Source organism: Streptomyces sp. WM6372, from assembly GCF_001279655.1.
GTDB lineage: Bacteria > Actinomycetota > Actinomycetes > Streptomycetales > Streptomycetaceae > Streptomyces.
The window spans coordinates 57,672-110,305 of the sequence record NZ_LGDB01000082.1 but is presented as its reverse complement, the minus strand read 5'-3'; the positions used below and the strand labels follow the sequence as shown (position 1 = coordinate 110,305).

The following is a 52,634-nucleotide window of genomic DNA, read 5'->3' as shown; positions in this document are numbered from 1 at the left end:
GGGTGGTGGTGCCGGACATGCGGGTTCTCCTGAATCGTGGTGCGGGGGATGCCGTACGAGGGGTGGCGTACGAGGGGTCGTGGATCAGTGGCGGACGGGCACGGGGGCGGCGTCCCGGGCTCCGGCCGCGACGACCCGGCCGCCCGAGCCCGGGCGGGCGGCCGTACGCCGCTCCAGCGCGCCGGAGACGAGGGCGAGGACCAGGGCGGAGGCGGCGAGCGCGGCGCCGACCCAGTTCGGGGCGGTCCAGCCGAGCCCGGCGGCGATGACGAGGCCGCCCAGCCAGGCGGCGAGCGCGTTGCCGAGGTTGAAGGCGCCGATGTTGACCGCGGAGGCCAGGGTGGGGGCGCCGGCGGCCTGGTCGAGGACCCGCTTCTGCAGCGGCGGCACGGTCGCGAAGCCCAGCGCGCCGATCAGCACGATCGTGGCGGCGGCGGCGGTCTTGTGGTGGGCCGTGAAGGTGAACACGGCCAGGACGACGGCCAGGGCGCCCAGGGACACGTACAGCATCGGCATCAGCGCGCGGTCGGCGAACCGGCCGCCGATGAGGTTCCCGGCGACCATGCCGAGGCCGAAGAGGACGAGCAGCCAGGTGACGGACGTGTCGGCGAAGCCGGCGACGTTGGTCATCATCGGCGTGATGTAGGTGATCGCGGCGAACACGCCGCCGAAGCCGAGGACGGTCATCGCCATGGCGAGCAGTACCTGGACGTTGCGGAAGGCGGCCAGCTCGTGGCGGATCCGGACGCCCTCGGGCCGGGGCAGCTCGGGGACCAGCTTGGCGATGCCGAGCAGGCCGAGGACGCCGAGGGCGGCGACGATCAGGAAGGTGACGCGCCAGCCGAGGGTCTGGCCGACGAGGGTGCCGAGCGGGACGCCGACGACGTTGGCGACGGTCAGGCCGGTGAACATCATGGCGATCGCGCCGGCCTTCTTCTCGGGGGCGACGAGCCCGGCGGCGACCACCGAGCCGATGCCGAAGAAGGCGCCGTGGGCGAGCGAGGCGACCACGCGCCCGGCGAGCATGACGCCGAAGGCGGGGGCGAGCGCGGAGAGCACGTTGCCCGCGATGAACAGGCCCATGAGCAGCATCAGCATGCGCTTGCGGGGGACGCGGGTGCCGAGGACGGTCATGAGCGGGGCGCCGAGGACGACGCCGAGGGCGTATCCGGTGACCAGGAAGCCGGCGGTGGGGATCGAGGTGCCGTAGTCGGCGGCGACCTCGGGGAGCAGGCCCATGATCACGAATTCGGTGGTGCCGATCCCGAAGGCCCCGATGGCCAGGGCGAGGAGTGCGAGAGGCATGAGGGGGGTGCGCCCTTCAAGGGGGAGGTGGTGGTGCAGTCCGCGGCACTTGCCGTCGCCGCTTACGTGCGTCCACATTAATTGCAGACGCGGGATAATTGCAAGCGCGGGCTATTGCGGCAGTGGCCTATCCTGGGAGCAGACCCCTGGGAACACGGGGAACGGGACCGCCGGAAGCGGTGTGAAGAGCAGGGAGCAGCCATGACGGCCACCGACAGCGCACTCACCGGCCTCGCCCAGGGCTGGTGCGCCCTCTCCCTGCTGCACGGGCGGATCGAGGCGCACATCGAGCGGGCCCTGCAGAGCGGCCACGCGCTGAGCGTGCGCGAGTACTCGCTGCTGGACGTCCTGAGCCGCCAGCACAGCGGCCCGGGCGGGCACCTGCGGATGCACCAGGTGGCCGACTCGGTGGTGCTGAGCCAGAGCGCGACCACCCGGCTGGTCAGCCGGCTGGAGGACCGCGGGCTGCTGAACCGCTACATCTGCGACACGGACCGCCGGGGCATCTACACCGACGTGAGCGAGGCGGGCCTGGCCCTGCTGGCCGCCGCCCGGCCGACCAACGACACCGCGCTGCGCGAGGCACTGGCCGAGGCCGGCCGCAACCCCGAACTCGCCCCGCTGGTGGCGGCGGTGGAGAACACCCCCTAGAGCCGTTGGGCTCCTAGGCCTTGGACGGTGCCGCGCTCGGGGGCGGGGAGGACCGCAGCGGCGTGGACGACGGGCTGGCGGACGGGACCATGGACCTCGACGGCGGGGCGGCGGAACGCCCTCCCGACGGGGTCGGCGTCGGCCCGGGCGGCTGCGGCGAACGGGTCCCGGGGGTCGTGGGGGGCGTCGGGGACGACGGCGCCACCGACGGGTGCGGACTGCCCGTTCCCGCAGGGGACCCCGGGGTCGGTCCGGGTCCGGTGATCTCGGGCGGCGAAGCCGGCGGTACCGGCCGGGCCGGGGACGGGTCCGGGCCCAGTACGAGGTACCCGGCCACGGCGGCGGCAGCCGTGGCCAGTCCCGCCAGCGGCAGCGCGAACCGGCGGAGGTTCAGCCGCAGCCGCGCGGCGGGCAGCCGCCGTACGTGCAGACCCGGCGGATCCGCGGGGCGCAGCTCGCGGACGGTGATCCCGGCCGCGCGGGCGTCGAGGGCCTGGCGCAGCCTGCGTTCGACGGGGCGTTCGCCGTGCGTCATATCCGTCCCTCCAGAATCCGTTCCAGCGCGTCCAGGGCGCGGCTCGCGTTCGACTTCACCGCGCCCCGGCTGATTCCGAGGGTGGTCGCTATCTCCGCCTCGCTGAGTTCGGCCCAGTAGCGCAGTACGAGGACCTGCCGGCGGCGCGGGGTCAGCCGGCCGAGCGCGGCGAGGACCTCGCGGTGTGCCTCGTCGAGGACGACGTGGTCCTCCGCGGACGGGATGTCGGCCGCCGCGGGCGGGGTCCACGCCCGGGCCGTGCGCCGTCGGCGCAGCACGGACCGGGACGTGTTGACGACGGCGGTGCGCAGGTAGCCGAGCGCGTTGTCGACCTCGCTGATCTGTTCCCCGTGACGCCGGTACAGGGCCGTGAAGGCGTCCTGGACCACGTCCTCGGCGGTGGCCAGGTCGTCGACGAGCAGCACCGCCAGCCGGACCATGCGCAGCCGGTGCGCGTGGTAGAGCTCGGTGACGGTGGGCTGCCGCGCGTCGCCGCGCGGGTCGCCGTCGTACGCGGCCCCCGCCCCGTACGCGGCCCCCTGACCGTGGGCGTGACCGTACGGCCGGGCGGGCGGCGGGGTGGCGCGCTCGCGGCGCAGCACCGACGACCACACACCCCGCCACGACCACGAGCCCCACCACGCCCGGCCGGAGCCGAGCGTGAGGGGGCGTGCGGAAGGTGCGGGTAGTACGAGGTGGAGCACTGGATTCCCGGGTTCCTGGGTGCCTAGCCGTTGGCGCGGCGCCGGACGGCGTAGAGGGTGCCGGCGCCGGCGGCGATGAGCGCGGCGGCCCCGCCCCCGATGGCGGCGGTGGTGGCGGAGGAGCCGGTCTTCGCGAGCTCGTCACCGGCCTGCGAAGGGGCCGCGGTGGGCGCGGCGCTCGGCTGCCCCGTGGGCTGGACGCTCGGCGCCGCCGTCGGCGGGAGGCTGCGCGAGGGCGTGGGGTGGACGCTCGGCGCCGAGGTCGGCGGGACGCTGCGCGAGGGGGTGGGCGTGGGCGCGGCGCTCGGCATCGCGCTCGACGAAGCGCTGGGGGCGGGCGACGGGGCGGCCGAGGCCCCCTGCGCGGCGAAGGCGGGCCCGGCGAGCGCGAGGACGGCCCCGGCGGCGGCAGCGGTGACGGCCGCCCGGCGGACGGTCGAGGGGACGCGCTTCAGGTTCATCACAGTGGTTCTCCACGGTCGGGTCACGGTCGGTGCAGGGCTCGGAATGCCGCCCTTCACCCCCGCACGACGCGCGACCCCCCGCGAGGTTGCCGCCGATTCCGAAGAAATTTCTTCGAGTGGAAAAAAATCTTCTTCAGGCCGTGGGCAGCGGGATCCTGCGGACCACCTCGAAGCTCAGATTCCCGTACGAGGTGAAGAAGGCGGCGGCCGTGAGTTCCGTGGCTCCGCCCGGGTCGCGGGCGAGGACCTTGGCCCGGCGGGCCGTGCGGTCGAGCTCCGGGGCGTGCCGGCGGCCCAGCCGGACCGTACGGGTGACCCCGTCCGCCCGTACGTTCAGGAAGCAGTCCCAGGTGCCCGGCGGTATCGGATCCCCGCCGGCCAGCTTGGCCAGGTCGACCTCCGCCAGGAAGCCCGCCATCATCAGCTCCGGGTTCTGCTCGGTGAGCTCGGGCGCCGGCCGGGCCAGGACGGGTACGAGGTGCTCGTCGCCCGTCTCCCGCGCCCGCAGCAGCAGCTGGCTCTCCATGCGGCCGGTCCCGAGCGACTGGATGTACGCGTGGCCGGTCAGCCGCACGCGGCCGCCCTGCCAGGTCAGCGACGCGAGCCGGTGCTGCGTCTTGAGCTTGTCGGTCACGTCGAAGAGCACGTCCGGCAGTCCCGCCGCCGGGTCGCGGAACAGCGGGTAGCAGCGGTACACGCGGCCGTTGTCGACGATCTCCTGCGGCGCCGGCTCCAGGGCCGGGTCGTACTCCATCAGCTGCTCGAAGGCGGGCAGCGGGCCGCAGGCGAACGCGTACAGCCGGATCCAGTCGATCGGCGGCAGCTCGCCGCCCATGTCCGGCCGCCAGTACGTCTGCACCAGCGCCCGCGCCCGCTCGTACACCTCGCCGGTGAAGCCGGGGTTCTCGTGGCGGGCCTCGACGGCCGGCCGCAATGCCGTGCGCAGCAGGCTGCGGAAGTGCCGGCCGAGCATCCGGCGCCGCCCCACCGGGTCCTGGACCCGGTCGGCCACCAGGGCCATGACGCGCTCGATGTGGGCCACCGTCTCGCCGGCGGTCCGGGGGCGCGCGGTGATGTTCTGGCCGTCGTCGCGGCGGCGCAGGAAGTAGCAGTCGTAGTCGCCGACGACCGAGATCTTCCCGGCGGCCAGGAACACCTCCGTCACGAAGAGCTGGTCCTCGCCGTACCAGAGGTCCTCCGGGTAGCGCAGACCGGCTTCCTCGATGACCTGGCGGCGGATCAGCTTGCCCGAGTGCAGCGAGCGGTAGACCTCCGAGGTGTGGAGGGCTGCCTCCTCGGCGTGCCGGTGGGCCTTGTCCGAGACCGTCCGGCCGAGCCCGACCTGCTTGGCGAGCACGACGTCGCTGCCCTGGGTCTCGGCCATGTCCAGGAGCCGTTCCAGCGCCTCGGGGCCGAGGTAGTCGTCGGCGTCGAGGACGAAGACGTACCGGCCGCGGGCCAGGTCGAGGGCCCGGTTGCGGGGGGCGCCGGGGCCGCCGGAGTTCGGCTGGTGCAGGACGCGGACCTGCGGGTACCGGGCGGCCCAGCGGTCCAGCTCGGCGCCGCTGCCGTCCGTGGAGCCGTCGTCGACCGCGATGACCTCCAGGCGCTCGGACCCGAGGCTCTGGCCGAGCGCGGAGTCGAGGCACTCGTTCAGGTAGGGCATCGCGTTGTAGACGGCGATGATCACGGTGATGTCGGGGACGGACGCGTGGTGCATGCAGCTGAGCATAAAGTTCCGCTTCCCGGACTCCGGAGGGGGTCCCCGCGGGCCCGCCCTCCGGACCATGGCGGACCGGGTCCTGGCCGGGCCGGGTCCTGGCCGGGCCGGTCCGGGTCAGCGGAGCCGGTCCGGTTCAGCGGAGTCGGTCCGGTTCAGCGGAGTCGGTCCAGGGCTCGGCCGAGCAGGGCGATGCCCTCTTCCAGTTCGCCGGGCGGGCCCGCCGCGTAGCCGAGGACCAGGCCGGGTGCGCCCGGTCGGACGCGGTGCCAGGACAGCGGGTGGGCCTTGACGCCGAGGGCGAGTGCCCCGGCCGCGAGGGCGGTGTCCTCGAAGGGCGCGCCGTCGAAGGTGACCATCAGGTGCAGGCCGGCCGCCGCGCCGTGGACCCGGGCGCCCGGCACGTGCGCGGCGATCGCCCGGAGCATGGCGTCCCGCCGGCGGCGGTGGCGGCGCCGGACGAAGCGCAGGTGGCGCTCCAGCTCGCCCGAGTCCATCAGCCGGGCCAGCACCAGCTGGGCGAGGACCGGATTGCCGAGGTCGGCGTAGCGCTTCGCGGCCACCACCGCCTCGCGCAGGCGGGGCGGGACGAGCAGCCAGCCGAGGCGCAGCGCGGGGGCGAGCAGTTTGGACACGCTTCCGGCGTAGCAGACGCCCTCGGGCAGCAGGGCGCGCAGCGCGGGGACGGGGGCGCGGTCGTAGCGGTGCTCGGCGTCGTAGTCGTCCTCGACGACCAGTCCCCCTGCCGCCGCCCAGTCGAGCAGCTCCCGGCGGCGCTCGCCGTCGAGCACGACCCCGGTCGGGAACTGGTGGGCCGGGGTGAGCAGCACCGCCGGGGCGCCGCTCGCCCGGAGGGCGGCGGTGTCCAGCCCGCCCTCGTCCACCGCTACCGGTACGGTCTCCAACCGGCCGTACTCCAGCTGCTGCCGCGCCCCGAGTGAGCCGGGGTCCTCCACGGCGACCTTCCGCACGCCGTCCTCGCGCAGGACGTGGGCCACCAGGGCCAGCGCTTGGGCGACCCCGGCGACGATGACGACCTCGTCGGGGTCGGCGCGGATTCCGCGGTTGCGGGCGAGCCAGCCGGTGACCGCCGTCCGCAGCGCGGGCGCGCCCTGAGGGTTCCCGTAGCCGAAGTCGGCGGGCGTGAGCGCGCCGAGCACGTGCCGCTCGGCCCGCAGCCAGGCGGTACGCGGAAAGGCGGTGAGGTCGGGCACCCCCGGCGAGAGGTCGATCCGCGAAGGCACGGCCCGCAGGGCGTCGACGAGCGCCCCGGCGGCCCCCACCCCGAACGGCCCGCCGGGCCCGGGCGCGTCCGGGCCGTCCGGCGCCACCGGGCCGCCGCAGCGGACGGGCCCGGCCGGGGCGACCGGACCGCCCGGCGCTCCCGGACTGCCCGGCGCGTTCCGGTCGGACCGGGCCGGCGGGGGTACGGGGGCGGCGACCACCGTCGTGCCCGAGCGGCCGCGGCCCTGGATCTGGCCGGCGTCCGCCAGGCGCTGGTAGGCCCCGGTGACCAGGCCGCGGGAGACGCCGATCTCCGCCGCGAGCACCCGGCTCGGCGGGAGGCGGCTGCCGACCGGCAGCGTGCCGTCGGCGATGGCGGCTCGGATGCGGGCCGTCAGCCATTCCGTGCGGCCGCCCGGCGGCGCCTCCTCCCGGTCCAGCTGGAGGAAGTCCGAGCCGCCTGCGGGTTCGGACCGTTTGGACCCCTCGGATCGATGCGGTTCGGCACTGCCCATGGGGCCAATGCTCGCAGAGGCTGGTCCGTATGAACACCTTCGCTCCCCTGGCCCCCGGCGCCCTCGGCATGGTGCTGGTCGGCAGCAGCGTCACCGTCTCGCGCTCACTGGTCCACGCCCCGCTGTTCGCCACCCAGGCCGTCCGGTACGCGGCCGCCACCCTCCTCCTGATCGCGTTCGCCCGGGCCGCCCGGGTGCCCATCCTGCGTCCGCGCGGCCGCGAGTGGCTGTGGCTGGCCGGAATCGCGGCCACCGGACTCGTGCTGTTCAACGTGGCCGTCGTCCGCGGGGTCGCGCACGCCGAACCGGCCGTCATCGCCGTCGCGGTCGCCTCCGTACCCGTCCTCCTCGGGGTGCTCGGCCCACTGCTGGAGGGCCGCCGTCCCACCACGCGGATCCTGGTGGCGGCCGTCGTGGTCGTCACCGGGGCCGTCCTCGTCGAGGGGACCGGCCGGACCGACGCCGCCGGAGTGGCCTGGGCCGCGCTCGCGCTGGCCTGCGAGGCCGCCTTCACCCTGCTCGCCGTGCCCGTACTGCGGCGCCACGGGCCGTGGGGGGTCTCCGTACACGCCGTATGGCTGGGGGCCGTGATGCTGGCGGTGCTGACGCTGCTCACCGAGCGCCCCGCCGCTCTCCTGGCCCTCGGACCGGCCCAGTGGGCGGCCGCCGGGTACCTGGCCGTCATGGTGACCGCGGTGGCCTTCCTCCTCTGGTACCGCACGGTGGCCGCCGTCGGCGCCGGCCGGGCCGGGCTGCTGACCGGGGTCGCGCCCCTGGCCGCGGCCGCCGTCGGGGCGCTCTCCGGCGGCGGGATCCCGGGTCCGCTGGTCTGGCTCGGCCTGGTCGTGGTGGTCGCCGGGCTGGCGGCCGGGCTCCGCGCCCCGCGCCCCGGGGGCGTCCGGAAGGAGCCGCGGCCGGGCAAGGACCGGGCGCCCGCGTCCCCTTGAGGGCGCCCGGCCCGGTGGATCACAATCCGCAGATGCCGAAGCCCCCGTACAGCAGTTGGATGCGGTACTTCTCCCCCACCGCCAACCACCGGCGCCTCGGCCTGGTCTGCCTCGGCGTCGGACTGCAGGAGGGCCTGCTGCCGGTGGTCGGCCCCCGGGCCCTCGACCACCACGTCGCCGTGGTAGTCACCCGGGGGCGCGGCTGGTTCGGCCACGGCGGGCGCCCGCCGCAGCCGGTGACCGCGCCCGCCCTGCTGTGGCTGGTGCCGGGCGTGGAGCACCACTACGGCCCGGACCCGGAGACCGGCTGGGACGAGTGCTTCGTGGACTTCGCGGGCCGCAGCGTGGAGGCGTACACCGATCTCGGCTACGTCACCCCGGACCGCCCGCTGGTGCCGCTGAGCGGGACGGAGGGCGTACGGCACGTGGTCGACGGGATCGTACGGGCGGCCCGGCGCGGCGGCCCGCTGCTGGAGGTGGAGGCCGCCGCGGCCGTGCACGGACTGCTCGTCGCCCTGCGCTATGCCCGCGCCGAGGTGTCCCGGCACGGGGACGCGGTGATGGACGCCCTGGCCCGGGACGCGCTGCTGCCCATTTCGGTGGCCGAGCACGCCGCCCGGCTCGGAATGCCCCTGCCCGAGCTGCGCGGGGCCGTACGGCGCAGCACCGGCGAGGGGGTCAAGGAGTACCTCCTCGGGATCAGGCTCAGCCGGGCGAAGGAGCTGCTGGCCCGGACCGACCTGCCGGTCGCGGGGGTCGCCCGGCGGGTCGGTTACGAGGATCCGGCGTATTTCAGCAGGCTGTTCAGCCGCAGGGTGGGCATGGCGCCCGTCCGGTTCCGCCAACAGCAGTCGGTTCCGCAGCAGTCACCACCGCCCCGCCCTCAGCCTCAGGGCAGATAGCCGATGTTGAGCTCCGCCACCGAGGTCCAGGGATTGCCGCCCACCTCCCGGGCGGCCTTGAGCTTGACGTACCGGGCGGTCCTGGCGGTGAACGGGACGTCCTGCTGGGCGGTGGTGTTCGCGAAGGTGCCGGTGGCGGCGGCCGTTCCCCAGTTCACCCCGTCGGTGGAGGTGAAGACCTGGTAGTCGGCGATGCGGCCATTGCTCTGCGCCTGCCGGGGCAGGCAGTGCAGCGCCGAGACGTTGTACGGGGTCCCCAGGTCGAGGGTGATCTCGTGCGGCATCGGCGCGGTGGCCGCGTACCACTCGGTGTGCCAGATGGTGGCGGAGTCGCCGTCCAGGACGTTGGCGGCGCGGCCGTTCTCGCCGGCGGTCTCCTGGCTGTCGACGGCCTTCACGCTCATCTGTCCCTGGGGTACGAGGAGTTCACCGCCGCCCACCGGGCCGAGGTCGTCGATCGCGAGGTCGTCGAGGATGAAGTCGGCTTCGTTGTGGGAGTCTTCGGCGGTGACCTTGCGGATGCCGATCCAGGCGTCGGCCCCTGCGGTGAAGGTCTTGGTGAACGTGGTGGCCGTCCGCGCCTGGTTCAGCGCGGTGGCCGTCTCGGTGCTGCCGGACCCGGTGATGAACTGGTAGTCGCCCGAGAAGCCGTTCTCGTAGCCGAAGGTGACCTTGTACGCGCGACCTGCCACCAGCCGCAGCGTCTGCGGGAGGGTGCGGTAGACCAGGCCCTGGCGCTCCTCGTGCGACTTGAGCGAGTTCTGCCCGGAGATCACGTCGTCGACCAGTTTTCCGCTCCAACCCGCCTGGGTGTACGGGGCGTTGCGCTGGGCGATGTGCGTACGCGGATCGGTGGCCGAGCCGCCGGCGCCGCCGAAGGCGAAGGGGCCCCAGCCGGCGTCCACGTTCTCGAAGTCCTCGGTGAACCAGTGGCCGGCGAGCGGGGTGCGGGCCGAGCGGACCACCCGTACGTCGTCCAGGTGGACGGTGCCGGGGCCGGCGGCCGCGGACAGCTTGAGGGCGGCCGTGGACTGGCCGGCCGGTACGTCGAAGAGCACCTTCATGCGTTGCATCTTGGTGCCGTTCTTCTCGCTGCCGCCCAGGTTGTCGGTCAGCGTCGAGGAGTCCGCGTAGACGGACGCGGGGGTGCCGCCCGCCGGGTTGACGGCGAGGGTGGTCGCGCGGCCCGCCGGGGTGGAGACCCAGACGGAGGCCGCGTAGGTGCCGGGGGTCAGGCCGGTGAGCTGCTGGGAGACGGCGGGGGCGGTTCCAGCGGCGAGGGTGAGTTCGTTCTGGCCCTGGGCGTTGCGGGTGACGGCGGCTCCGGTCCCGGTGACCGTCCAGGCCTTCAGGTCGCCCGCGTAGAAGGAGGGGTCCTTGACCGGGGTTCCTTCGCCCCACTTCGGGTCGGCCTGAGCGGGTGCGGCGCCGTCGGTGACGACGTACGCGGTCTTCGCGGTGGCGTTGACCGTGACCTGGCCGCCGCTGACGGTGAGGTCGCCGACCGGCTGCCGGCCGGTGTCGGTCAGCTTGTACAGCTTGGGCGCGGACCAGCCGGCGGGGAGGGTCCAGGTGGTGGAGCCGCCCTTGTCGTTCCAGTGGTAGAGCTTCCCGTCGCGCGGGAGGAGGTAGCTGCCGCCGCTGAGGACGGTGCGCCCGCCGGTGGTGATCTTCCGGGTGCCGCCGGTGGTGGTGGCGGTGGTGCCGTTCGCGAGGGTGACCGTGTCGGTGGTCCACTTCACGATCGGGGATTCCTGGAGGTACTTGGTCGGCAGGTTGACGGCGAAGGTGGTGTTCAGGAAGGCGGCGTAGTCCTTCTTGCCCTGCCAGCCCTCGTACGCGGTGAGTTCGGCTCCGCCGAGCAGCGGGTTCGCGGCGATCCAGTCGTCCTTGGCGTGGTTGCCGATGAAGCGGGCGATGGTGGAGTTGATGCCCTTCAGGTCGCTGCCGCCGTAGTCGACGTCGGCCGCCCAGTGGTGCCAGAGGGACTGCTCGGTCAGGGTGTTGGGGAACTCGGTGGCGAGCTGGAAGCCGAGGCCGCCGATCTCACGCTGGAGCTTCCGGGACACGTACCCGTCCCCGTACCAGACGTCCACGTACAGGAAGTCGAGTCCGGGCGCGGCCGCCTTGAGGTCCTGGAGCCGCTTCAGCCGCTCGCCGGACTGGCCGTCTTTGCGCGTGTCCACGTAGTACGACTGGTCGAGCCAGTCCCAGCCCGGTCCCCCGCTCTGGTGGGCCGGGTCGAAGGTGGCGGAGACCGGGTACTCCTCGGTGGCGTTGATGTGGACGCCGAAGTCGGCGTTGTAGGCGTGTCCGGCGGTGGTGAGGGCGTTCAGACCGGCCGCCCCGCCCAGCTTGGAGCCGATGTTCTTGTAGTCCATGTGCGCGGAGTCGTGGCCCTCGGAGGCGTACCCCTTGAGGAGGACGAACTGGCCGAGGCCGTCCGTGGCGAGGCTGACGCGCTTGGTCTCGTCGAGGGTCTCGGCGAAGGGGTGGGTGGCCTGGGAGGCGAAGTTGAAGGGGATGCGCTGCACCACCCGGTCGGCGGTCTGCTGCCAGCCGGTGGGCGGGGTCCAGATGTCCCGGTAGGCGACGGCGGCGTCCTGCCAGTCGACGGCTCCGTCGCCGTTGCGGTCCCCGGTGATCGCGATCCGCGCGTACGGGAGCGGCTCGGTATCGCTGTCGGCGGCGCCCGCGGCCCGGTAGAGCCAGGCTCCGCTCCACAGTCCGGCGCGCCGGTAGGCGCCCTTGTCGGTGACCCGCTTGCTGATCCGGCCGTTCTCCCGGGCGGCGGCGCCGGAGGGGGTGTCGTAGAGGGAGTTGGAGTCGATGGCGGCGGCCAGCTTGGCGGTGTTGGCCAGCCCGTACATGACCGTCGTCGCGGCGGGGTCCACGGGGGTGCTCGCGGTGACGGGGGTGAAGGTGTCCCCGGTGCCGGTGGTGGCGGTGTACATGTTCGCGGTGGCCAGCGCGGCTCCGGGCTGGTCGCTGCGGACGCTGACGAGGGTGTGGTCGGGGATCGCCAGGCTGCGGACGCGCAGGGCGGCGGTGTCCTCGATCGCGGTGACCTTGAACTCCACGACCGAACCGGTCACCGAGAGCCGGGATCTGATGGTCACTCCGGAGAAGGACAGCGCGTAGTCCACGGCGGAGGCGGAGGGCGTCGAGGTCACCGTGGGGGTGTACGTGGCGCCGTTGACGACGATCGCGGAAAGGGCGTCCTCGTTGCCGTTCAGCACGTCCCCGGTGGCCCGCCGGGTGTAGCTGACGACCCGGGGGAAGCCGCTGTCGACGCTGACGGACAGCTCGGGCGAGCTGATCGTCACGGGTGCGGCGGCGGTGGCCGCGGCGGCTCCGGCGGCATCCGCCGCGGAGGCCGCGGGCACGGAGACGACGAGGGTGGCGAGGAGACCGGCGACCGCGGCTGCGGTCGGCCAGAGGGGGGTGCGCATCGGGCCTCCGGGGGTCGGTGCTTCCTGGACGGAAGACCGCGCGGCACGGAGGCCCGCGGTCCGCTCACTGACCTGTCAGCTTGCGGACCGCGCCGCCGCAGGCCCATGGACAAAGCCGAGCCCTGTCCTGGACTTACGGAAGTGGAGGAAGGGGATCAGGAGGCGGCGGGGGTGATCACGACGGCCGTCCCGTACGCGCACACCTCGGTCCCGACGTCGGCGGCCTCGGTCACGTCGAAGCGCATCATCAGGACCGCGTTCCCGCCGCGGGCCTTCGCCGCCTCGATGAGCCGTTCCATGGCCTGGTTGCGGGTCTCCACCAGGGTCTTGGTCAGGCCCTTCAGCTCGCCGCCGATCATCGACTTCAGGCCCGCCCCGATCTGGCTGCCGAGGTGGCGGGAGCGGACGGTGAGGCCGAAGACCTCGCCGATGACCTGCTCGACCCGGTACCCGGGAACGTCGTTCGTCGTCACGACCAGGACGCCGGTCTGCTGGGCCCCGGGTCCGCCGCTGTAATCTTCGATACCCATGGCAACCACTCTGGCGGCGGGCGCGGGCCCGCGCATCCGGAGGGGTCCCGTTCCGGCCGTCCCCGGAGGGTGGCGTCAGGGCGGCGATGTCGGCGTTGGACAGGCCGGCGCCGACGGGAGGCTTCCGGCGCCGAACCGGCGCCGCGCGGTGCGGATCAGGTCGGTGCTCTCGTCCTGGGAGGCCGCCGCGTTGCGCAGGTGGGTCAGGGCGTTGCGGTGGTCGTCGAGGGCCCGCGGCCTGGTCACGTAGTTCGCGCCGTTGACGTGCTCCACGTACGCCAGCTCGGGGTGCTGCCCGTCGCGGAACCTCAGGTGGGTGATCGGGTAGGGCGGTGTGGCTCCGTACGCGCGGGCCATCGGGAGGATGCGGATGCGGACCTTTCCGGTGTCCCCGGCCCGCAGCAGGTGGGTCAGCTGCTCGCCCATCACCGCCGCGTTCCCGCAGCGGCGGTGCAGTACGCCTTCCTCCAGCAGGGCGGTCACCCGGGGCAGCGGACCGTTCATCAGCCGCAGCTGCCGTTCGGCGCGGAGTTCGACGACGCGGTCGACCTCCTCCCCGTCGGCGCCGGGCATGACGGCCCGCACCATGTGCCGGGCGTAGGCGCGGGTCTGGAGGATGCCGGGGACGACGAGGTTCTCGTAGACGCAGATCTCCTCGGCGTCGCCCTCCAGCCGGATCAGGCGCTTGAGGAAGTCGGGGGTGACGTCGCTGAACTGCTCGTACCACTCGGTGTCCCGCGCGTGTTCCAGGAGCCGTTCCAACGCGCGCATCTCGTCGGCGTCGACGCCGTAGTACCGGGCGAGGTCCCGTACGTCGCGCGGTCTCGGCGGGCTCTCGCCGCGCTCCAGCCGGCTGATCTTCGACACCGAGCCGCGGATGACGGGTGCCACCTGCCGCAGGGTGAGGCCCCGGGCCTCACGGCACCTGCGCAGTTCCCGCCCCAGCAGGCGGTCGGCCGCCGCCCGGACCCGATCCCTGCCCATCGGTCCACCCCTCACGCTCCGGCCCGGCACGGAGCCGTCATCCGGTCAGGTGATCGAATTCCGCGTCTTTGGCGCCGCGCAGGAACGCCTCGATCTCGGCGGCCGTGAACACGAGCGCCGGCCCGTCGGGGAAGCGCGAGTTCCGCATCGCCACTCCGCCGCCCGCCAGGGCGGCGACCTCCACGCAGTTGCCGTTGCCCACGCTGGCACTGCTCTTGACCCACACCGCACCCGGAATCACGCCGGCCACCACGCCATTGTCGATCTGCATGACAGAAATGCTAGCCAGATGTACGGGGCACGGGAGTCCCTCGAACGGGTGCCTCGACCGGCCGATGTCCCGATGATCAGACCGTTGGCACCGAAAGCCCCTTATTGCGCATTTCGGGCTAAGCGACGGTGAGTCATCGGGGCTGCTCGACCCGCCCTCGCCATAGTCGACCGTGGCAGCCGACTGGCTGCCGCCCCGGCCCGCGGCCCACCGCGGCCGGGCGGATGTCTTCGCAGAGGAGCCTGCACATGCGGAAGCCCACCAGGACCATCCTCGCTCTCACCGCCGCAAGCCTGGTGCTCGGCGGGATCGGGGCGGGCGCCGCCGTCGCGGACGAGGGTCCGATGGCCGACAGCCCGGCGCAGGAGCTGGTCGTCCTCGAACCGGACGGCGACCAGGCCGGCACCTACCAGGGCAAGGAGTACACCGTCGGCAAGGTCGTCTCGCGCGGACCGCTGAAGCTCCGCTCCAAGCCGACCAGCCGCGCGAAGCCGGTGGGGCACGTGAAGCCGGACCACAAGGTCGCCATCGTGTGCAAGGTGCGCGGTGAGTGGGTCGACGGCAACAACATCTGGTACCTCCTCCACGTCAAGGAGAAGGACGGACAGCAGCCCATGGAGCAGCCGATGGAACAGCCCATGGAGCAGCCCGCGGTCCCGAACGCGGAGAACGGGGCGGACACGATGGAGGGGAAGGACGGCAAAGAGCGCAAGGAAGCCTGGGTCACCGCCCGCTACGTGAAGAACCTCCACCGCGTGAAGTGGTGCGACTGACCTTCCGGTCCCCGCACCGGACGGTCAGTCCGCCGGGCGTACGGTACGCGGCCCCACGCACCGCGCTCCGTACGCCCGGACCCGCTCGCGCAGTTCCCGGTCCGCCGTAACCACGACGCAGCCGCGTTCCGCGTAGGCGGCGGCCAGCTCCACGATCCGGTCGTCACCGCTCCCGGGCGCCGGGTCCACCCGTACTCCGGGCACGGACTCGACGCCCCGCGCCGCGCCCTCGACGACGAGGACGATCTCCTCGATCGCCCCGATCCCCTCGATCTCCCCGCCCGCGGCCGGGTCCCGCTCCGCGAGGCGGTCGCGCAGCCGTTCGGCCGCGCCCCGCCGGTCCCGCCACCAGCCGTCCGGCACGGAGCCGACCACGTTCGCGGCGTCCACGATCAACACGCTCATCGCCCCAGTATGGGGAGATCCGCGGCCCGCCCCCTAGAAGTCGCCGTAGTTGACCTGCCAGGTCGGCAGGCCCATCCGGCGCCAGACGGCGACGACCCGGTCCCGGTCGTCCAGCGACACCCGCACCGCGTACCGGTGGCGCACGTGCGCGTCGAACAGCTCGGCCTTCACCACGTCGTCGCGGCGCGTGTCGCCGAGCGGCCGCATCCACAGCTCGTCGTACGGCACCTCGTGCCGGCGCAGCCACGCCTCCGTCTGCGGCCGGTGCTCCTCGCCGCGGCCGGACAGCAGCACGATGGTGTCGCCGTCGGCGCGCCGGAAGGCGTCCAGCGCGTACCGCACCGGCTCGTTGAGCGCGTCGATCTCGCAGCGCGAGAAGTCGTACGGGCTGCGGTCACCGGTGAGCGCGAGCGTGCCGTCGATGTCGCACATCACCGCGGAGGGCAGCGCCGGGTCGGGCACGTACGGCTCGACCACGGGATGGTCGTTGAGCCACTCCGCGGTGAGCCGCCAGCCGCCCTTCTTGGCGCTCATGTGCTTGTCGTTCAATATCCGGATGACCTCCTCGCCGACCGGCCGCTCCCGCGCGGCGTCCCGGCGCAGGCACTCCTCCAGCGGCACGTCGGTGAAGTCGTGCACGACGAAGGTCGCGCGTCCGGCGACCGCCGCCTTGAGCCGCTTGGGGATGTTCGAGGTCAGGTGCGTGTTGTCGACGACCACGTCGAAGCCGCCGTCGACGGCCGCGCGCACGGCCGCGTCCTGCACGGCCAGGACGGTCTGCTCGTGCCGGTAGGAACGGCCGCGCTCCGGGTCGGGCAGGTCGAGCATGGCCCGCAGGTCGTCCAGGTTGACGCGGCGCATCCGGCCCGCGGCCTCGGCCTGCAGGGCGCGCGCCGCCGTCGTCTTCCCCGAGGCCGGCAGCCCCGTCATGACGTGGACGACGGGGCGTGCGGGGTCTTCGGACACTGGTCAGTTCTCCTCATCGGTCGTGAAGGGGTCGGAGGCTTCAGGCCGCACGTGCCGCCATACGACGAGCTCCGTGGACCGGCCGTCCAGCCGCAGGAACATCGCGGCGCGGATCCAGCGGTCGGGCAGCGCCTTGGCGGCGCGCGCGAACGCGCCCCGGTCGTCCGCCAGGTGGGCGAGCCGCGCGTACGCCTCGTCGATGGCGCGCTCGCGCCCCGCCGCCGCGTCCTCCAGGCGGGCGACCACCTCGCGCACCCAGGTGTCGAACTCGTCCGGAACCTGCTGCAACAGCGCTTCGAGCGGCTTGCCGCCCGAGGCCTCGATGTCGGCGGCGGTGCAGTTCAGGCCCTGCGCCAGCTCCTTGACGGGCAGGCCGGCGAACCGCTCGATGCCGTAGGTGCGCCAGACGTCCCGCTCGGTGACTCCGGTGACGAGCTTGTGCAGGCGTACGTATTCGGACAGCTTGGCCTTCGCGCGCACGCCGGAGGCGAACCGCAGCACGAAGCCCTCGGCGTCGGTTCCCGAGGCGTTCTCACCCCCGGGCAGGGTGTTCGACTCGGCCAGCGCCAGGAGTTCGGCGAGCGGCATGGCGGGCCACACCGTGACGACAGACCCGATCCCCTGCCAGTGGCCGGCGGCCTCGGCGAGCGGGACCTCGGTGCCGTCCAGGCCGAACGCGGCGAGGAGCACCAGGTCCCGGCGGTCGCCGTAGTCGACGACGATACGGTTCTGCGGGTACAGGATCTCCGCGAGGTAGGTCACGCCGGGGACGAGGGCCGAGGTGTCGCGGCCGTCGAGGTGGCGCTGGCCCCAGGTGGCCTGGGTGCTGATGAAGGATCCCTTGGACGCGACGCGCCAGCGGTCCGCGTAGTGGAAGACCACCGCGAGGCTGCCGTCGACCTTGTCGTACACCTCGAACGGCTCGTCGGGCAGGGCCGGGGCGTACGGCCGGCCGGACTCGTGCTCGCCGACGTTGAAGAACTTCGGCAGCGGCAGCGCGACGATGGCGCCGGTGGCGTCGTCGGCGACGAGTCCGCGGCAGCGCATGGTGATCCGGTTCCAGACGCCCTCGTACTGTGCCGTCCGCGTGTACGTGTAGATGGACAGCGGCAGTTCGGGGTGCGCCTTGCGGGTCACGAGTCCGGCGTCGATGGCGGCCGCCAGCTCCTGCTGCGGCAGCAGGTCGTGCAGGGTCGGGTAGGCCTGCTTCTGGCCCATGGGTTCCTCCCGGTTCGAGATGCTTCATTCTCACGTGCGGGAGGGGTGGCCCGATAGCGAATTATCGCTGGTCCGAAGGGCTCTGGCCCAGCCGGTTGATGTCCTGGGGCCGCAGGATCCGGGTCCGGACGCCGGCGCCGGGCCTCGCGACGGCGATCATCGCACGGCCCAGGGCCGCGGTGGTGGTGACGAGGTTCGGCGCGAAGCGGCGCAGCAGCGGGAAGAGCGGTGCGGTGACCAGGTAGCCGACCCGGTAGAGGAGGGTCTTGGAGGGCATGCCCCGGACGGGCTGGACGAGTCCGGGGCGGAACATGTAGGCCTGGAAGGGCAGCTGGAGCAGGTCGTTCTCGGTCTCCCCCTTGACCCGGGCCCACATGGTGCGGCTCTGCTCGGTGCTGTCCGTGCCCTCTCCGGACACGTACGCGAAGGTCAGCCGCGGGTTGGCGGCGGCGAGCGGGCGGGCCGCGGCGAGGGTGAGGTCGTGGGTGATGCGGCGGTACTCCTGCTCCTTCATGCCGACGGCGGAGACACCGAGGCAGAAGAAGCAGGCGTCGAGGGAGGCCAGGTCCAGGTCCGGGGCCGAGAGGTCGGACGGGTCGTCCTGGACGCGTTCGCGCAGCTTGGGGTGGGAGACGCCGAGCGGGGTGCGGCTGACGGAGAGGACGGCCGTGACGGAGTCGTCGCGCAGGCACTCCCGCAGAACACCCCGGCCGATCATTCCGGTTCCGCCGAAGAGGATCACGTTCACATGCGCAGCCTAAGGGCGTCAGCGCGAGACGCAGAGCTCATTGCCCTCCGGATCGGCGAGGGTGGTCCAGGTGTAGGGGCCCTGGCTGCTGTCGTGCAGGTGCCGGGCGCCCTTGGCGATCAGGCGCTCGACGACTTCCTGCGGGTCGTCGGAGCCGGTGCGGACGTCGAGGTGGACGCGGTTCTTGACCGTCTTGGGCTCGGGGACCAGCTGGAAGAGGACGCGGGGTGCGCGCTCGATCCCCTCGGGGTGGCGGATGGCCGCGCCGACCTTCCAGACGAGGACGCCGCGGTGGGTGGTGGTGTCCTCCTCGGTGGCCTGGCCCTCGGCGACCATCTTGCGGATGAACTCCTCGTCGGTGCGCTCCACTTCCCAGCCGAGGGCGTCGGCCCACCAGTCGGCGAGGGGGTGCGGGTCGGCGGAATCGATCGTCACCTGGAATGTGTATGCCATGAGGGGGACCCTACTGAGGGCCGCTGACAACGGCCTCGGAAGGCGTACGCGGACTCCGGGTCGTTCCCTCGATGCCGCCCGTTCGGCGGGTACGGTTTCTCACCGGAAGTCCCTTTCGGAACGGGGTTGGCGCATGGAATTCGGCCAGGTCGGGCGGGTGGTCATCGCCTGCGGCGGGCACGGGGCCGGGGCGGCGGGTCCTGCGCGGTGACGGGTCCGGCGCGGTGACGGGTCCGGCGCGGTGACGGGTCCGGCGCGGTGACGGGTCCGGCGCGGTGACGGCCGGCGCCGCCCGGCGCGGGATCCTGCGGCCGCTGGCCGCGCTGCTCTTCCCGCCGGGGGCGGAGGGCGGGAGCGGGCCGCACGGCGTGCTGCCGGCGCTGCTGGTCGCGCTGACCTTCGTGAGCGGGGTGGTCGACGCGGTGAGCTACCTCGGGCTCGACCACACCTTCGTCGCCAACATGACCGGCAACGTGGCCTTCCTCGGGTTCGCGCTCGCCGGGGACCGCCAACTGTCGGCCGCGGCCTCCCTGCTGGCGCTCGGCGCCTTCCTGGCCGGTGCGACGGCCGCCGGGCGGCTGCGCGGCGGCCGGGAGCCGGCGCGGACGTTCGCACCGCTGGTGGCGGTGCAGGCCGTACTGGTGGCCGGGGCGCTGGCCCTGTCGGCGGGCGGCGCGGGGGCGCTGCCGGTCGTGGGGCTGCTCGCGCTCGGCATGGGCCTGCAGAACGCCGTAGTGCTGCGGCTGGGCGTACCCGATCTGACCACCACCGTGGTCACCCGGACGCTGACGGGCCTGGCCGCCGACCCGTGGGACCGGGCCGCCGTACGCAGGGTGGTCTCGGTGGTGGTCCTGTGCTGCGGGGCCCTGGTGGGCGGGCTGCTGACGATCCACCACGGATCGCGCTGGGCCCTGGCACTGGCGGTGGCCCTGCTCCTGGGGGTCGCCCTGGCGGGCGCCCTGAGGGCGGCCGAACACCACGGCGCCTAACGGACGTCCGGGCGGGTGGCGACGAAGGCGGCGAAGGTCAGCAGCCAGGCGCCGACCGCGATCCAGAGCAGCACCTCGCCCAGCGGGCGCAGCCAGCCGACGCCGGTGGGGCCGGCCGCCGAGAGGCAGGCGGTGGCCGTCATCCCGAGGGGGAAGACGGTCGCCCAGCGCCGGATGTCGTAGTGGGGCCGCAACTGGCGCAGCTCGGCCGTGAGCAGGAGCGCGTACCAGCCGAGGGACAGGGCGAGCGTCACCAGCGTGGCGGTGCGCAGCGCGGTGTGCGCCGGACCGGTCCATACGGGTGATGCCGTGAGCTTCGATCCCGCCAGCGCCGAGATGGCGAGCGCCCCGCCGGCCACCCAGTGGTCGCCCGCGCCCCGCAGCACCTCGCGGGAGTCGAAGCGTACGAGGGCGACCGCGTACAGCAGCAGGCCGAGGCAGAAGGCGGCCAGCGCCGCCCGGGCGAGCCAGTCGCGGTGGAGGGTGGCGGCCAGGGTCGCCGCGAGGACGGCGAGCCCCTGGGTGGCCACGCAGACGAGGAACGCGGCGCCGGGCATCCGCGGTTCCCAGTGCCGTACGACGGCGATCAGCAGTCCGGGCCAGAGCACGGCCGCCAGTACCAGCAGGGCGGCGGCGAGCCCCTGCCACCCCAGCAGGGAGATCCCGGTGCCGAGAACGGTCGTGGCGGCCACGGCCATCAGGGCGGCCGGGGTGTCGGCCTCGGCCCGGAAGCGGCCCCGGTCGCTCACGAGCCGGGTGGTGAAGTCGGCGGCGAGGACGAGCCACAGCGCGGCGGCGAGGACCAGCGCGGCGAGGGACAGCCCCTCGAATCCGATCAGGTGCAGGCCGACGGAGAGGATGCCGTCCGCCATGACGGCGGCGCCCGCGGCCGGGGGGAGTCCCGTCCACCACCGGCGGCCGGGCAGGGGGAACACCTGCTTCACCCCGCCAGCGGACACCGCCGGGCCGCGGCCCGCGAGCGCGGTGGGCCACCCGGCCCAAGCCATGTGCTCCGCGCCCTTGCCTTGACTTCCTCGGGGCGCTGCCCGACCCTCTGCGCTCATGGGACAGCTCGACGGCAAGGTCGCGGTGATCACCGGCGGGTCCGCCGGCATAGGGCTGGCTACGGCGCACCGGTTCGTACGGGAGGGCGCCCGGGTGTTCGTGACCGGACGCCGGGAGGCCGAACTCTGCGCAGCGGTCCAGGAATTGGGGAGCGGCGCGGTCGGGGTTCCGGGTGATGTCACCCGCTCGGCCGACCTGGAGCGGCTGTACGCGGCGGTCGCCGCCGAAGGCAGGGCGATCGACGTCCTGGTGACCAACGCGGGCGGTGGGAAGGCGGGCGGCGTCGCCGAGTTCACCGAAGAGCAGTTCGACATCGTCTCGGACCTGAATTTCCGCGCGACGTTCTTCACCGTGCAGCGGGCGCTGCCGCTGTTCGGGGAGCGCGGTTCGGTCATCCTGGTCGGCTCGACCGCCGGTTCGTCGGGGTCCACCCGGTTCGGCGTCTACGGCGCCACGAAGGCGGCCGTACGGTCGATGGCGCGCAGCATGGCGCTGGAGCTCGCGGGGCGCGGGATCCGCGTGAACGCGCTGAGCCCCGGTCCGATCGACACTCCCGCGCTGTCGCGGGCGCCCGCCGCGATCCTGGAGGAGGTCACGTCCGGGGTCCCGCTGGGGCGGACGGGCCGTCCGGAGGAAGTGGCCGCGGCGGCGCTGTTCCTCGCCTCGGAGGAGAGCAGCTACGTCACGGGCATCGAACTGTTCGTGGACGGCGGAGCCGCCCAGGTCTGACCCGGCCCTGACCCGGCCCTGACCCCGCCCTGACCCGGCCCTGCTCCGGCCCTGATCGGCCGGGCGCCGCCGGGCCCGGCATGATCCGCCGGACACCGCCTTAGGCTCGGGGCATGCGCATCGTCTCCCTGCTTCCCGCCGCCACCGACATCGTGGCCGAGCTCGGGCTGGCCGCCGATCTGGTGGGCCGTACGCACGAGTGCGACTGGCCGCCCGGCGCCGTGGCCGGGGTGCCGGTGGTGACCGCCGCCGAGTTCTCCTCGGACGTGCTGAGCAGCCGGGAGATCTCCGAGGCGGTCGGCGGCGCCGCGCACCGCGGCTCCTCGCTCTACACGCTCGACACCGGGGCGCTCGGCGCCCTCGCGCCCGACGTGGTGCTGACCCAGGACCTGTGTGACGTCTGCGCCGTCTCGTACGCCGGGGTGAGCCGGGCGGTGCGCGTGCTGGACGGCGGGCCCCGGGTGCTCAGCCTCGAACCGCGCACCCTCGGCGACGTACTGGACTGCCTGGTCACGGTGGGCGAGCTGCTGGACGTACGGGAGACCGCGACGCGGCGCCGGGCCGCGCTCTCGGCCCGGCTGGAGGCCGTACGGGCCCGGACGGCGGGGCGGACGCGGCCCCGGGTGGTGGCCATCGAGTGGCTCGATCCGCTCTGGCCGGCCGGGCACTGGGTGCCGGAGCAGATCGCGGCCGCGGGGGGCGAGGCGCTGATCGCCGCGCCGGGCGAGCACACCAGGCCCATGGACTGGGAGGCGGTCCGGGCGGCCCGTCCGGACGTGCTGCTCCTGCTGCCCTGCGGGTTCGGCCCGGAGCGCACCGTACGGGAGCGGGAGCTGCTCACCTCGCTGCCGGGCTGGGCTGAGCTGCCCGCGGTGCGGGCCGGGGAGGTGTGGGTGCTCGACGGGCCGGCGTACTTCAACCGGCCGGGCCCCCGGGTCGTGCGCGGGGCGGAGGTCCTGGCGCACGTTTTGCACGGGGTCGCGGTGGGCGATCCGGTGACCTCGGCGGAGGCGTTCCGGCTCGCCGGGGCGTGATCAGGGAGCCCCGGGCTCCGGGCGGGCGGTGGTGAGCGTGAACATCGCGCCCTCGGGGTCGCGGAGGCTGACCCAGCGGTCGGTGGCGCTCGACATGATGGTGGACAGCGTGGTCCCGCCGGAGGAGGTGGCCGCCTCGATGGCCTCGTCCAGGTCCGGGACGCGGAAGTAGACGTGCCAGCGGGGTCTGGTCTCCGGTGCGTGCGTCGCGGCCTCGGTGAGCCCGCCGTTCAGGCGGGCGACGGGTTCACCCGCCTGCCGCAGGACGACCTGGTCGTCCTCGTACGAGACCTCGCAGCAGCCGGGACGGCCGGTGGCCCACTCCAGCACCTCGCCGTAGAAGATCGCCGCCTCGAAGGCGTCCCTGGTCCGCAGTTCCAGCCAGGCCGGTGCCGGGCCGTGCCCCACCCGCCAGTCGGCGGACACCCCGCCGGCCCAGATACCGAAGACGGCGCCGTCCCGGTCGGCGACCAGGGCGCCGCGGCCGCCGGAGGGGAAGGAGACCGGGCCGACGGCGACGGTGCCGCTGCGCTCGCGGATCCGGTCCGCGACCTCGTCGGCGTCGTCGACGGCGAAGTACGGGGTCCACGCCGCGGCGACCGGCAGGTCGGCGGTCAGCGTGCCGACGCCGGCCACCGGCACGCCGTCCAGCTGGGCGACGGTCCAGCCCTCGCCCAGCCGGGCGGGCCGGAACTTCCAGCCGAGGACCGCGCCGTAGAACTGCTGGGTTCCCTGGAGATCGCGGGCCATCAGGCTGACCCAGCACGGCGCGCCGAAGACCTCCCTCGTAGAAATCTCCACCACACACGCTCCGTCCCTCGTCCAGCCCATCGTCCCGTCGGGGCCACCGCCCCGCACGTCGGCCGGGTACCGCCGCGGCCCGCTCAGCGGCCGCTCCCGGCGCCCTGCCCGGTGATCAGATCGGTGAGGGCAGCCATGCCCCCGTCCGCGAGGGCCCGGCGCTGGCGGTCCGCGGGGGTGCCCTCCCGCAGGAGCCGGTGCAGCAGGGAGCCGACCTCGCGCTGGTCCCCGGCCTCCTCCAGGGCGGGCGCGATGTACCCCATCAGCAGCGACAGCACGTCGCCGGCGCTGCGCCGACGGCCCTGCGGGTCCATCAGGACGCCGTCGAGGCCGTGCCGGGCCGCGTGCCACATGGCCGCCTGGAGCAGCTCGGGCGAGCACGTGACGGGCGCGGCTCCCGCCTTCTCCTCGGCGATCGCGGTACTGACCAGCGCGCGGACGATCCCGGTGAGCAGCACCGCGTCGGTGGCGTCCAGCTGGACGTCGAGGCAGCGCACCTCCAGCGTGGGGTAGCGCTCGGACAGCCTGGCCTGCCAGTAGAGCTGGCCCCGGTCGGCGATCAGCCCCGCGTCCACGAGTGCGTCGACGCGTTCCTCGTAGTCGGCGAGCGTACGGAAGCTCGGTGGCGGGCCGCTGACCGGCCAGCGGCCGAAGACGATCGTGCGCCAGCTGGCGAAGCCCGTGTCGCGCCCGTCCCACAGCGGCGAGTTCGCCGACATGGCCAGCAGGGTCGGAAGCCAGACCCGCAGCCGGTTGAGGACCGCCACGCCCGTCTCCCGGTCAGGCACCCCGACGTGCACGTGCATGCCGTTGATCAGCTGCTCGTCGACGAGGCGGCGGGCTTCCTCCTGCATCCGGAGGTAGCGGGGTTTGCGGGTGACCGGGACCGGTACGGCGTCCCGCAGCGGGGCCGCGGCGGAGGTGGCGAGGAGGCAGCCGTACTCCTCGGCGGCGGAACCGACGGCGTGCCGCAGCCGCAGCAGGTGGCCGGCGACCTCGTCCAGGTCCGTGCAGACGGGTGTGGCGACCTCGATCTGGGCCTGGAGCAGCTCGTTCTGCACCTCACCGGCGTCCACGAACGGCCCGAGGCCGGCCGCCGTCCGCACCTCCTCCGCCCGGGACACGGGCAGATGGGTGACCGGATCCAGCAGGACGTACTCCTCCTCAACCCCGACCGTGATCATGTCGCGTCGGACTCCTGCCTCGAGTTCTGGATTCCCGGCGTCTGCCCGGCCGGGGGACGCCCATGCGGGGGCGGCCGCCCGGCTCCGGGCTCGGGCATTCGGCGGTTCCTTCGGGCGAATCTGCCTCCGTGTGCGTGGGGTGCCGATTCCAGCGTGGCAGTTCACAGGGAAATGCACCCATCGGGCCATCGGCAGAGGCGGTACATGACCAGGCGATCCGCAGGCCGGCCGGCCTCCCGTCCGGGCGAGGTGCGTACGGGGGCACCGCGCACCCGGGTGGCCGTCCGGCGCGCCCGGGCCCTGGGCCGCCGCCCGGGCGGGAGGCCGGTCGACAGGCCGTACGCGTCCGTGTCGCCCCTGCTGCGGACGGCCGCGGCGTACTCCTGGCGGCTGCTGGTGGTCGGCGCGGTCGTGTACACGGTGTTCATGGTGCTGGGGCGGTTCCACGAGCTCGGTGTGGCCGTCTTCCTCGGCCTCGTCGCGACCGCGCTGCTGCGCCCGGTGGCCGATCTGCTGGCCCGGTGGATCCCCCGCTCCCTCGCCGTGGCCTGCTCGCTCCTCGGCAGCATCGTGCTCGCGCTGGGCGCGCTCGCCTTCGTCGGGGAGACGGTCGCCGCGGAGTGGAACTCGCTGGTGACGGAGTTCCGGGAGGGGCTGGACCGGCTGGAGCCCTTGCTGGAGAAGCCGCCGCTGCGGCTGAGCCCGCACGCACTGGGCGACCTGCGGGACCGGATCGGCGACTACCTCTCCAGTCACCGCGCGAGCCTGCTCAGCACGGCCGTGAGCGGTGCCGGGCGGCTGGTGGAGGCTTTGACCGTGGTGGCGCTGTCGATGTTCTGCTCGGTCTTCTTCATCTACTCGGGTGACCGGCAGTGGCGCTGGGTGTGCTCCCAGTTCCCGAAGGGGGCGCAGCAGCGCATCTCGGTCGCGGGCAAGGCCGCGTGGCGGACGTTCACCGGGTACACCCACGGGATCGTGCTGGTCGCGGCGACCAACGCCGTCCTGGTGGGGCTGGCGCTGTACGCCTTGGGCGTCCCGCTGGCGGTGCCGCTCGCGCTGCTGGAGTTCTTCGCCGCGTTCATCCCGCTGATCGGCTCCCCGGTGGCCCTCGCGGTGGCCGTGGTGGTCGCGCTGGCGGCCAAGGGGCCGCTGGTCGCCGCACTCGTGGTCGCGCTGATCGTGATCATCGGGCAGATCGAGGGGCATGTGCTGCACCCGATGCTGATGAGCTGGGCGGTGCGGTTGCACCCGGTGGTCGTGGCCCTGTCCGTGGTCGCGGGGGCCATTGCCGCGGGCGTGCTGGGCGCGGTGGTCGCGGTACCGCTGGTCTCGGTCGTCTGGGCGGTCCGCCAGTCGCTGCGGTCCCCGGAAGCAGGTCTCTGAGCTGCGCTTCCCCACATGAGCGGCTTCATCCGGCCGGGACGGGGGTATATGTATCGAGAACAGCTCACGAGACGGCCGTGCCGCACCACCGTGGCGCGACCACCCGTCGGAGGAGCCGAGATGCCGTTCGCAGAGGTCACCGAAAGCATTCCGCAGGACCCGCTGAGTGTGAGCACCGGCGAGGCCCGGGCGCTGTCGGGGGCACTGTTCCACCGGCTGCGGAGCCTCGACGAGGGCAGCGCAGCGTACTCGTACGTGCGCAACACCCTCGTCGAACTCAACCTCAGCCTGGTGAAATACGCCGCCCGCCGGTTCCGCGGCCGGAGCGAGCCGATGGAGGACATCGTCCAGGTCGGGACGATCGGGCTGATCAAGGCGATCAACCGGTTCGACCCGGAGCGCGGGGTGGAGTTCACGACCTTCGCGATGCCGACCATCGTCGGCGAGATCAAGCGGTTCTTCCGCGACACCAGCTGGGCCGTCAAGGTGCCCCGGCGGCTCCAGGAGCTGCGGATCGACGCCGCCAAGGCACACGACGCGCTGGAGCAGGACCTGGGCCGCGAGCCCACGGAGGCCGAGCTGGCGGGTCGTCTGCACGTCACGCCCGAGGAGCTCGTGGAGGGGCAGAAGGCGGCGCACGCGTACTCCGCGCGCTCCCTGGACGCGCCCGCCCAGGAGGACGGCGACCACAACGCGTACGCCGACCGGCCCTCGCTTGGCGCGGAGGAGACGGCGTACGACACGATCGAATGCCTGGAGTCGCTCAAGCCGCTCCTGGCGGAGCTGCCCGAGCGGGAGCGCACCCTGCTGTCCCTGCGCTTCGGCGACGGGCTGACCCAGTCCGAGATCGGCGAACGGCTGGGGCTGTCGCAGATGCACGTCTCGCGGCTGCTCAACCGGACGCTGACCGCCCTGCGGGCGGGCCTCCTGGAGGATCCGCCGGAGGAATCCGCGCGGCCGTGAGCGGTATCGGGACTTCCGCCCACACCGTCTTGCCGGTCCGCCCGTCCCCGTAGGGCTCACAGCCCCAGCTCCGGGCGAGCCGTTCCAGGATGAGCAGGCCGTGGCCGCCGGGAAGGGCGGATCCGGTGGTCCGCAGGCGACGGGGGTGCTCGGGGCTCCCGTCGCCGACCTCGATCCGGAGCCGCGCGGGGGTGCGGCGCAGCACCAGTTCACGGGGGCCGCCCGCGTGCAGGCAGGCGTTGCCGACCAGCTCGGAGACCAGGAGGAGGACGTCTTCGGCGGCCTCCTTCCGGTCCGGGTCGTACGGGCTTTCCGCGTCGTCCGCATCCGTGATCCACTGCCAGTCGGACAGTGCGCGCCGGGTGAAGTCCCGGCACCGGGTGACGGCCTTGTGCGTCCCGCCGCCGAGGATCAGCGTGCGAGTGTCCTCGCTCATGGGGGCCGCCTACCCAAGCCGATGGAGAAAACACCGCGCCCCCGTGATCCGATGGCCGGCCGGAGGCGGTGTCAGGAGACCGGCGCGGGATCGCTCCCCGTCGCGGTGCGGGGACCGGCCGCCGCGGCGCCCGTGGCCGCCTTCCGCTCCATGGAGTCCAACCGCCGCAGACCGGTCCGCCGTTGGACGACGGAGACCCCCGCGACGGCCGCCCCGAGCACCAGCCAGCCCGCCGGTCCGGCCGCCATCACCACGCCGGTCAGCAGCAGCGGCCCGGCCGACTTCTGGATGGACTGGGACATGCCCGCCACCCCCAGGTACGAGGCCCTCGCCTCCCGGGGCGCGAGGGAGACGGCCAGCTCCCAGGAGCTCACCGAGCGCAGCAGCTCCGCGGCCGTGGCCAGCACGGCGGCGGCCAGCAGGGCGATCGAGGCGGCCCAGGCGCCGTGCTCGGGGGTGAGGGCCAGGAGCGTGCAGCATCCGAGCAGGGTCAGCCCGTACAGCCGGGCCGCCGCGGCGGCCTGGCGGGGCCGCCGGACCCGCGCCGACACGGTCATCTGGAGGGCGACGACGAGCACGGTGTTGACGAAGAGGAAGGCCGGGACCACGGCGTGCGGGGCGTCGGTGTGCCCGACCAGCCACAGCGGCAGCCCGACCCCCAGGATCGAGTCGTCCAGGCACAGCGGGATGTCGAGGAGGACGAACCGGAGGTAGCCGCGGTCCCGCCACGGATTCGCGGCGCCCGCGCGGTCCGCATCGGGCACGTCCGCGGTCTCGGACTCCGCGGGCTGCGCGGCCGCCTCCCGGCCCCCGCTCCCGCTCCCGCTCCCGCTCCCGCTCCCGCTCCCGCTCCCGCTCCCGCTCCCGCTCCCGACAGTGCGCCCCGGCCCGTGCCGCTGTTCCCGGGTCCGCCACACCAGCGCCGCGGCCACGACGAACGACAGCCCGTTGCCGAGGATCAGTACCTGGTACGCCTCGCGCGTGCCCACCGCGAGGCCGATGGCGGCGAGTCCCGCGCCGAGCGCGTACCCGGCGTTCGCCACGCTGCGCGACAGCGCCTGGTACGTGCCGCGCCGCTCGCCGGCCGCCCGCGTGGCGAAGAGCATCTCCAGCATCTTGGCCGCGCGGTCGCCGAGCGAGGTGACGGCGACCACGAGCAGCAGCACCTCGAAGCGGGTGAGCACGAGCAGCGCGCAGATCGCGACCAGGCGCAGCAGGTGACAGCCGATCAGCAGCGTGCGTACGGGGAACCGGGCGGCCAGATGGCCGGCCAGCGGCGAGCCCGCGATGCCCGCCACGCCCGCCGCACCCAGCAGCAGGCCCAGCTGCCGCCCGTCCAGGCCGGCCACGAAGGTGAAGAACAGGACGCAGGACGCGGCCCACACGCCCGTCCCGGTGCGGTCCAGCAGCTGGGCGAAGAGCATGATCCGGGCGTCCCGCCCGCCGGGCGGGTGGCGCAACTGCGCCAGCAGCCCGGTCCCGCCCTTCCCGTCTCCCGGCACCTTCCGGTCTCCCGGGCCGTTCCGCTCCCCCACGCCGCGCCGCCAGATCATTCCGGGCCTCCGCATCCCCCGCCAAAGTATCTCGATATCGAGATACTTTGCGGTAGCCTGCCGGAGATCAATCTTGACGTCAAGATAAATCTGCGGCCCCTGCCTCATCCGCGCCGGGGCCGGACACCCCGGCGATAGGCTGGGCGCACGGACGAGAGGAGCAGTCGTGACCGACCGCAAGCCACCGGGCGTCAGCTTCGAGTCCTGGGTGGACCGGCAGATCAGGGAGGCCGCCGAGCGCGGCGAGTTCGAGCGGCTCCCGGGCTACGGCAAGCCCCTGGCCTCGATCGACGCCCCGTACGACGAGCAGTGGTGGATCAAGGACAAGATGCACCGCGAGGGGTTCGCCGCCCTGCCGCCCGCGCTCGCCCTGCGCAAGGAGGCCGAGGACGCCCTGGAGGCGGTCCACGCCGCCCGCTCGGAACGCCAGGCGCGGTCCATCCTCACCGGGATCAACGAGAAGATCCGCGCGGCCCTGCGCCGCCCGCCGCCGGGCCCGCCCCTCCACCTCACCGAATTCGACGTCGACGAGGCGCTCAGGACCTGGCGGGAGAGCCGGACCGGCTGACGGCGCGCCCGGACGCGGCGGTGGCGCTCTCCCGGCCCCGGACGACCGACAGTGCTACAAATGGTTCGTGACCCATCCTTGCAACCCGTGCCGGGGACGTCGGTGCGGTCACTGAGCCAAAAGCGCCCGCGCAGCGTCGCCCGACAGGTATTCGTCCTCCAGGTGGCGATCGTGGTGCTGCTCGCCGCCGGCGCGGTACTGGCCCTCGTACTCCAGTCCCGGCACGACGTGGACCGGGAGGCCCGGACCCGCTCGGTGGCGGTCGCGCAGACCTTCGCCCATTCGCTCGGTCTGCGCCAGGCCCTCCTCGCCCCCGACCCCACCAAGATCCTCCAGCCGCTCACCGAGGTGACGCGCAAGGACGCCGGGGTGGACTTCATCGTCGTGATGAACGACCAGGGGATCCGCTACACCCATCCGCTCCCCGACCGCATCGGCAAGCAGTTCGTGGGCACCATCGCGCCCTCACTGGCCGGCCAGGTGTACACCGAGAGCGTGAAGGGCCCCCTGGGCCAGGAGATCCAGGCCGTCGTACCCGTCTTCGCCGACCCGTACAAGGACGGCGGCCCCGTCGTGGGACTGGTGTCGGCCGGCCTCACGGTGAAGAACGTCACCGGCGTGTTCCAGCGGCAACTGCCCCTCATCCTCGGCACCAGCGCGGTCGGCCTCGCCCTGGCCACCGCCGGCGCGGCGCTGATCAGCAGGCGCCTGCGCCGCCAGACCCGCGGCCTCGGCCCCCTCGAAATGACCCGGATGTACGAGCACCACGACGCGGTGCTGCACTCCGTACGCGAGGGCGTGCTGATCACCGACGGCGGCGGCCGGCTCCTCCTCGCCAACGACGAGGCGAAACGTCTGCTCAGACTGCCGCCCGACGCCGAGGGGCAGCACATCCGGGAGCTGTCGGGGCTCGACCGGCAGATGGCCGACCTCCTGCTGTCCGGCCGGGAGGCCACCGACGAGGTCCACGAGGCCGGGGACCGGCTGCTGGTCGTCAACCAGCGCCCGACCCGCCGCGGCGGCAAGTCCGAGGGCACGGCCGTCACCATCCGGGACTCCACCGAGATGCAGGTGCTCAGCACCCGGGCCGAGGCGGCCCGCAAACGCCTCCGGCTGCTGTACGACGCGGGGGTCGGCGTCGGCACCACCCTCGACGTGGAGCAGACGGCCCAGGAGCTCGCCGACGTCGCCGTACCGCGCTTCGCGGACTTCGTCACCGTCGACCTGGCGGAACCCGTCCTCCTCGGCGACGAGCCCACCGCCGTCAAGGCCGACCTGCGGCGCACCGGGGTGAGCGGCATCCGGGACGACGTCCCGCTCTACCCGCGCGGCCGGCTGATCGACTTCGTGTCCACCACCCCGCAGGCGCGCGGGCTCAACAGCGGCCGCGCCGAGATGGTGACCGATCTGGCCGACGCGCCGGGGTGGCACGCCCAGGACCCGCCCCGGGCCCAGGCCATCGTCGAGTTCGGCGTCCACTCCCTGATCACGGCACCGCTCAAGGCCCGCGGGGTGGTCCTCGGCCTCGTCAACTTCTGGCGCTCCGAGAAGGAACCCTTCGACGAGGAGGACCTGTCGCTGGCGGAGGAGCTCGTCGCCCGCGCCGGGGTCAGCATCGACAACGCGCGCCGCTACACGCGCGAGCACGCCCTGGCCGTGACCCTCCAGCGCAGCCTGCTGCCGCGCGATCTGCCCGAGCAGAGCGCCGTGGAGGTGGCGCATTACTACCTGCCCGCGCAGTCGGGGGTGGGCGGCGACTGGTTCGACGTGATCCCGCTCCCGGGCGCCCGCGTCGCCCTCGTCGTCGGCGACGTCGTCGGGCACGGTCTGCACGCCGCGGCGGCCATGGGCCGGCTGCGCACCGCCGTACTGAACTTCTCCTCCCTGGACCTGCCGCCCGACGAGCTCCTGGCCCGCCTCGACGACCTCGTCCAGTACATCGACCAGAGCGTGGCGGGCGGCGACGGTGCCGAGGGCGGCCTGATCGGGGCCACCTGCCTGTACGCCGTGTACGACGCGGTGACCCAGCGCTGCACGGTGGCACGGGCCGGCCACATGCCGCCGGCGGTGGTGCGCCCGGACGGCACGGTGGAGATCCCGGAGCTGCCCGCGGGCGCTCCGCTGGGGCTCGGCGGGTTCCCCTTCGAGTCGGCGGAGCTGGACCTGAGCGAGGGCACCCAGCTGGTGCTGTACACCGACGGGCTGATCGAGGACCGCGCGCGCGACATCGACGAGGGGCTCGTACTGCTCCGCGCGGCGCTGGCGCACGCGGACCGCAGCCCGGAGGAGACCTGCCGGGAGGTCCTGGCGGAGCTGCTGCCGGTGCGTCCGCGCGACGACGTGGCCCTGCTGGTCGCGCGGACGTCGGCGCTGCCGGCGGAGCGCATCGCCGAGTGGGAGGTCCCGTTCGAGCCGAGTGCGGTCGGGGCCATGCGGGCCGTCGCCATGGAGAAGCTGGAGGAGTGGGGCCTGTCGGAGCTCACCTTCGGTACGGAGCTGGTGCTGAGCGAGCTGATCACGAACGCGATCCGGCACGGCGCCGAGCCGGTCCGCGTACGGCTCCTGCACGACCGGGTGCTGACCTGCGAGGTCTTCGACGGCAGCAGCAGCTCACCGCGGCTGCACTACGCCAAGACCACGGACGAGGGGGGCCGCGGCCTCTTCCTGGTGGCCCAGCTCAGCCGCCGCTGGGGAGCCCGGTACACGCCGGAGGGCAAGGTCATCTGGTCGGAGCAGGCGCTGCCGGACCCGGAGGAGACCGACCCGGTGTGAGCGGGACCGGCCCGCGGTCCGCTACGGCCGCGGGCCCGGCTCGGGCCTCGTCCTCGGCGTCGGGCTCGGCCTCGGCCTCGTCTTCAGGCGAGGTCCAGGAGCTGCTCGTGGAAACCGCCGAAGCCGTGCGGCTCGTCGACCAGATGGATCTCCAGGATCCAGTGGCAGCGCCACCCGGCCCGGTCGGTGCGGCGCAGCGGGGTGTCGTTGTCCGGTGCGATGTACGACTCCGCGCGAGCGCCGTCGATCGTCTCGTGCGGGAACTCCCCGACGAGGTGGCCGGCGTGCCACCCGCCCAGCGTCCGGCCCGCCTCCGCGGCGAGCCGCTCCACCTGCGCGTACAGCTGCCTGCCGGTGATGTGCGGATCGGCGCGGAAGGCGGCGCGGCCCGCCGCGAACACGGTGGCCAGGTCGTCCCTCAGCCGGTGCTTGACCGGGTCCGCCCCGAAGACGAAGGTGCGGCCGAAGTCCGCCTCGTACTCCTCGAAGATCGGACCGAAGTCGGCGAACGCGATGTCGTCCTCGCCGATGACCCGGTCCGGCGGGTTCTCCCGGTACGGGAACACGGTGCGCTGGGCCTCGACCAGACCCAGGACGCGCAGGTGTTCGTCCATGCGGTCAGGTACCTCCATCGTGGTGCTCCTCGGTCTGGTGCTCGGGTATCGCGCGCACGATGACGAGCGACCCCTCGTAGAACGGCCGGCTGCGCAGGTGGCCGAAGCGCTCGTCCCACGCACCGGAGTCGAGGTCGTCCCGCAGCCGGGTGGTGAACCGCTCGCGCACTGCGTCGTCGACGAAGCTCCAGGCGGAGCAGGCCTGCCGGGCGGCGGGGTCCAGCAGCATCTCGGGACGGCCGTAGTAGGCCTCGTTGAACCCGTCGGTGCAGTCCAGCGGGATCGGTACGGTCCGCACCGTCCCGGTGCCGCCGAGGGCCGCGGCCATCTTCTCGAGCGGCGGGTAGCGGCGGGCCTCGGAGTCGAGGACCTCGGGCGCGTACTCGTACAGCCAGAAGTCGCGTACGCGGTCGGGGTCGCAGGTCAGCACGACCGCCGGGCCGCGGGTCACCCGGCGCATCTCGCGCAGCCCCGCCTCGGGGTCGCTCCACTGGTGCACGCTGAACAGGGTCATCGCCCCGTCGAACTCCCCGTCCGCGAACGGCAGGTCCTCGGCGACGGCGTCCACCGCCCGCGGCAGGGCCTCCGAGCGCCGGGCCCGCATCGACCGGGACGGCTCCACGGGGGTCACCGCGCCGGCGGCGGACTCGTACGATCCGGCCCCGGCGCCGATGTTGACCACGGTACGGGCCCCTTCGAGCGCGTCGGCGATGAACCGGGCGATGCGGGGGTCGGGGCGCCGGAAGTCCGAGTGGCCGGAGCCGATGGCGCCGTAGTCGACATCGGCGGCGCTGCCGTCCCAGCTGCGTACGTCCATGGATCCATACCTCGCCTCGTGAGCAGGAGTCGGGAGCGTTGCCGCCCGGGCGGTGACCTCCCCCATAGTGCATCTGCAAGGTCACTCAGGTAAATCAGTTGGCAGATGCCTGGCAAAACAAACAAGAGCCCCGCACTTGTGGACCTGGAGATCCGGTCAGCGGATCCGGCGCACCCGCTGGCTGGTGAGTTCGTACCGTGCTCCGACCACGGCCAGCCTTCCGGCCGCGACCCGGGCGGCCAGATCGGGCTCCGCCGCCAGCCGGGAGCGGACGAGCCGGACGTTCTGGGTGACCGCCGCATCGACGCGCGCGTCCCTGCTCAGCGTGCGGTCGACGGCCGGACGGATCTGCTCCGCCAGGTAGCGCAGGTGTCCGGGCAGCTGCTCCAGCCCCTCGGCGGCGCGGACCGCGGCGGTCACGGCACCGCAGGACTGGTGCCCGAGGACAACCACCAGCGGAATGGCCAGCTCCACGACCCCGAACGCGATGCTTCCGAGCACGGCGTCGTCCAGCACCTCACCGGCCGACCGTACGGTCATCAGATCCCCGAGCCCCTGGTCGAAGACCAGCTCCGGCGGGACGCGGGAGTCGACGCAGCCCAGGATGACGGCGAACGGGTGCTGTCCCCCGACCAGCGCCTGCCGTACGGTCCGGGTGGCGTCGGGATGCCGCTCGTGGAAGGTCCGCCAGCGGGCGTTGCCGGCCGACAGCTCCCGCAGCGCCGCCTCGGGCGTACCGGGCCGCGGACCGTTCGGGCCGGTCCGGGTGGAGCCGCCGGTGGAGCCGCCACCGGCCGCCAGTCCGGCGCCCAGGGCCAGGGCCCCGGTGAGGGCGCCCCGTACCAGGCGACGCCGCCCAGGAGTCCCGTCGGCCCGGTGCTGCTCGGCAAGGACGCTCATGCGGGCCCAAGCTAGGCCCCGCGCGGCCGGGGATCCGGAGGCGGGCCCGCCCTTGGGGAACTCTTGGGCAAATGCCGGGACCGGCGTGGCGGTTCAACGGCCCCCGGACGTGCCCTGGTCCTGGTCCTGAACCTGGCCCTGGCCCTCGCCTGGGCCCTGGCCCTGGTCGAAGTAGGCCGCCACGGCCGGATCGAGCGGCGGTACCCGTCGGGGTGTGCCCCCGTCGCGCAGGGATTCCGTCGCCATGCACCCCGCCGCGACCGCCATCCGGGCGGCGACCGGCGAGGTGTCCGTCGCTCCGCCGTGGCGTACGAAGCGCAGGAACTCGTCGATCAGCAGCGGGTCGGCGCCCCCGTGCCCGCCCGTGCCCTCCGCGTCGGGGACGGCGTACGAGGCGTCCGGCGCGGCCCGGTATCCGGAGCGGCGGGCGTTCCAGACCCGGACCTCGGCGCCCGGGCCGTCGCCGAAGTTCTCCAGGCGGCCGGCGTCGCCGATGACGGTGTAGTTGCGCCAGTAGTCGGGGGTGAAATGGCACTGCTGGTAGGCCGCCAGCACCCCGCCCGCGAGGCGGAGGTTGAGCAGCGAGACGTCCTCGACGTCGATGACGGGGTTGAGTCCGCGCTGGGTGTGCGGGGGCCAGTGGCCGTCCTCCGTGTACCAGTCGTCGGTCTTGGGTTCGCCGGGAGCGCGCCGGTGCGGGTTGTCCCCGTAGACCAGCAGGTCGCCCATCGCCTGGACGTCGTCGGTGTACGCGCCGGCCAGCCAGTGCAGTACGTCGATGTCGTGCGCGGCCTTCTGGAGCAGCAGGCCCGTGGTGTGGCGGCGCTCGGCGTGCCAGTCCTTGAAGTACCAGTCGCCGCCGTAGCCGACGAAGTGCCGGACCCAGACGGTCCTGACCCGCCCGATCGCCCCGGCCGCGATCAGCTCGCGCATCATCCGCACGACGGGCATGTGCCGCATGTTGTGCCCGACGTACAGGCGGGTGCCCGTCGCGCGGGCGGTGCGCAGGATCTCGTCGCAGCCGTCGACGGTGATGGCGAGCGGCTTCTCGACGAAGACGGGCTTGCGGGCGATGAGCGTCCGGCAGGCCAGATCGGTGTGGGTGTGGTCGGGGGTCAGGACGAGGACGGCGTCGACGTCCGGATCCTCGATCACGGTTGCGGGATCGGGGGTGGCGTACGCGCCCGGGAAGGCTGCGGCGGCCTCCGCCCGGGCCCGCGGATCGGGATCCGCGACGGCGGTGACGGTCGCGCCGCGGCCGGGCCGGTGCGCCGTCCGCGCGATGCTGCCCCGGAGCCCGTATCCGAGGACGCCGATGCGAAGGTCGGTGGTCATGGACGGGTCCTTTCCCGGCTCGGCCGCGTTCATCCGCCCGGCCGAGCACCGGATGCCGCCCTCGCCCCGCCGGGGCAGGCTGTGGGCAAGGCAGTCACCACCGCACAGACGAGGACCGCGCCATGTCCCACAGCCGGCGTATCGGCGTCATCACCGCGGCCGCAGCACTGCTGCTGACCGCCACCGCCTGCTCGGGCCTGGGCCGGAGCACCGTCGGCATGCTGACGTTCCGCGGCCACGACTCGCCGGCGGAGCTGAGTTACTCGAACACCTCGGTGAACGGATGCCACAGGATCGCCCTCCCGAAGGGCGCCACCCACGTGGAGAACAACACCCTCGTCGACGTCGTGCTGTACAGGACGGCGGACTGCACCACGCCCTTGGGGAACGAAGGCATCTACGTCGCCACCACGCTCTCGAACGTCACGGCCCCGGTCAGCCTCCCCTGGCGCAGCTTCAGCGTCATCCACTGACCCGGGATCCACGCCTCGGCAGGGGCCCCGGACCGGCCGGTCCGGGGCTCTCCCGCGTTCCGGGTCAGGCCGGGAGGGAGTCGACCGTGGGGGCCACCGGGGCGAACAGGTCGGCGATCGTCGTGAGGCCGGCCGCCTGGAGGATGGCGGCCGGGACCAGCGTGCCGTCGGGCGCCTTGAGGGAGCGCGTCGCGGTGGCCTCGGCGACGACGACCGGGCGGTAGCCCAGGTTGAAGGCGCCCTGGGCGGTGAACGTGACGCACATGTGCGTCATGAACCCGGCTATCACGAGGTCGGGTCCGGCGCCCAGCTCCCGCAGGGTCTTCTCCAGTTCGGTGGCGTGGAAGGCGTTCGGGAACTGCTTGACCACGACCGGCTCCCCGGCCAGCGGCGCGACCTCGGCACTGATGGCGCCGATCTCCGCCCGGATGTCGTACGGGGTCCCCTCGCCGCCGTCGTTGACGACGTGCACGACCGGTGTGCCCGCGGCCCGGGCCCCGGCCAGCAGGCGGGCGCCCGCCGCCAGGGCCGGTTCGGCGCCGTCCAGGGCCATCACACCGGAGCGGTAGGTGTTCTGGAAGTCGACCATGACCAGGACGGACTCCGCCAGGCGGGGCAGCGTGCCGGGCAGGCCGACCACGTCGCGCAGGGACTTGGACGCGGTGGTCGCGGTGGATCCGGTGGTTGCAGTGGTTGCGGAAGTTGCAGTGGTTGCGGTGGATTCAGACATGGTGAAGCGCGTCCTTCTCTCGGGAAACGGGCACGGCGAAGCCGCGGCCCGGCGCGCGGTCGCGCCGGGCGGTCAGTGGGCGGTACGGAAGCGGCGGCGGTACGCGGCCGGGGTCGTCGCGATCTGCTTGCGGAAGGCCCGGTGCAGGGTTTCCACCGAGCCCAGGCCGGCCGCCGCGGCGACCTGCTCCAGCGGCTGGTCGGTGGTCTCCAGCAGCCGGCGGGCGGCTTCCACCCGTACGGCCTCCACGTAGGCGGCGGGGCTGGTCCCCAGCTCCTTGCGGAAGGTACGGGCGAAATGGCGCTCGCTCAGGCTCATCCGGGCCGCGAGGGCGGCCGCCGACAGGTCCGCGCCGAGGTGTTCGCAGATGTAGCCCCGCAGGGCGTCGATGTCCCTGCGGGAGGCCGCCGGGCGGCTGAGCGGCACGCTGAACTGGCTCTGGCCGCCCTGCCGCTTGAGGTACATGACCAGCTGCCTGGCGACCGCGAGGGCCAGTTCCTCGCCGTGGTCCTCGGCCACCAGGGCCAGCGTCAGGTCCATGCAGGCGCTGATCCCGGCCCCGGTCCACACCCGGCCGGAGCGGACGAAGATCGGGTCCGGGTCGACCTCGACCCGCGGGTGCTCGGCCGCCAGCTGGCCGGCCGTGGACCAGTGGGTGGTGGCCCGGCGCCCGTCCAGCAGGCCGGCCGCCGCCAGCAGGTGGGCGCCGACGCACACCGAGGCCACGCGCGCGGCGTGCGGGGCGGTGGCGGCGACCCACCGCACCACTGCCTCGTCGACGCGCGCGACCGGGCCCTCCTCCGCCGGCTCGACGGCGCCGGGCACCACGAGGGTGTCCACGGCGGAGCCGACCTCGGCGAAGGAGAGGTCGGTGACCAGCCGGACGCCGGCCGAGGTGGTGACCTGGCCGCCGTCCGGGCCCGCCAGTCGTACGTCGTACAGCCGGCGCCCGGCCTCCCGGCTCGCGAGGGCGAAGACCTCGGCGGGGCCGGTGACGTCGAGCAGGTCGACATCGGGGAAGACCGCGATCACGACGCGGTGGGGCGTGGACATGCGTCCATCCTGGCCGGACGGGCAGATGGCCGCAATGACGGTTGTCTGTCACATCCGGACGCCCCGGACGCCGAGTGGAGCCCGCCGCGTGCGGCACGGATGATGGAGGGACACAAGGTCCGGGGGGTTCGACGACGCCGGACACGGGACGGTGACGCATCATGTCCGCGAACGCTTCGTACCACCGGTCGGTCAGGGTGAGCGCCGACCTCGACAGCCCGCTGTCGCGCTGGCTCTGGCTGGTGAAGTGGATCCTGGCGATCCCCCACTACATCGTGCTGTTCTTCCTGTGGATCGCCTTCATCGTGGTCAGCGTGATCGCCTTCTTCGCGATCCTGTTCACCGAGCGCTACCCGCGCGGCCTGTTCGACTTCAACGTCGGCGTGCTCCGCTGGTCGTGGCGGGTCTCGTTCTACGCGTACGGCGCCCTCGGCACCGACCGGTACCCGCCCTTCAGCCTGGGGCCGGAGCCGGGCTATCCGGCACGCCTGGAGGTGGCCTACCCGGAGCGCCTGTCCCGGCCACTGGTGCTGGTGAAGTGGTGGCTGCTGGCGATCCCGCACTACCTGATCATCGCCTTCTTCATCGGCGGCGGCATGCGCCACGGCTGGTGCGGAGGCGGCGGTCTGATCACGCTGCTGGCGCTCATCGCGGCGGTGGCGCTCGCCTTCACCGCGACGTACCCGCGCGGCCTGTTCGACCTGATCGTGGGGCTGCACCGATGGGTGCTGCGCGTCGCCGCGTACGCCACGCTGATGACGGACGAGTACCCGCCGTTCCGGCTCGACCAGGGCGGCACCGACCCGGCACCCGCCCCGGCCTCGGACCCGGCGGCCCTACCTGACCTGAGCTGACGCGGCCTGTCCTGATCCGGCCTGTCCCGATCCGGCCTGGCCCGACCCGGCCTGTCCTGACCCGACCTTTCCCGACCCGACCTTTCCCGACCCGAACCGAAACGGATCCGCCGCCCGCCGCCGGAACCGGGAGCGGCCCGCGTCCGACCAACTCCGCGTGCGGGGGGCCACCCGGCACCGGACGACGGGAGGGCGACGGATGGGCGGGCTGGACGTACGCATGCGGGGGGTCGCCTGCCGCCACGGCCGGATCGAGGCGGTCGCCGAGGTGGACCTGGAGATCGCGGCGGGCGAGCGGGTCGCGCTGACCGGGACCAACGGCTCGGGCAAGACCACGCTGCTGCGCGCGGTCCTCGGGCTGCACCGCCAGGTGTCCGGGAGCATCCTGGTCGGCGGCCGCGGCACCGGCTCGGCCGCCGAATGGGCCTGGCGGCGGCGCTCCTGCGCCTGGATCCCGCAGAAACCGGCGGCCGGCCGGTTCCCGCTCCTCGGGGACGAGCTGCTGGCCAGCGGCGGCGCACCGGCCGAGGCGGCCGAAGCGGCACGGAAACTGGGCGTCGGCGCGCTGCTCGACAGGCCGCTGCACACGCTGTCCGGCGGGCAGTTGCAGCGGATGTACCTGGCCCGGGCGATCGGCGCGGTGGCGGCGGGGGCCGAGGTGCTCCTGGCCGACGAGCCGACCGCCGCACTGGATTTCGACGGCCAGGAGGAGGCGGCCGACGTACTGGCCGCCCTGCCGGTGACCCTCGTCGTGGTGACGCACGACCGGGCGCTCGCGCAGCGCTGTGACCGCGTACTGGAGATGGCCGCGGGCCGGCTGCGGGAGGTCGCGTGATCCTCGCCGGAGCCGACCTCGGCGAACTGCTCCAGCTGGTCCCCGTGCAGAGGGCGGGCTTCGCCCTGCTGCTGGCGGCGATCGGCCTGCCGGTGATCGGCGTGGTCATCGTGGGGCTCGACATCATGCCGGTGCGCTTCGCGATGATGCACGTCGCCCTGCTGGGCATCGCGGTCGGGCTCCTGACCGGGCTCGATCCGATGCTGTGCGCCCTCGTCGCCTGCGCCCTGGCCGGGGCCGGGGTGGCGCCGCTCGCCCGTACGCCGGACGGTCTGTCCGGGGCGATGGGCCTGCTGATGAGCCTGGCCATCGCGGCCGCGCTGCTCGTCCTGGCCGTGTCGGGGGTCAACGCCTCCGGCGCGTTCGCCCTGCTGTGGGGCTCGATCCTGTCCGTGGGTACCGCCGACCTCGTGGTGCTCGGCGCGCTGGCGGCCCTCGTACCGGGGTTGTTCTGGTGGCGGCGGCGCGATGTGGCCCTGCTGCTGTACGACCGTGAGCTGGCCCAGTGTTCGGGCGTCCCGGTCCGGGCGCTGACCGTCGTACTGCTGGTCCTGGTCGCGGTGGCGGTCGCCGGGGCGATCAAGCTCACCGGGGCACTGCTCGTCGACGCCCTCACCCTGCTGCCGGCACTCGCGGCACGCCGCCTGGGCACCTCGCTGCGGTCCATCACCCTGTGGGCGGTCGGCATCGGGGTGGCCGTGAACCTGACCGGGTTCCTCGTCGCCCTGCGGCTCGACTGGCCTCCGGGTCCGGTCCTCGTCCTCACCGCGGGGGCGCTCGTCCTCGCGGTCCATCTCATCCCCGAACGGAGCACCAGCACATGGCGCGCACCCGCGTCCGATTCGCTTCCCTCCTCGCACTGACCGCGGCACTGACGGCCCTCGTCACCGGCTGCGGCACCGGCAACGGCACCGGCAACACCGACACCTCCTCGAAGGACGGCGCACCCGGCCGGCACGGCGGGAAACCGGTCGTCGTGGTCACCACCACCTGGGAGGGCGCCTTCGCCAAGGCCGCCGGCGCCGAGGACGTCAAGGTGATCGTTCCGCAGTCGGTACACCACGCCCCGGACTACGACCCCAAGCCCTCCGACCTGGCCGCCGTCGGCAAGGCCGACTTCGTGCTCTACGCGCCCTTCGAGCCGTACGTGGCGAAGATCAAGGAGGCGGCCGGCTCGAAGGCCGAACTGGTCGAGGTGAACCTCGACAACGACGCCGACAAGGTCAAGGCCGAAGTGGCCAAGCTGGGCAAGCTGTTCGGCACCGAGGAAGCCGCCGGACGGTGGACGGCGTCGTTCGACTCCGAGTACGCGAAGCTGTCGAAGGACGTGCAGGGGTCCTGGCCGGGCGGGAAGAGCCCGGCGGTCGTCAGCCAGGTGTTCACCACCTGGTCCGCGAAGCTGGCCGGGGCCGCGCCGGTCGGCACGTACGGCCCCGAGGCGGTCACCCCGGCGCAACTCGCCGAACTGTCGGGGAAGAAGCCCGCCTTGGTCCTGGACAACGCCCACATGTCGACCGGGACCGTCCTGCCCGATTCGGGCGCCCGGCAGATCGAGATCGTCAACTACCCGGGTGCGGACCTCGATTTGCTGCCCGTCTACCGCAACGCGGCGGCCGAGCTGAAGAAGGCCGCGGGCGCTTCCTGACGCGCCCGGCGCACAGGCATGGGGGTGGGAGAGCAACTCCGGTCGCCCTCCCGCCCCTTGTACCTCTGATGTCGCCGGTCCGCGGGCGCGTCAGCCAGCGTGGGCGAGCGGAGGTGCCGGGGCCGCCGTGGGGGCGGGGCGCGCGGGCCGCGTCAGCCGCTCTCGGAGCGCCGCGCGGTCGGGCTTGCCGGCCGGTGTGAGCGGGAGTTCCGCGAGCACGAGCAACCGCTCGGGGTGTTTGCGCTGTTCGAGCCCGCGGCCGGTGAGGTGTTCGCCGAGCGAGTCGAGCGTGGGGGCCTCGGGGCCGCGCGGTACGACGCACACCGCGAGGCGCTCGCCCATCAGCCGGTCCGGGATGCCGACGCACACCACCTCCCGTACGCGCGGATGCGAGGCGAGCTCCCGCTCGACCTCCGCGGGGCTGATGTTGGCCCCGCCGCGGATCACGATGTCCTTGAGGCGGCCGACGAGGTGCAGGACCCCGGCCCCGTCGATCAGGCCGAGGTCTCCCGTACGGACCCAGCCCTCGGGGGTGCGGTAGCGGGCGTCCAGTTCCGGGGAGGCCACGTAGCACATCGGGGTCATGGGACCGCGCGCGATGATCTCGCCGATCTCCCCGTCCGGGAGCTGTTCGTGCGTGTCGGGGTCGGCGATGTGGATGTCCGCGACGCGGGCGTCGGGCCGGCCGGCCACCACTCCCGTGGTGTTCCCCCCGGCCTCCTGGTCCTCGTCGCCGAGCCCGGTGTGGCAGTTGACCCCGTCGGCCGAGCCGTAAAGGTTGACCACCGGGCAGCCGAAGGCGCGGGCGGCGTCCTCGGCCGTGGTCTCGTCCAGGGCCGAGCCGCCGAGGACCAGGGCGGTGGGCGCGGGCAGTTCGCCCGCGCCGGGGTCGAGGCCTTCCAGCCGGCTTTCCAGCCGGTCCAGCATCATGCGGACCATCGTCGGGACGCCCAGGATGTGCGTCGGCCGGTGCTCGCGGACGGCGGCGAGGGCAGCCTCCGGGGTGAAGTGGTCGAGCAGGATCAGCGTTCCGCCGTGCCGGGCGAGGGTGACGGCAGTGCCGCTGGACCCGAACGCGGACCCGAGCGGTACGAGGAACAGGCAGCGCGGCGGGGTCCCGTCGGGCATGAGCGAGGCGAGGAAGTTGCCCCGGCCCCCGGCGAGCGCGTTGTGGGAGTACGCGACCATCTTCGGCTCCGCCTCCGAGCCGGAGGAGACGAGAATCCGGGCGGCGCTGTCGGGGTCGGGCCGGGCCGCTACGAACGCGGCCGGGTCGGAGCGCAGCAGTCCGGAGAGCGGAATCGTTCCTTCGGGTGCAGTGCCGGGCCGCCCGGCGGCGATGACGTGGCGCAGCTCCGGCAGGGCCGGGACCAGCGACCGCAGCTCGGCGGCAGGGCGGCTGCCCCGGTGCTCGACGGGGGCGATGACCGCGACGGCCTCCGCCTTGCGCAGCAGGGCTTCCGCCTCCAGGATCCCCCGGCCGACCGGGAAGGGCAGCGCCACCGCGCCGAGGGCGGCCAGGGCCAGCTCGGCGATGACCGCTCCCCGGCCGTTGGGGAGTTGGACGCCGACCACCTCGCCGGGCCGTATGCCGAGGCCGGCGAGGCCGACCGCCAGACATCGCACCTTGCGGTCCAGCGCGGTGTAGCAGAGCTTGCCCTTGGCGTCGACGACGGCGGTGGCGTGCAGATCGGCGATCTGCCGGGCCCGGAACAGGCTGTAGAGGTCGAGGTCGGGGCAGATCCCGTCGGCCGCCCAGCCACGGCGGAGGCCGGCGGGCAGCAGGTCGTGCAGGACGACGGTCATAGGAAGCTCCAGGGGTCGGGAACGGTGGGGGCACCGTGCGCGTCGCGGCTGATCGAGCCGGGGAAGCGCGGGTCGTGGTGCAGGTCGGCGGGCTCGGCGGTGACGGCCGTCGCGGACAGGCCGTGGGCACGCAGCTGCGCCAGGGCCTCCGCGGTGGGCAGTTCGCGCAGGTCGTACGCGGCGGCCGCGGGGGCGCAGGTGTCGGTGGGGGCGATCCAGCCGTCCGCGGTGCGCAGCGGCCGCCGGAAGCCGGCCGGCCGGCGCGGGTCCTGCCCGCGCAGCGCCCGGCGCAGGGCCGGGGCGGTGAGCACGTCGGCTGCTCCGAGCAGCGAGGAGTCGACGCGGACTCCCGCTCCGCCGCTGCGCTCGCGCAGGAGCAGTCCCGCCAGTGCGGCCTCGGCGCCCAGGAGGCCGCCCAGTACGTCGAGCAGGGTCATCAGGGAGGGCGCGGGTGCCTCGTCCAGCGGGCGGGCGGCTTCGCCGACGCCGGTGCGGGCCTGCACCATGAAGTCCGTACCCATGGGGGCGCCGGGGATCCGGCCCGCCCAGCCGCCCGTGTAGGTGTAGACGAGCGCGGGGTTCACGGCGGCCAGATGGACGGAGTCGAGTCCGAGCGCGGCCGCCTTGCCGGGGGCCCAGTTGTGCAGGAAGACGTCGGCATCGGCGGCCATCTGACGCAGTCGGCGCCGGTCGGCGGCGGACTTGATGTCCACCTCGACGGCCCGCTTGCCGCGGTTCAGCGCGAGCCAGCGGGCGGAGATCCCGGAGCAGGCGGGCGGCATCCCGCGCAGCGGGTCTCCGCCCGGGGGCTCGATCCGCACGACATCGGCGCCGAGGAGGCCCAGCAGGTGAGCGGCGAGGGGGGCCTGGATCCGGCGGCCCGCTTCGAGCACGGTCAGCCCGGCCAGCGGCCGGGCGGGGGCGGGGGCCACGGGGTCGCGGTACGCGGCGCGGGTCCGGTGGCCGAATCCGTACGGGGTGAGGGTCCAGGGCGCGGCGCCGTCGTGTTCGGCCGCGCGTTCGGCGAGGGTCCGCAGTCGGCAGACCTCGGCGCCGGAGGCCGCGGCCGCCGTCTCGATGCGCCGCCAGGTGTGCGTTCGGGCCGTGGCGTGCAGGGCCGCCGGGAAGGGTGCACAGGCGGTGGCGTACCGGAACTGGAACGGCCGCCATCCGGCGCGCACGGCGCCGAAGGGGGCCTCCAGGGCCCGCCAGAACGCGGCCCAGGCACCCGGGTCGAGGGTCTCCAGCTCGAAGAGGATGCCGTCGCGGGACGTGAACGGCGGTCCACCCGGGGCCGGTTCGGCGGCTTCGCCCTCGTCGGCGCCGGCCGCGGCCAGGTACTGGGAGACCGACAGCAGCCCGGCCCGGTCGGCGCTCGTGGCCACCCCGGCCGCCCGGCCGCCCCGGGCCTGGGCCAGCAGCCCGGCGAGCAGCCCCTGTACGGCGAGTACGCCCGTGGCGGTGGCGGCGTAGTCCACGGCCAGGCCGCGGGGGGCGCCGTCGCGGCGCCCGTGCACGGCCATGATGCCGGTGGCCGCCTGGACGGTGGCCTCGTCGGTCATACCGCTCGACCGGTGCGCCGACCAGCGGACGGTCGCGTCCTGCGGGTCGAAGTCGCCGCCGGACAGGGCGATGTGCGCCGTACGGCCGTCCCGGGGTTCGGCCGGCTCCGGTCTCGCCCCCGCGGCCGCTCCCGCTCCCGCCCCCGCTCTCGCGCCGAGGAGCTCCAGGTGCTCCAGGGCCAGGCCGGTCAGCCCGGGCGGTCCCGAGGCGGCGAGGTGGAGTCCTTCGAGCGGCCGGACCGTGCGGGTGACGGCTGGTGAAGCCATGCCTCTCCTCTTCTCGGATGTGCGCGACGCGGGAACCGGCGCGGGCGCGCACCCGACCAGTTCCTCGGGGAGGCAGTCGGACTGTCGTTCCCACGGGTTCCCGGCACGTTGGAGGAAAGTGGTGCAGAGCCACGGAGATGCTGAGCACGTCCGCGCAGAACTCCCTTTTGACACCGGGGAGTTGAGGGACCGGGTCGCGTACTTCGTCCGGAGCCGGGTCATGCCCTGCGAGCCCGTACTCGACGCCGGCGGGCCACATGCCGCCGCGGCCCTGGGCGAGTTGCAGGCCCAGGCGAGGCAGGAGGGCCTCTGGGCGCTGCCGCTCCCCGTCGAACTCGGCGGCCAGGGACTCTCCTTCGCCCGGTACGCGATGATCGCCGAGGCCGAGGGCGCGAGCGACCACGGACCGGCGGCACTCGGCTCCGCGCCCCTGCTCGACGCGGCCATGCTGTGGAAGCACGGCGGCGACCGGGTCCGCGACCGGTATCCCGGACGGCTGGCCGCCGGGGAGCTGCGCGCCTGCTACGCCATGACGGAACCGGACACCCCCGGAACCGATCCGTTCCTCACCGCGACACGTGCCGAGGAACGGCCCGACGGCGGTTGGCGCGTCAGCGGCCGCAAGTGGTTCGTCTCGGGAGCGGCCGCTGCCGATCTGGTGACCGTCCTCGCCCGGACCGACGGGGAGCCGGGGGACCGCGAGGGCCTCTCCCTCCTGCTGGTCACCACCGACTCCCCCGGTTTCCGCGTCGTACGCGAACTGCCCGTGTTCGGGGCCCGCGGCCAGTGGGAGATCGACTTCGACCGGGTCGCGGTGGACGCCGACCACCTCCTCGGCCGGCGCGGACAGGCCCTCTCCATCGCCGCGGAACGGCTCCAGCTGGGCCGCACCCTGCGCTGCCTGCGCTGGCTCGGCCAGGCCCAGCGCGCCTTCGACCTGATGTGCGCACGCGCCAACTCCCGTACGGGAACGCGCGGTCCGCTGGGCGGCCACCAGCTCGTCCAGCAGCACGTCTTCGAGGCGCTGCTCGCGCTGCGCACCACCCGACCGCTGGTCCACGAGGCCGCGGCGAAGATCGCCGCCGGCCTGGACGCGCACGTGGAGGTGGGGCTGGCCAAGGTCGCCGCGGCCCGGATGCTCCAACAGGTCGCGGACGCGGCCATCCAGGTCCACGGCGCGGCCGGGCTCGGCCCCGACACCCCGCTGCCGGCGCTCTTCCGCACCGGCCGCGCGGCCCGCATCCTCGACGGCCCGGACGAGCTCCACATCACCTCGGTGTCCCGCCGGGTACTCCGTGCGTACGAGAAGGACGAGACGTACGAGGAGTACGAGGCCTAGAGGTGTAGGGCCTGCCAGGACTTGTCCGGCCGATCATGTGACTGGTCGGAGTCGAAGTCGTTGATGTGGACATGGGGCGGGGCGATCTGACGGATGCCGAGTGGGAACGGCTCCGGCCGTTCCTGCCAGTCAGCAACAGGCGTTGTGGCCGGTGGCGGGACCATCGACAGGTGATCGCGGGATTCTGCACCGGGTGCGAACCGGCGTTCAGTGGCGTGACCTGCCTGAACGGTTCGGCCCATGGAAGACCTCGACTGGGACATCTCGGTCGACTCCACCATCGTCCGCGCGCATCAGCATGCGGCCGCTCTCGGGGCGGATTCACCACCAAACTGCACCTGAGCGCGGACGGTCGCTGCCGCCCGCTGTCCCCGATCGTCACGCCAGGGCAGCGGGCGGACTGCACCCAGTTCAAGCCTGTCCTGGAGAAAATCCGGGTACCGCGGCCCGGGCCGGGCAGACCCCGCGGGAAGCCCGCCAGCCAGGCCGCCCGCCTACGCAGGGGATCACGCGGCGGACGGCCAGGTTTCGACGAAGAGCGATACAAGAAACGGAACACCGTCGAGCGGGCCATCAACAAGCTCAAACACGCACGGGCCGTGGCGACTCGCTACGACAAGCGCGGATACGTCTACCTCGGCACCACGACAGCGGCAGCCGTCTTCATCTGGCTTCGAGCCCGATCGCCCTCACCAGGCCGCAGGCCGGGACCGGTCGCCACCCTCGATCTCCTCCGGCCAGGCAATAGGGCGACTGTCCGTCCTGTTCAGGATCCCGGGGTCGGGTGGGAACTCCTCGTTGTGTGGTCCGGACCAGTAGGCCCGCCGCGTGCGCGGAAGGGGTATCTCCACCAGCTTGCTGTCGTGGATCATCCACAGCCCGAAACAGTCGTCCTCCTCGTCATGGATCAGGACCTGCACCGTCTCTGGCCGGGGCCACGGCAAAGACTCCAGGTGCTTCAACAACCCGGATCTACTGCGCATCCGCACGAACTCCGCACCCCAGCCGAACCCCCAGTTCCCTCCGGGCCGCATCTCGAAGAACGCCCCGTTCCAGGTGCGCGATGCGTCGCGCCGCGTCAGTGGCTCCATGACCTCATCAGCATCCTGCGCCAGCACGATGACCTCAGCAATTCTGCTCATGCCGGAATACGACCGTGAACTGCGGATGTACCGCAACTGAGATCTACTGCAGGCCAGAAGTCAAACAAGGGCAGCGCGTGAGCATGACGTCACCCTTGGCCGTGATCGCCCGGACAACGCCTAGACGTCCCCGATCTCGACCAGCCCGGTCAGTGCCGCCAGGCCGAGCGCCAGGAAGAAGTCGCCCCACACCAGCTCGTGGCGTGCCGCGATGCCCTTCCCGGCGTCGTAGCAGCCGTCCAGCAGCATGCCCCGGGTCAGGTGCTCGCCCACCAGGCGCTCCAGGACCGCGGCGGCCCGGTACGCGTACTGCGCCGCGGCCGGGCAGCCCGGCAGTCGGGCGAGTTTCAGCAGTGCGACGGCCGCGATGGCGGCGGCGGAGGTGTCCAGGGGGCCGGCGGGCCGCTCCTCGTCCGCCAGGGGTACGAACGGGGTGCAGGGCCGCGTCCACGCGTCGGCCAGCCGCCGCGCCGCCGCCTCCAGCCGGTCCGGGGCGCTCCGGGCGACCCCGGGGCGGTGCAGGGCGTCGGCCACCGCCAGGAGCAGCCAGGCGCTGCCCCGGCTCCAGCCGGCGGGCGGTTCGTCGCACGCCCGCCAGCCCGCCTCGGCGTGGAACTCCCAGGCCGGTACGGTGCGTCCGCCCGCCCCGAGGCAGAGGTCGAGATGCCGGTGGAGGTGGGAGGCGGCGGCGCGTTCGCCCTCGGGGCCCGCTGCGGCGAGCAGCGCCACCATGCCGGGTACGCCGTCGACCCGGGCCAGCAGCCGGGGGCCGCCGAAGGCCGATCCCCAGGGCACCAGCCCGAGTTCGGGGTCCAGCGCGGCCAGCGCGGCCTCGGCGGCCCGGGTCCGCAGCTCCCGCGCCCCGGCGTCATCGCCGGCGAGCGCCGTCCCGTACCAGAGGATCAGCCCGCGCGTCGCGGTGTCGGCCTCGGCCCAGTCGGCCAGCCGCGCCGTGCACGCGGCGGCGGCCGCCCGGTCGCCCGCGTCCCCGGTGTGCCGGGCCCGCAGCCACAGCAGCCCGGCCCAGAACCCGCCCGTCCACGCCCCGCGGCCAGTGGTCGTCCAGCGGCCGGTGTCCGGGTCCGCGTACAGCGGGAACCAGTCACCGGTCTCGCTACGGGTGGCGGCGGCCCGGTCGAGTACGTCGGCCAGCGCCCGCCCGGCCCAGTCCGCCCGGGTCACGCCGGGACCTCCGTACGCGGGCCGCGCCGCCGTTCCCGTACGGCCCAGGCCGTCGCGACGGCGGCGGCAGCGGTGAACTCCGCGGCGACCAGCAGCCAGCCCGGCCCGTACCGGCCCGCTTGTGCCAGCAGTCCGAACAGCGGCGGCCCGACCGCGAACCCGGCGAAGAACCCGGCGGCGACGAGCGCGGACTCCTGGCCGGCCCGGCCCGGGGCGGCCCGCTGCATCACCAGCACCATCGAGACGGCATTGCCGGAGACGGCGAAGACCCCGACGGCGACGACCGCGACCCAGACCAGCGGCCGCGCGTACAGCGCGGCGGCCAGCAGGCAGGCGGCCAGTACGGCCCCTGCCGCCAGCGCGCCGGGCAGCCACTCGGCGCGCCCCGGCCGGGCCGCCTTCGACCAGCCCACCCGGCCGGCGATGCCCGCGACACCGAGGACCGCCACCAGGGCCGCGGCCGCCGTCGGCCCCATGCCGAGCTTCTGGGCGCCGAAGAGGGCCACGTACGTGTTGACCGAGGCGATTCCGCAGCCCAGGAAGAGGGAGAAGACCGCGAGCCAGGCGATGGTGCCTCGCGGGACGAGCGATGCGCCCGGCGCCGCGGCCTTCGCCGGCGGATCGGCGGGCAGGGCGCGCTGCGCCCAGAGCGCGGCCAGTGCGGCCGCGGCGGCGGCCGTCCATACGGCCCCGCGCCAGCCGACCCCTCCGGCCAGTGCCGCCAGCGGCAGCCCGGCGGCGAACGCCCCGAGCTGGACACCGGACTGCTTCATGCCGGTCACCGATCCGCGCCGGGCGGGCGGGACGGCGGCCAGGATCGCCTTGTTGGTCGCCGGATTGGCGAGCGCCTGCGGCAGGCCGCCGAGCGCCACGGCGCCGAGGAGGAACCCCGGGCCGGGCGCTGCGCCGATCAGCGCGAGCGCGGCCGCGGACACCAGCAGCAGGACGACGAGGGAGCGGCGCGGGCCCGTCCGGTCCACCATGCGGCCGCCGACCGGCGAGAGCACGGCCGCCGTCCCGAAGCCGATCGTGGTCGTCAGGCCGAGGACGGCCGGTGAGACCCCCAGTTCATCGACGAGGCGCGGGCCGAACGCGCCGAGCAGGAACAGCTGGAGCATCGAGAAGGCCATGGCGCTCGTGAGCAGCGCCGTCAGCCGGCCGTCCACCGCCGCCTCGGCGGTCCTCACCGATGCCGTCCGCTGCCCCACCGCCGACTCCCTTTCCCTGGGCTCCATTTGGATCCAGAGCAGGAGTCGGAGCGGTGAACCAGAGGGTTCCCGGGCCCTGTTGTGGCGTGCGACACATATGGTTTTGTCCGGTCGTGCCAATTACGGGCGCCCCTCTGTGGCCGTCTTCAGAGGGGTGCGACGATGAGCCCGCCATGACTCCCGGTCGATGTTGCCGCGCGTTCAGGGCCGCGTTGTTCGCGGCCATCTGCGTGCTGCTCGCGTCCCTCGGCCACCTCCTCATGTCGGGGAGGACCGTCCCCTGGTGGGCGACGGCAGCGGCCGTGGCGGCCACCGGAGCGGTCGCGTGGATCCTCTCCGATCGCGAACGCGGCCTCCTGGCCGTCACCTCCGCGACCGTCGCCGTCCAGGCCGCCCTGCACACCGGGTTCACCCTGGCCCAGGCCGCGGTCGGCCCGTCGACGGACCGGCCACCGCCGCCGGGTGCGGGCGGGCACGCCCACCACACCGCGCACGCGATGGCCGACAGCAGCGGCATGACCGTGCAGATGCAAGCGCAGATGCACATGCCGATGCCGATGCCCGCCGGTCACGACACCGGCTCCACGTCACCGACCGGCATGCTGGCCGCGCACCTCCTCGCCGCCCTGCTCTGCGGGCTCTGGCTCGCGTACGGGGAGCAGGGCGCGTTCCGCGTCCTGCGCGCCCTGGCCGGTCTGCTGCTCGTACCGCTGCGGTGGGCCCTGCGGCCCCCCGCGCCCGCCGGCCGGCCGCGCCCGCGCGTGAGTCCCGGCCTCCGCGCCCGGCCGCTGCGCGGGCTCCTGCTCGTCCACGCCATCACCTCACGGGGACCGCCTCCCGGGACCGCTGTCATCTGACAGCCGGCTCACCGACGTGCGCGACACCGCTCCGCCGCGCGCCTCGGTCATCGGCCTCGCCGTCCGGCGGGCCGTACCCCTCACCGGCCCGCTCACCGGCCCGCCCCGCCACGCCGTGCGTGCGCACGCGGCGCCGGACCCGGATTCCGGATTCCCAGAAGGACATCAGGCGATGACCCCTGCCCTGCTTCCCCGTCCGACCGCCGCCGAGACGGCACCCGCACGCCACACCGGCGGCCCGGACGAGTCGACGACCCTGCTGGCGCTCGCCGCGCGGGACGGCGACCCCGACGCGGTGGACCGCTTCGTACGCGCCCTGCACCGCGACGTCCGGCGCTACGTGGCCTACCTCAGCGCCGATCCGCAGGCGGCGGACGACCTGACCCAGGAGACCTTCCTGCGCGCCCTGGGCAGCCTGCACCGCTTCGAAGGCCGCTCCTCGGCCCGTACGTGGCTGCTCTCGATCGCCCGGCGCACGGTCATCGACAGCCTCCGCCACAAGGCGGCCCGCCCCAGGATCTCGGACCGGGACGACTGGCAGACCGCCGCCGAACGGTCCCAGCCGCGCGATCTGCCCGGCTTCGAGGACGGAATCGCGCTCGCGGAGCTGCTGGGTACGATCCCCGCCGAGCGCCGCGAGGTCTTCGTCCTCACCCAGGTCCTGGGGCTCCCGTACGCCGAGGCGGCGAGCGCGCTCGGCTGCCCGATCGGCACGGTCCGCTCCCGCGTCGCGCGCGCCCGCACCTCGCTCATGGAGCTCCTCACGGACGCCGACGCGGACTCCGACACGGACTCCGCCGCCGGGACCGGAGCTCCGGCCCTCGCGGGTGCGGCCGCCGCCTGACCCCCGGCCGGCCGGGGCGGGGCCCCGAAGCCCCCGCCCCGGCCCTGGAGGGCGCCCGGCACGACTGTGCGGACGCCCCCTGGAGGGTGTCCGGAAACGGCCGGGACACGGCCTAGCCGCCGCCCTTCAGCCGGCGGATGACCTCGTCCGACACGCGCCGTTGGAGGTCGGCGAGTTGCTCGGGGGTGTAGGCGGTGAGGTCGCCCGGGTCCTTGGCGCCGCCGCCCGGGCTCTGGCCCGCCTGTTGCTGTTTCTGTTTCTCCTGCTCCCTGCGCTGGAGTTCCTGCTCCTCCGGCGATCCGGGCGCCGCGTACGCGCACTTGATGAGGCCTCCGTCGGCGGCCTTCAGGCAGGTCGCCTCGCGCCCGCCCACCTGGCCCCGGCCCTCGACCCGGTACCGGATGTTCTGCGCGCTGCCGACCGTGGCGGTCCACGTGCTGCCGCCGGTCGGGACGACCTCGAACACCTGGTCGTCGTTGTAGCAACAGACGTCCCGGTACTCGGCCTTGATCAGGGCGACGAGCGCCTGCGGCGACGACCACGTCGGATCGAGCCGGTGGACGGTCATCGGGGCGAGTCCGCCGCCCTGGTGGCGGGTCGGCACGGTCGACACGGCGACCACCGAGCTGGCCTCCCCCTGCGGGGTGAGGGGGGTGACGTACGCGCTGCGCCCGCTCGTGTCGCGGTAGTGGAGGGTGAACTCCGACTCGTTGCCCGCGTTGGCCCCGTCCTCGGAGGCGTCCCAGCCGCTGCGCTCGAACCACCAGTCGCTGAAGCTGCCGACGGCGGCGGTTCCCTCCCGCTGGCGGGCGGCGAGACTGAGCGGATAGGACGGGCCGGGAACCTCGGCCGTGTCGGTGGTGATCGTGAGCTTCCCGGTCCGCCCGTTGTAGAGCGCGACTCCGGCGGGCCGTTCGGTCACCACCA

51 protein-coding genes and 1 pseudogene (1 of these 52 only partly in view) are annotated in these 52,634 nt (G+C 73.8%); 20 read left to right on the top strand and 32 right to left on the bottom strand.

What is annotated here, in order from left to right:
* Positions 1–84: 84 nt before the first annotated feature.
* Positions 85–1,305, bottom strand: a complete 1,221-nt coding sequence (locus ADK52_RS08570) for an MFS transporter (RefSeq protein WP_053689151.1) — start codon at positions 1,303–1,305, stop codon at positions 85–87.
* 201 nt (positions 1,306–1,506) lie between these two features.
* Between ADK52_RS08570 and ADK52_RS08565 the strand changes: the two genes are divergently transcribed.
* Entirely contained in the window at positions 1,507–1,956 is a 450-nt protein-coding gene (locus ADK52_RS08565; protein ID WP_053689150.1) for a MarR family winged helix-turn-helix transcriptional regulator, read from the top strand.
* 13 nt (positions 1,957–1,969) lie between these two features.
* Here ADK52_RS08565 and ADK52_RS08560 read toward each other — a convergent pair whose 3' ends face one another.
* The 5 genes from ADK52_RS08560 to ADK52_RS08540 form a co-directional block, all read right to left on the bottom strand.
* On the bottom strand, positions 1,970–2,491 hold the full coding sequence (locus tag ADK52_RS08560) for a hypothetical protein (protein WP_053689149.1): 522 nt from the start codon (positions 2,489–2,491) through the stop codon (positions 1,970–1,972).
* Positions 2,488–3,093: an RNA polymerase sigma factor gene (locus ADK52_RS08555; protein WP_234343550.1), complete on the bottom strand. Its 606-nt coding sequence runs from the start codon at positions 3,091–3,093 to the stop codon at positions 2,488–2,490. Before ADK52_RS08555 ends, ADK52_RS08560 begins: the two co-directional genes overlap by 4 nt.
* A gap of 125 nt (positions 3,094–3,218) precedes the next feature.
* On the bottom strand, positions 3,219–3,656 hold the full coding sequence (locus tag ADK52_RS08550) for an LAETG motif-containing sortase-dependent surface protein (RefSeq protein ID WP_053689147.1): 438 nt from the start codon (positions 3,654–3,656) through the stop codon (positions 3,219–3,221).
* A 136-nt stretch (positions 3,657–3,792) separates the two neighbouring features.
* The gene (locus ADK52_RS08545; protein WP_159045876.1) at positions 3,793–5,379 is read right to left on the bottom strand and encodes a glycosyltransferase; all 1,587 of its coding nucleotides are present in this window, start codon (positions 5,377–5,379) and stop codon (positions 3,793–3,795) included.
* Positions 5,380–5,534: 155 nt separating this feature from the next.
* On the bottom strand, positions 5,535–7,118 hold the full coding sequence (locus tag ADK52_RS08540) for a PLP-dependent aminotransferase family protein (protein ID WP_053689145.1): 1,584 nt from the start codon (positions 7,116–7,118) through the stop codon (positions 5,535–5,537).
* Between the two features lie 29 nt (positions 7,119–7,147).
* Between ADK52_RS08540 and ADK52_RS08535 the strand changes: the two genes are divergently transcribed.
* The gene (locus tag ADK52_RS08535) at positions 7,148–8,065 is read left to right on the top strand and encodes an EamA family transporter (RefSeq protein WP_053689144.1); all 918 of its coding nucleotides are present in this window, start codon (positions 7,148–7,150) and stop codon (positions 8,063–8,065) included.
* A gap of 32 nt (positions 8,066–8,097) precedes the next feature.
* Entirely contained in the window at positions 8,098–8,967 is an 870-nt protein-coding gene (locus ADK52_RS08530) for a helix-turn-helix domain-containing protein (protein ID WP_053689143.1), read from the top strand.
* On the opposite strand, the gene ADK52_RS08525 is transcribed toward ADK52_RS08530, so the two are convergent.
* From ADK52_RS08525 to ADK52_RS08510, 4 genes are all read right to left on the bottom strand, one after another.
* Positions 8,955–12,419, bottom strand: coding sequence for an endo-alpha-N-acetylgalactosaminidase family protein (locus ADK52_RS08525; RefSeq protein ID WP_053689142.1), 3,465 nt, complete (start codon positions 12,417–12,419; stop codon positions 8,955–8,957). The genes ADK52_RS08530 and ADK52_RS08525 overlap by 13 nt on opposite strands.
* Before the next feature lie 155 nt (positions 12,420–12,574).
* A complete protein-coding gene (locus ADK52_RS08520; RefSeq protein ID WP_053689141.1) occupies positions 12,575–12,949 on the bottom strand; it encodes a YbjQ family protein in 375 nt (124 codons plus the stop codon).
* 75 nt (positions 12,950–13,024) lie between these two features.
* The gene (locus ADK52_RS08515) at positions 13,025–13,933 is read right to left on the bottom strand and encodes a helix-turn-helix domain-containing protein (RefSeq protein WP_053689140.1); all 909 of its coding nucleotides are present in this window, start codon (positions 13,931–13,933) and stop codon (positions 13,025–13,027) included.
* 37 nt (positions 13,934–13,970) lie between these two features.
* Positions 13,971–14,204, bottom strand: a complete 234-nt coding sequence (locus ADK52_RS08510; protein WP_053689139.1) for a DUF397 domain-containing protein — start codon at positions 14,202–14,204, stop codon at positions 13,971–13,973.
* Positions 14,205–14,452: 248 nt separating this feature from the next.
* Here ADK52_RS08510 and ADK52_RS08505 point away from each other — a divergent pair, with 248 nt between their 5' ends.
* Positions 14,453–14,977 (top strand): SH3 domain-containing protein, encoded by a 525-nt coding sequence (locus tag ADK52_RS08505; RefSeq protein WP_053689138.1) that lies wholly within the window; start codon positions 14,453–14,455, stop codon positions 14,975–14,977.
* Between the two features lie 24 nt (positions 14,978–15,001).
* Here ADK52_RS08505 and ADK52_RS08500 read toward each other — a convergent pair whose 3' ends face one another.
* The 5 genes from ADK52_RS08500 to ADK52_RS08480 form a co-directional block, all read right to left on the bottom strand.
* Entirely contained in the window at positions 15,002–15,382 is a 381-nt protein-coding gene (locus tag ADK52_RS08500) for an NTP pyrophosphohydrolase (protein ID WP_053689137.1), read from the bottom strand.
* 33 nt (positions 15,383–15,415) lie between these two features.
* Entirely contained in the window at positions 15,416–16,348 is a 933-nt protein-coding gene (locus tag ADK52_RS08495; RefSeq protein WP_234343548.1) for an AAA family ATPase, read from the bottom strand.
* Between the two features lie 3 nt (positions 16,349–16,351).
* Entirely contained in the window at positions 16,352–17,566 is a 1,215-nt protein-coding gene (locus ADK52_RS08490; protein ID WP_053689136.1) for an RNA ligase, read from the bottom strand.
* A 61-nt stretch (positions 17,567–17,627) separates the two neighbouring features.
* Positions 17,628–18,314: an epimerase gene (locus ADK52_RS08485; protein ID WP_053689135.1), complete on the bottom strand. Its 687-nt coding sequence runs from the start codon at positions 18,312–18,314 to the stop codon at positions 17,628–17,630.
* A gap of 18 nt (positions 18,315–18,332) precedes the next feature.
* Positions 18,333–18,767, bottom strand: coding sequence for a VOC family protein (locus ADK52_RS08480; protein ID WP_053689134.1), 435 nt, complete (start codon positions 18,765–18,767; stop codon positions 18,333–18,335).
* Between the two features lie 275 nt (positions 18,768–19,042).
* Here ADK52_RS08480 and ADK52_RS08475 point away from each other — a divergent pair, with 275 nt between their 5' ends.
* Positions 19,043–19,756 (top strand): DUF1275 family protein, encoded by a 714-nt coding sequence (locus ADK52_RS08475; RefSeq protein WP_234343546.1) that lies wholly within the window; start codon positions 19,043–19,045, stop codon positions 19,754–19,756.
* On the opposite strand, the gene ADK52_RS08470 is transcribed toward ADK52_RS08475, so the two are convergent.
* The gene (locus ADK52_RS08470; RefSeq protein ID WP_078988115.1) at positions 19,753–20,763 is read right to left on the bottom strand and encodes a tellurite resistance/C4-dicarboxylate transporter family protein; all 1,011 of its coding nucleotides are present in this window, start codon (positions 20,761–20,763) and stop codon (positions 19,753–19,755) included. The two genes, ADK52_RS08475 and ADK52_RS08470, sit on opposite strands and share 4 nt — an antisense overlap.
* 55 nt (positions 20,764–20,818) lie before the next feature.
* Here ADK52_RS08470 and ADK52_RS08465 point away from each other — a divergent pair, with 55 nt between their 5' ends.
* Both ADK52_RS08465 and ADK52_RS08460 read left to right on the top strand, forming a co-directional pair.
* Complete coding sequence (locus ADK52_RS08465; protein WP_053689133.1) at positions 20,819–21,550, top strand: SDR family NAD(P)-dependent oxidoreductase; 732 nt, start codon at positions 20,819–20,821, stop codon at positions 21,548–21,550.
* 113 nt (positions 21,551–21,663) lie between these two features.
* The gene (locus ADK52_RS08460) at positions 21,664–22,584 is read left to right on the top strand and encodes a cobalamin-binding protein (RefSeq protein ID WP_053689132.1); all 921 of its coding nucleotides are present in this window, start codon (positions 21,664–21,666) and stop codon (positions 22,582–22,584) included.
* Here the strand turns inward: ADK52_RS08460 and ADK52_RS08455 are convergent, their stop codons facing one another.
* Positions 22,585–23,334: a VOC family protein gene (locus tag ADK52_RS08455; RefSeq protein WP_053689131.1), complete on the bottom strand. Its 750-nt coding sequence runs from the start codon at positions 23,332–23,334 to the stop codon at positions 22,585–22,587.
* 134 nt (positions 23,335–23,468) lie between these two features.
* Positions 23,469–24,569: a carboxylate-amine ligase gene (locus tag ADK52_RS08450; protein WP_053689130.1), complete on the bottom strand. Its 1,101-nt coding sequence runs from the start codon at positions 24,567–24,569 to the stop codon at positions 23,469–23,471.
* 204 nt (positions 24,570–24,773) lie between these two features.
* Here ADK52_RS08450 and ADK52_RS08445 point away from each other — a divergent pair, with 204 nt between their 5' ends.
* A complete protein-coding gene (locus ADK52_RS08445; RefSeq protein ID WP_078988113.1) occupies positions 24,774–25,952 on the top strand; it encodes an AI-2E family transporter in 1,179 nt (392 codons plus the stop codon).
* A 120-nt stretch (positions 25,953–26,072) separates the two neighbouring features.
* Positions 26,073–26,915 carry an RNA polymerase sigma factor SigF gene (locus tag ADK52_RS08440; RefSeq protein ID WP_053689129.1) on the top strand — a complete coding sequence of 281 codons (843 nt, stop codon included), beginning with the start codon at positions 26,073–26,075 and terminating at the stop codon, positions 26,913–26,915.
* Here ADK52_RS08440 and ADK52_RS08435 read toward each other — a convergent pair.
* On the bottom strand, positions 26,845–27,351 hold the full coding sequence (locus ADK52_RS08435) for an ATP-binding protein (protein WP_053689128.1): 507 nt from the start codon (positions 27,349–27,351) through the stop codon (positions 26,845–26,847). The genes ADK52_RS08440 and ADK52_RS08435 overlap by 71 nt on opposite strands.
* Before the next feature lie 71 nt (positions 27,352–27,422).
* Complete coding sequence (locus ADK52_RS39700) at positions 27,423–28,853, bottom strand: MFS transporter (protein WP_324615892.1); 1,431 nt, start codon at positions 28,851–28,853, stop codon at positions 27,423–27,425.
* A 217-nt stretch (positions 28,854–29,070) separates the two neighbouring features.
* Here ADK52_RS39700 and ADK52_RS08425 point away from each other — a divergent pair, with 217 nt between their 5' ends.
* Positions 29,071–29,472, top strand: a complete 402-nt coding sequence (locus tag ADK52_RS08425; protein WP_053689127.1) for a DUF1992 domain-containing protein — start codon at positions 29,071–29,073, stop codon at positions 29,470–29,472.
* A 60-nt stretch (positions 29,473–29,532) separates the two neighbouring features.
* Entirely contained in the window at positions 29,533–32,244 is a 2,712-nt protein-coding gene (locus ADK52_RS08420; RefSeq protein WP_053689126.1) for a SpoIIE family protein phosphatase/ATP-binding protein, read from the top strand.
* 83 nt (positions 32,245–32,327) lie between these two features.
* On the opposite strand, the gene ADK52_RS08415 is transcribed toward ADK52_RS08420, so the two are convergent.
* The 4 genes from ADK52_RS08415 to ADK52_RS08400 all read right to left on the bottom strand — a co-directional run bounded on the left by ADK52_RS08415 (position 32,328) and on the right by ADK52_RS08400 (position 35,910).
* Positions 32,328–32,858 carry a M24 family metallopeptidase gene (locus ADK52_RS08415; protein ID WP_234343556.1) on the bottom strand — a complete coding sequence of 177 codons (531 nt, stop codon included), beginning with the start codon at positions 32,856–32,858 and terminating at the stop codon, positions 32,328–32,330.
* A 4-nt stretch (positions 32,859–32,862) separates the two neighbouring features.
* Positions 32,863–33,675: a class I SAM-dependent methyltransferase gene (locus tag ADK52_RS08410; protein ID WP_053689125.1), complete on the bottom strand. Its 813-nt coding sequence runs from the start codon at positions 33,673–33,675 to the stop codon at positions 32,863–32,865.
* A gap of 156 nt (positions 33,676–33,831) precedes the next feature.
* Positions 33,832–34,575, bottom strand: coding sequence for a carbonic anhydrase (locus ADK52_RS08405; RefSeq protein WP_053689124.1), 744 nt, complete (start codon positions 34,573–34,575; stop codon positions 33,832–33,834).
* A gap of 93 nt (positions 34,576–34,668) precedes the next feature.
* Positions 34,669–35,910, bottom strand: a complete 1,242-nt coding sequence (locus tag ADK52_RS08400) for a Gfo/Idh/MocA family protein (protein ID WP_053689169.1) — start codon at positions 35,908–35,910, stop codon at positions 34,669–34,671.
* Positions 35,911–36,032: 122 nt separating this feature from the next.
* Here ADK52_RS08400 and ADK52_RS08395 point away from each other — a divergent pair, with 122 nt between their 5' ends.
* The gene (locus tag ADK52_RS08395; protein WP_053689123.1) at positions 36,033–36,383 is read left to right on the top strand and encodes a hypothetical protein; all 351 of its coding nucleotides are present in this window, start codon (positions 36,033–36,035) and stop codon (positions 36,381–36,383) included.
* A 64-nt stretch (positions 36,384–36,447) separates the two neighbouring features.
* Here ADK52_RS08395 and ADK52_RS08390 read toward each other — a convergent pair whose 3' ends face one another.
* Positions 36,448–37,113: an isochorismatase family protein gene (locus ADK52_RS08390; protein WP_078988108.1), complete on the bottom strand. Its 666-nt coding sequence runs from the start codon at positions 37,111–37,113 to the stop codon at positions 36,448–36,450.
* 72 nt (positions 37,114–37,185) lie between these two features.
* A complete protein-coding gene (locus ADK52_RS08385) occupies positions 37,186–38,166 on the bottom strand; it encodes a GlxA family transcriptional regulator (protein WP_053689122.1) in 981 nt (326 codons plus the stop codon).
* A gap of 161 nt (positions 38,167–38,327) precedes the next feature.
* Between ADK52_RS08385 and ADK52_RS08380 the strand changes: the two genes are divergently transcribed.
* The 4 genes from ADK52_RS08380 (at position 38,328) to ADK52_RS08365 (ending at position 41,500) form a co-directional block, all read left to right on the top strand.
* Complete coding sequence (locus ADK52_RS08380; RefSeq protein ID WP_053689121.1) at positions 38,328–39,020, top strand: DUF4389 domain-containing protein; 693 nt, start codon at positions 38,328–38,330, stop codon at positions 39,018–39,020.
* 199 nt (positions 39,021–39,219) lie between these two features.
* Entirely contained in the window at positions 39,220–39,855 is a 636-nt protein-coding gene (locus ADK52_RS08375) for a metal ABC transporter ATP-binding protein (RefSeq protein ID WP_053689120.1), read from the top strand.
* A complete protein-coding gene (locus tag ADK52_RS08370; RefSeq protein WP_053689119.1) occupies positions 39,852–40,718 on the top strand; it encodes a metal ABC transporter permease in 867 nt (288 codons plus the stop codon). The genes ADK52_RS08375 and ADK52_RS08370 overlap by 4 nt, the downstream gene beginning before the upstream one ends.
* Entirely contained in the window at positions 40,676–41,500 is an 825-nt protein-coding gene (locus tag ADK52_RS08365) for a metal ABC transporter solute-binding protein, Zn/Mn family (protein WP_053689118.1), read from the top strand. Before ADK52_RS08370 ends, ADK52_RS08365 begins: the two co-directional genes overlap by 43 nt.
* Positions 41,501–41,590: 90 nt before the next feature.
* On the opposite strand, the gene ADK52_RS08360 is transcribed toward ADK52_RS08365, so the two are convergent.
* Together ADK52_RS08360 and ADK52_RS08355 are read right to left on the bottom strand one after the other, a co-directional pair.
* The gene (locus ADK52_RS08360) at positions 41,591–43,306 is read right to left on the bottom strand and encodes a class I adenylate-forming enzyme family protein (RefSeq protein WP_053689117.1); all 1,716 of its coding nucleotides are present in this window, start codon (positions 43,304–43,306) and stop codon (positions 41,591–41,593) included.
* Positions 43,303–45,135 carry a CoA transferase gene (locus ADK52_RS08355; protein ID WP_053689116.1) on the bottom strand — a complete coding sequence of 611 codons (1,833 nt, stop codon included), beginning with the start codon at positions 45,133–45,135 and terminating at the stop codon, positions 43,303–43,305. Before ADK52_RS08355 ends, ADK52_RS08360 begins: the two co-directional genes overlap by 4 nt.
* Positions 45,136–45,316: 181 nt before the next feature.
* Between ADK52_RS08355 and ADK52_RS08350 the strand changes: the two genes are divergently transcribed.
* Positions 45,317–46,474, top strand: a complete 1,158-nt coding sequence (locus ADK52_RS08350; RefSeq protein WP_420714822.1) for an acyl-CoA dehydrogenase family protein — start codon at positions 45,317–45,319, stop codon at positions 46,472–46,474.
* A 71-nt stretch (positions 46,475–46,545) separates the two neighbouring features.
* A pseudogene (locus ADK52_RS41220) lies at positions 46,546–47,157 on the top strand (transposase); the annotation flags it as partial.
* Between the two features lie 6 nt (positions 47,158–47,163).
* On the opposite strand, the gene ADK52_RS08345 reads toward ADK52_RS41220, so the two are convergent.
* The 3 genes from ADK52_RS08345 to ADK52_RS08335 form a co-directional block, all read right to left on the bottom strand.
* Entirely contained in the window at positions 47,164–47,616 is a 453-nt protein-coding gene (locus ADK52_RS08345) for a hypothetical protein (protein WP_053689114.1), read from the bottom strand.
* Positions 47,617–47,736: 120 nt separating this feature from the next.
* Positions 47,737–48,798: a sugar ABC transporter permease gene (locus ADK52_RS08340; protein WP_053689113.1), complete on the bottom strand. Its 1,062-nt coding sequence runs from the start codon at positions 48,796–48,798 to the stop codon at positions 47,737–47,739.
* Positions 48,795–50,006: an MFS transporter gene (locus tag ADK52_RS08335; protein WP_420714821.1), complete on the bottom strand. Its 1,212-nt coding sequence runs from the start codon at positions 50,004–50,006 to the stop codon at positions 48,795–48,797. The genes ADK52_RS08340 and ADK52_RS08335 overlap by 4 nt, the downstream gene beginning before the upstream one ends.
* 173 nt (positions 50,007–50,179) lie before the next feature.
* On the opposite strand from ADK52_RS08335, the gene ADK52_RS08330 reads away from it, so the two are divergent.
* Positions 50,180–50,863 (top strand): hypothetical protein, encoded by a 684-nt coding sequence (locus ADK52_RS08330; protein WP_053689112.1) that lies wholly within the window; start codon positions 50,180–50,182, stop codon positions 50,861–50,863.
* Between the two features lie 172 nt (positions 50,864–51,035).
* Positions 51,036–51,707: a sigma-70 family RNA polymerase sigma factor gene (locus ADK52_RS08325; RefSeq protein WP_078988130.1), complete on the top strand. Its 672-nt coding sequence runs from the start codon at positions 51,036–51,038 to the stop codon at positions 51,705–51,707.
* A 112-nt stretch (positions 51,708–51,819) separates the two neighbouring features.
* Here ADK52_RS08325 and ADK52_RS08320 read toward each other — a convergent pair whose 3' ends face one another.
* Positions 51,820–52,634, bottom strand: the 3' portion of a protein-coding gene (locus ADK52_RS08320; protein ID WP_234343544.1) for a hypothetical protein. 715 nt of this gene lie beyond the right edge of the window; 815 of the gene's 1,530 nt are visible here — the last part of the coding sequence; its start codon lies off the right edge, out of view — the gene reads right to left on this strand; its stop codon occupies positions 51,820–51,822.

Coding starts and splice junctions, on each gene's coding strand:
- ADK52_RS08400 (WP_053689169.1), bottom strand. CDS start 35,910: ATGACCACCGACCTTCGCATCGGCGTCCTCGGATACGGGCTCCGGGGC.
- ADK52_RS08515 (WP_053689140.1), bottom strand. CDS start 13,933: ATGGGCAGGGATCGGGTCCGGGCGGCGGCCGACCGCCTGCTGGGGCGG.
- ADK52_RS08525 (WP_053689142.1), bottom strand. CDS start 12,419: ATGCGCACCCCCCTCTGGCCGACCGCAGCCGCGGTCGCCGGTCTCCTC.
- ADK52_RS08365 (WP_053689118.1), top strand. CDS start 40,676: ATGGCGCGCACCCGCGTCCGATTCGCTTCCCTCCTCGCACTGACCGCG.
- ADK52_RS08545 (WP_159045876.1), bottom strand. CDS start 5,379: ATGCACCACGCGTCCGTCCCCGACATCACCGTGATCATCGCCGTCTAC.
- ADK52_RS08455 (WP_053689131.1), bottom strand. CDS start 23,334: ATGGCCCGCGATCTCCAGGGAACCCAGCAGTTCTACGGCGCGGTCCTC.
- ADK52_RS08385 (WP_053689122.1), bottom strand. CDS start 38,166: ATGTCCACGCCCCACCGCGTCGTGATCGCGGTCTTCCCCGATGTCGAC.
- ADK52_RS08345 (WP_053689114.1), bottom strand. CDS start 47,616: ATGAGCAGAATTGCTGAGGTCATCGTGCTGGCGCAGGATGCTGATGAG.
- ADK52_RS08460 (WP_053689132.1), top strand. CDS start 21,664: ATGCGCATCGTCTCCCTGCTTCCCGCCGCCACCGACATCGTGGCCGAG.
- ADK52_RS08325 (WP_078988130.1), top strand. CDS start 51,036: ATGACCCCTGCCCTGCTTCCCCGTCCGACCGCCGCCGAGACGGCACCC.
- ADK52_RS08535 (WP_053689144.1), top strand. CDS start 7,148: ATGAACACCTTCGCTCCCCTGGCCCCCGGCGCCCTCGGCATGGTGCTG.
- ADK52_RS08415 (WP_234343556.1), bottom strand. CDS start 32,858: ATGGACGAACACCTGCGCGTCCTGGGTCTGGTCGAGGCCCAGCGCACC.
- ADK52_RS08405 (WP_053689124.1), bottom strand. CDS start 34,575: ATGAGCGTCCTTGCCGAGCAGCACCGGGCCGACGGGACTCCTGGGCGG.
- ADK52_RS08565 (WP_053689150.1), top strand. CDS start 1,507: ATGACGGCCACCGACAGCGCACTCACCGGCCTCGCCCAGGGCTGGTGC.
- ADK52_RS08440 (WP_053689129.1), top strand. CDS start 26,073: ATGCCGTTCGCAGAGGTCACCGAAAGCATTCCGCAGGACCCGCTGAGT.
- ADK52_RS08445 (WP_078988113.1), top strand. CDS start 24,774: ATGACCAGGCGATCCGCAGGCCGGCCGGCCTCCCGTCCGGGCGAGGTG.
- ADK52_RS08360 (WP_053689117.1), bottom strand. CDS start 43,306: ATGACCGTCGTCCTGCACGACCTGCTGCCCGCCGGCCTCCGCCGTGGC.
- ADK52_RS08435 (WP_053689128.1), bottom strand. CDS start 27,351: ATGAGCGAGGACACTCGCACGCTGATCCTCGGCGGCGGGACGCACAAG.
- ADK52_RS08410 (WP_053689125.1), bottom strand. CDS start 33,675: ATGGACGTACGCAGCTGGGACGGCAGCGCCGCCGATGTCGACTACGGC.
- ADK52_RS08505 (WP_053689138.1), top strand. CDS start 14,453: ATGCGGAAGCCCACCAGGACCATCCTCGCTCTCACCGCCGCAAGCCTG.
- ADK52_RS08480 (WP_053689134.1), bottom strand. CDS start 18,767: ATGGCATACACATTCCAGGTGACGATCGATTCCGCCGACCCGCACCCC.
- ADK52_RS08570 (WP_053689151.1), bottom strand. CDS start 1,305: ATGCCTCTCGCACTCCTCGCCCTGGCCATCGGGGCCTTCGGGATCGGC.
- ADK52_RS08465 (WP_053689133.1), top strand. CDS start 20,819: ATGGGACAGCTCGACGGCAAGGTCGCGGTGATCACCGGCGGGTCCGCC.
- ADK52_RS08420 (WP_053689126.1), top strand. CDS start 29,533: ATGGTTCGTGACCCATCCTTGCAACCCGTGCCGGGGACGTCGGTGCGG.
- ADK52_RS08500 (WP_053689137.1), bottom strand. CDS start 15,382: ATGAGCGTGTTGATCGTGGACGCCGCGAACGTGGTCGGCTCCGTGCCG.
- ADK52_RS08375 (WP_053689120.1), top strand. CDS start 39,220: ATGGGCGGGCTGGACGTACGCATGCGGGGGGTCGCCTGCCGCCACGGC.
- ADK52_RS08540 (WP_053689145.1), bottom strand. CDS start 7,118: ATGGGCAGTGCCGAACCGCATCGATCCGAGGGGTCCAAACGGTCCGAA.
- ADK52_RS08330 (WP_053689112.1), top strand. CDS start 50,180: ATGACTCCCGGTCGATGTTGCCGCGCGTTCAGGGCCGCGTTGTTCGCG.
- ADK52_RS08390 (WP_078988108.1), bottom strand. CDS start 37,113: ATGTCTGAATCCACCGCAACCACTGCAACTTCCGCAACCACTGCAACC.
- ADK52_RS08470 (WP_078988115.1), bottom strand. CDS start 20,763: ATGGCTTGGGCCGGGTGGCCCACCGCGCTCGCGGGCCGCGGCCCGGCG.
- ADK52_RS08560 (WP_053689149.1), bottom strand. CDS start 2,491: ATGACGCACGGCGAACGCCCCGTCGAACGCAGGCTGCGCCAGGCCCTC.
- ADK52_RS08355 (WP_053689116.1), bottom strand. CDS start 45,135: ATGGCTTCACCAGCCGTCACCCGCACGGTCCGGCCGCTCGAAGGACTC.
- ADK52_RS08380 (WP_053689121.1), top strand. CDS start 38,328: ATGTCCGCGAACGCTTCGTACCACCGGTCGGTCAGGGTGAGCGCCGAC.
- ADK52_RS08450 (WP_053689130.1), bottom strand. CDS start 24,569: ATGATCACGGTCGGGGTTGAGGAGGAGTACGTCCTGCTGGATCCGGTC.
- ADK52_RS08490 (WP_053689136.1), bottom strand. CDS start 17,566: ATGGGCCAGAAGCAGGCCTACCCGACCCTGCACGACCTGCTGCCGCAG.
- ADK52_RS08530 (WP_053689143.1), top strand. CDS start 8,098: ATGCCGAAGCCCCCGTACAGCAGTTGGATGCGGTACTTCTCCCCCACC.
- ADK52_RS08395 (WP_053689123.1), top strand. CDS start 36,033: ATGTCCCACAGCCGGCGTATCGGCGTCATCACCGCGGCCGCAGCACTG.
- ADK52_RS08520 (WP_053689141.1), bottom strand. CDS start 12,949: ATGGGTATCGAAGATTACAGCGGCGGACCCGGGGCCCAGCAGACCGGC.
- ADK52_RS08510 (WP_053689139.1), bottom strand. CDS start 14,204: ATGCAGATCGACAATGGCGTGGTGGCCGGCGTGATTCCGGGTGCGGTG.
- ADK52_RS08550 (WP_053689147.1), bottom strand. CDS start 3,656: ATGAACCTGAAGCGCGTCCCCTCGACCGTCCGCCGGGCGGCCGTCACC.